Source organism: Comamonas odontotermitis, assembly GCF_014207855.1.
Classification (GTDB): Bacteria; Pseudomonadota; Gammaproteobacteria; order Burkholderiales; family Burkholderiaceae_C; genus Comamonas; species Comamonas odontotermitis_A.
In genome coordinates this window covers 56295-113965 of sequence record NZ_JACHKZ010000009.1, presented here as the reverse complement: position 1 = coordinate 113965, position 57671 = coordinate 56295, and the positions used below count along the sequence as shown (strand labels likewise).

Sequence of the window (57671 nt, the reverse complement as noted above, 5' to 3'; positions counted from 1 at the left end):
CACCACCTACCCGCTGGACCGCGAGCGCGTGGCACGCACGCTGGGCATGGAAGGCGTGAGCCAGAACAGTCTGGACGGCGTGAGCGACCGTGACTTCGCCATCGAATTCACTGCTGCGGCCAGCCTGTGCATGGTGCACATCTCCCGCCTGTCCGAAGAGCTGATCATCTGGATGAGCCAGAACTTCGGCTTCATTCGCATTGCCGACCGCTTCACCACCGGCTCTTCGATCATGCCCCAGAAGAAGAACCCCGACGTGCCTGAGCTGGCGCGCGGCAAGACCGGCCGCGTGGTAGGCCACCTGATGGGCCTGATCACCCTCATGAAAGGCCAGCCCCTGGCCTACAACAAGGACAACCAGGAAGACAAGGAGCCGCTGTTCGACACCGTGGACACCTTGAAGGACACGCTGCGTATCTTTGCGGAGATGATCGGCGGCCAGGTAAACCCGGCCACGGGAGCCAAGGAAGGCGGCATCACGGTCAATGCAGGCAACATGCGCGCTGCAGCGCTCAAGGGCTATGCCACGGCCACCGACCTGGCCGATTACCTGGTCAAGAAAGGCCTGCCTTTCCGCGACGCGCACGAGACCGTGGCCCACGCTGTCAAGCTGGCCACGCAAAAGGGCGTGGATCTGACCGAACTGCCGCTGGCCGAGTTGCAGGCCTTCAACCCCAATATCGAGGCCGACGTGTTCGACGCCCTGAGCCTGGAAGGTTCGCTGAATGCACGCAATACGCTGGGCGGTACCGCGCCTGTGCAGGTGCGAGCCCAACTGGCCAAGCATCAGGCACGCCTGGGCTGACCGCGCCCGATCCTGCCCCCACTTCTGCCCGCACTCGCAAAACCTGAAGCCCCGAAAGCCTGTATGACACTGAATCGTCGCCATTTCTCTGCGCGTTTGCTGGCCGCAGGTGCAGCCGTAGCGGGCCTGTGCGCCAAGACCAGCTGGGCTGCTGCCTACAACAAGGGCAAGCCGGTGCGTTTGCTGGTGGGATTTCCGCCTGGTGGCGGAACCGATGCCATCGCCCGCCTGCTGGCCGAGAAAATGAAGGACAGCCTGGGCACGTCGGTGGTGGTGGAGAACAAGCCCGGCGCAGGTGGCCAGATTGCGGCGCAACTGCTCAAGGCCTCGCCTGCCGATGGCTCCACCTTCTTTGTCACGCACGACCACACGATCTCCATCCTGCCGCAAGTCGTCAGGAACCCGGGTTTTGATCCGCACACCGATTTCGTGCCCGTAGCGGGTTTTGCCAGCTTTGTGAATGCACTGGCGGTGCCGTCGGGTCTGGGCGTCAAGACGTTTGACGAGTACCTGCAGTGGATCAGAAAGCAGGGCGGCAAAAGTGCTGTGGGCATCCCGGCGCCCGCCTCCACGCCCGAATTCCTTGTGCAGGTCATCAACAAGCGCTTCCAGACCGATCTGGTATCGGCGCCATACCGTGGCAGCGCGCCCATGCTGGCTGACATGATGGGCAACCAGATTCCCGCGGGCATCGGCTCGGTGCAGGATTTCATCGAAAGCCAGAAGGCGGGCAAGATCCGCGTGCTGGCTGTGCTGGGCGGCAAGCGGCAGGCCTTGCTGCCCGATGTGCCCACCTTTGGCGAGCTGGGCCTCAAAGGCCTGGAGGACATGCCTTACTACGGCATGTATGCCCCCGCTGGTACCCCGGCGGAGATGGTCAATGAGGTCTCGCAGGCGGTGGCTAAGGCCGTGGCCGCACACGATGTGCATGAGCAATTGGTGGCCATGGGCTTGTCTGTCGGTTACATGACGCTCGAACAATTGCTGGCGCGTGAGAAGGCCTATACCGGCGTATGGCAGCGCATCATCCATGACAGTGGCTTCAAGCCGCAGTAATACTCATCTTTTGATAGCTTTCTGCGCCCCGCTGTTGAATGGCAGCGGGGTTTTTTCATGGCTGACGATATTGCCGTCATATATGTTGCCAAATGAAACACGCAGGCGGCGTTCCGCGTTGAACCTGAAAAGAGGCCCGTCAGCAGGGTGAAGTTTGGTACGCTCTCGCCATCCATGGGGAGAGCTTTGTGAATCAACGAATACAACACTGGCTGGCAGGCTTGGGATGGGCGGCCCTGGCAGCTGGCGCGCAGGCCACGACGATCACTGCAGTGTCACCGCAGGGTGAGGTTGCGCGGGTGCGCCAGGTCGTCGTCAAGTTCGATGCGCCGGTGGTGCCGATGGGCGACCTGCGTGCGACCGCTCCGGTCAAGGTGGACTGTGACAACAAACAGGTGATCAGCAGGGCAAGCGGCCGCTGGACGGGGCCCAAGGAGTGGGTGCTGGATCTGGCCGATGATCTGCCGCCCGGCGTGAGCTGCACGGTGGACAAGGTGGCCGGGCTGAAGGACGCTGCGGGCGAGCCAGTCAAGGGGACGGCCCAGTACCGTTTTGGTACGGGTGGCCCATCAGTGGTGCGCAGCGAGCCGGGCAGTTACCAGGAGCTCGATGCGCAGCAGTATTTTGGCCTGCAGTTCAATGGTGACGTGATCGACAAGACGGTGGAGAGCAGCAGCTGGTGCGCCGTCAAAGGCATTGGCGAGCGTATTCCTGTCAGATTGCTGAGTGCTGCGCAGTCGCAGACTTTCATGGAGCATGAGTTCGGCAAACAGCAGCTGGCGCAGCACCCGCAGCGCTTTGTGGCGCTGCAATGCCAACGTGCGCTGCCCGATGGCGCGGAAATGAGCCTGGTGATCGGCCCCGGGGTCAGCACCCACAATGGGGTTTTGCAAAAGCGCGAGCGCCGGTTCAACTACCGTGTGCGGCCGCCATTTACTGCAGAGTTCACCTGTGAGCGCGCCAATGCGCAGTCAGGCTGCCTGCCAATCCGCCCTCTGGCGATGATGTTCAGCGCCCCTATCAGCCGCAAGCTGGCCAAAGACATTCGCCTGGAAACATCCAAGGGCACGCTCAAACCTGATGTGGAGGAGGGCGATGACGACACCGAAGTCGCTCGGATCGACTTTGCGCCTCCGTTTGCTGAGAAAGATCAGTTGCGCATTGTGCTGCCCTCGGGTTTCAAGGATGTGCATGACCGCAAGCTGAGCAATGCCAATCTCTTTCCTCTCAAGGTACAGATCGGGCTGATGCCTCCGCTTGCCAAGTTTGCCGCTTCTCCCTTTGGCGTGGTGGAACGCTTTGCCGAAGGCGACAAGGGCCCGGCCATGCTGCCGGTGACCTTGCGCAATGTGGAGCAAGACCTCAATCTCAGCAATATTGCGATTGAAGACAAAGGCACCGTCAGTACCTTGCAGCTGCAAAACGATGCGGACATCATCCGCTGGTACTACAAGGTGCAGCGCTATGACGGATGGAGTTCGGTCAGCCGCGCCGATGCGGCCAAGGATTCAAAGACGCCATTGCCAAAGCCCCTGCCAGAGGGCAGCAAGGACAGTGTGGAAACCCGCATGCTCTCGTTGCTGGACGGCCAGAGCGGCAGCAAGAAGCTGGCCCTGCCCAAGGCTGACAGCAAGGATCCGCGCCCGTTTGAGGTAGTGGGCATACCGTTGCCTACGGGCTTTCATGTGGTCGAGATTGCGTCGCCAATGCTGGGCGATGCGCTGCTGAATACTGATTACGAAGCCTCCAAGCGCGTAATGTATGTGCGCACCTCGGCCCTGGTTACCAATCTGGGCGTGCATTTCAAGCTGGGCCGCGAAAACGCGATGGCCTGGGTGACTTCGCTGGACAAGGGCAAGCCCGTGCCGGGCGCGCAGGTGCGTGTATCTACCTGCGACGGCAAGACCCTGGAAATGGCCACGACCGACAAGGACGGTGTTGCCCGCTTTGACAAGCTGCAGACGCAGCGCGCTGTGCAATGCCTCGGATCGCAGGACAGCACCAGCTCCGCTTATTTTGTGAGTGCGCGTGCCACGGTCGACGGTAACCCCGACATGGCCTTTGTCTGGACCGATTGGCAGCGCGGCATTGAGAGCTGGCGCTTCAACCTGGAAACCGATACCAGCCCGCTCAAGGATGTGGTGGCCCACACCGTGCTCGATCGCAGCTTGCTGCGCGCAGGTGAGACGGTATCGATGAAGCACATCATTCGCACCCAGACCATGGGCGGTCTGGGCCTGGTAGACAAAGAGCAATTGCCAGGCACCGTGGTGATCACGCACCAGGGCAGCAATGATGAGTTTGAACTGCCGCTGCACTGGAGCCGCCCGGGCAACAGCCTGTCTGCCAACTCCGAGTTCAAGATTCCCAAGTCGGCCAAGCTGGGTACGTACAACATCAGTCTCAAGGGCGGAAAAGGCAAATGGGGTTCGCAAGAGATCGGTACCGGCTCGTTCCGCGTCGAAGAGTTCCGCCTTCCGGTGCTCAAGGGCAGCGTGGTGCCCGATATGGCTGCGCCCATCGTGCAACCGGACAAGCTGGGCGCGCAGGTACAGCTTTCGTACCTGTCGGGCGGGGCTGCCGCGCGCCAGGCTGTCACTGTCTCGGCTGCAGTGCAGTCGCACTATGTGGGGTTTGAGGATTACGACAGCTTCTCGTTTGGCAGGCCCTACCTCAGCCGCAGGCTGCCGGGTGCCGACAGCGATGACTACAGCACTGACCGCCGCGTGATCGCCGACAAGCTGCCGCTGACCCTGGATGCGAACGGCACGGGCACAGCCAGCATCGAAAAGATCCCGACATCGAAGGCTCCCCAGGATCTGCTGCTGGAGGCAAGCTTCTCCGACCCGAACGGTGAGGTGCAGACCCTCAGCCACAGCAGCGTGATCTGGCCCGCCGCCGTGGTGGCTGGCATCAAGGCAGAAAACTGGGCCTCGACGGACAAGAAACTGTCCTTGCAGGCACTGGCGCTCACCCCTTCGGGCAAACCGGTCTCGGGTGTCAAGCTGCAGGTGAAGGCGGTGGCGCGTATCGTCACCTCCACCCGCAAGCGCATGGTGGGTGGCTTTTACAGCTACGAAAACCATGAAAGCTTCCAGGACCTGGGCACCGTATGCAGTGGCAAGAGCGACGCCAAAGGCATGCTCGACTGCAGCACCCAGCTCAAGGACAACGGCGAGGTCGAGCTGATTGCAGAAGCGCTGGACGACAAGGGCCGCATGTCGCAGGCAGCGACCTCCGTCTGGGTAACCAAGCAGGGCGAGCTGTGGTTTGGTGGCGATGACAACGACCGCATGGATCTGCTGCCTGAAAAGAAATCGTACAAGGTGGGCGATACCGCCCGCTTCCAGGTGCGCATGCCCTTCCGCGAAGCGACTGCCCTGGTGACGGTGGAGCGTGAAGGCATCATCCAGAGCCAGGTGGTGACCTTGCGTGGCGACGACCCGACCGTTCACCTCAAGATTCAGGAAGGCTGGGGCCCCAATGTGTATGTGAGCGTGATGGCCCTGCGTGGCCGCCTGCGCGACGTGCCCTGGTACAGCTTCTTCACCTGGGGTTTCAAATCTCCGCGTGAATGGTGGACTGCCTTCTGGTACGAAGGCAAGGAATACGTGGCGCCGACCGCGCTGGTAGATCTGTCCAAGCCTGCATACCGCCTGGGTGCAGCCGAAATCCGCGTGGGCATTGCCGACCGGCAGTTGGCCGTCACGGTCAAGAGCGACAAGGAAAACTACCGCATCCGCAATACCGCCAAGGTGACGATCGAAGCCAAGCTGCCCAATGGCAAGCCTGCGGCTGGTGCGAGCGTGGCTGTGGCGGCGGTGGACCAGGCCCTGCTGGAGCTCAAGCGCAATGACAGCTGGGCGCTGCTCGATGCCATGTACCAGAAGCGTGCCTGGGGCGTGGAGACTTCAACGGCGCAGATGGAAATCATCGGCAGGCGCCACTATGGCCGTAAAGCGGTGGCGGCGGGTGGTGGCGGCGGCAGCGGGCAGACCCGCGAACTGCTCGACACCTTGCTGCTTTGGAAGCCGGATGTGATCTTGGACGCCAATGGCCGCGCCGAGGTGGACGTGCCGTTGAACGACGCGCTGACCAGCTTCAAGATCGTGGCGGTGGCCGACAGCGGGCTGGAGCTGTTTGGTACCGGCAGCACGCAGATCCGCACTTCGCAGGAGCTGCAGATCATCAGTGGCCTGCCGCCGCTGGTACGCGATGGCGACAAATACGACGCGCAGGTCACCTTGCGCAACACCACCTCCAAGCCCATGCAGGTGGTGGTGACTCCCAAGGCGACCCTGCTGCAGCTGGAGCCGCAGATCGTGGAGATTCCCGCGGGAGATGCCAAGCTGGTGTCGTGGACGGTGACGGCGCCTGCCGATATGTCGCAAAGCCGCCAGGGCGAGCTGCTGTGGGAGATTGCAGCCAAGGACAAGAATGGCGATGCAGCAGATGCGCTCAAGGTCAGCCAGCGCGTGGTGCCCGCAGTGGCCGTCACCACCTTGCAGGCGACCCTGGTGCAGCTTGATGGCAACCTGGACATGCCAGTGAGTGCGCCTGCGGACGCGCTGCCAGGGCGCGGTGGCCTCAAGCTGTCGCTGGTGCCGCGCCTGGCCGAAGGCTTGCCTGGCGTGCGGGACTGGTGGGTGAATTACCCCTATGCCTGCCTGGAGCAGAAATCCAGCAAGGCCATCGGCCTGCGCGACGCTGCAATGTGGAAGGACACGATGGACCGCCTGCCCACCTACCTGGATGGCGATGGCCTGGCCAACTACTTCCCGCCGCAGCCCGGCAGCAGCAATACTGGCAGCGATACCCTGACTGCATACCTGCTGCAGGCATCGTTCGAGATGAAGAAGCTCGATCCACAGTTTGCGTTGCCCGCCGCGTCGCTGGACCGCATGGCCGCGGCGCTGGGCAAGTTCGTCGACGGCAAGATCGAGCGCAAGTTCTGGAGCCCGCGCGCGGACCTGGACGTGCGAAAGATTGCTGCCATCAGCGCGCTCGCCCTGCATGGCAAGGCTCAGCCGCGCATGCTCACCAGCATCAACATTGCTCCCAACGACTGGCCGACGCAGGCCGTGGTGGACTGGCTGTCGATTCTGCAGAACATGAAGGATGCGCCCAACCGCACCAAGTTGATGGAAGAGGCCAACCAGATTCTGCGCTCGCGCCTGAGCTACCAGGGCACCAAGGTGTTGTTCGCCAATGAGAACAACGACTACTGGTGGTGGCTCATGCAAAACGGCGATACCACCTTGGCGCGCTTTCTGCTCGTCATCATGGGCGATCCCGCGTGGAAAGACGATCTGCCTCGCCTGGCCAGCAGCTTCATCAGCCGCCAGAAGAGCGGTGCCTGGAGCACCACCACCGCGAACCTGTGGGGGGCGATGGCGCTGGAACGCTTCTCGCGCACGTATGAGTCCGAGCCGGTGACGGGTACCACCGAAGCCAGCATGGGCGGCAAGAGCGCATCGGTGGACTGGAGCCGCGTTACCAAGGCGCAGGATGCGATTGAACTGCTGGCCAACGAAGCCCAGGGCGGCAAGCGCGCCGTGGGGCCTACGGAGCAGATCGCACAGTGGTTGAACAACACCATGGATCTGCCCTGGGCCAGCGGGCAGCAAAGCTTGAAGGTACGCCAAAAGGGCACGGGCAAGCCGTGGCTGACGGTGCAGTCGCAGGCGGCGATACCGCTCAAGTCGCCACTGTCTGCCGGTTACACCATCAGCAAGACCATCACGCCGGTGGAACAGGCCAACAAGAGCCTGCCTGCAGGCCAGTACACGCGCGGCGATGTGCTGCGCGTGACCTTGGAGGTCAATGCCAGCGCCAACATGACCTGGGTTGCGATCACCGACCCGGTGCCGGGCGGTGCCACCATTCTGGGCAGCGGCCTGGGCCGCGATTCGGCACTGGCAACCGATGGCGAAAAATCCACCGGCTGGGGCTGGAAGGCCTTTGAGGAACGTTCGTTCGAGGCCTACCGCGCCTACTACGGCTATCTGCCGCAGGGCAAGCTCAGCTTGCAGTACAGCTTCCGCGTCAACAACACGGGCGAGTTCGCCATGCCTGCCACCCGCATCGAGGCCTTGTATGCGCCCGAGATGTTTGGCATGGCGCCCAACGCCAAGATGACGGTGGTGCCAGCGGGCAAGTGATGCAGCCATGGATCAACCTCTTGCGTGCGCTGGCCGTGGTATGGCTGGTGCACGCACCGCTGGCGCATGCCGTGCCCAGCTTTGCCGAGGTCCAGCAGGATTTCAAATCGTCCGAAACCCGGGTGCTGTCGCGCGAGGGTGAGCTGCTGCAGCGCGTGCGCACGGATGCCACGGTGCGGCGGGGCGACTGGGTGCCGCTCGCCGAGGTTTCCGCTGCATTGCGCACTGCCATGGTCTTGAGCGAAGACCGGCGCTTTTATGAACACAGTGGCGTGGACTGGGCGGCGGTGACGGCTGCAGCCTGGGGCAACCTGTGGAACCAGCGCACGCGAGGAGCCAGCACCATCACCATGCAGCTGGCTGGCCTACTGGATGGCGACTGGCGCCGCAGCAGCGGGGGCCGCAGCGTCGTGCAGAAGGCGGGGCAGACCGTGGCGGCGCAGGTGCTGGATCGGCGCTGGAGCAAGACCCAGATTCTGGAGGCCTACCTGAACCTGGTGCCGTTTCGCGGCGAGATGGTGGGCATCGACGCGCTATCACGTACCTTGTTCGACAAGGCACCACACGGGCTGGACGACCGTGAAGCCGCCGTGGCTGCTGCGCTGGTGCGTGCGCCGAACGCGCGCCCCGCGCAGGTGGGGCAGCGGGCCTGCGGCGTTCTCAAGGACATGCGCGCGGGCGCCGGTGCTGGCGTTGGTTCTGTGGATTGTGACGCTGTGGTGTTCTTCACCGAGGTGGCACTCAAGAAGCGGGCTTTTGAGGCAAGCTATGGCATTGCGCCTCACTTCAGCCGCATTGCGCTGCGCGAGCAGCGCAACACCAAAACGGCTGCATCGCGCCTGCAAGGCGTAGCGAGCCTGCGCACCACGCTCAGTGCGCCGGTGCAGCGCTTTGCGATCGACACGCTGAACCAGCACCTGCAGGAGTTGCGCGCAGGCAATGTGCAGGATGGTGCCATCCTGGTGCTGGACAATGCCACGGGCCAGGTGCTGGCCTGGGTCGGGTCATCGGGCGCGCTCAGCCAGGCTGACGAGGTGGACGCCGTGCTGGCCCCCCGGCAGCCAGGCTCCACTCTCAAGCCATTTTTGTATGGGCAGGCCATTGCAGAGCACAAACTCACGGCGGCCTCGCTGGTCGAGGATTCGCCTGCGCGTATTCCTACTGCCAGCGGCCTCTACATTCCGCAAAATTACGATCGCAGCTTCAAGGGCTGGGTGTCGGTGCGAACGGCGTTGGGCGCATCTCTGAATGTGCCGGCCGTGCGTACCCTGGTGATGGTGGGGGTCGATGATTTCTTTGACCAACTGAACCACCTGGGCATGCCCATGCGTGAATCGGGCAGCTATTTTGGCTACAGCCTGGCGCTGGGCAGCCCGGAGATTCCGCTGCTGCAACTGACCAATGCCTACCGCGCGTTGGCCAATGGCGGACGCTACAGCGTGGTCGCTCCATCCATCACAACCGCTGCAGCCACCAAACCGCAGTACCAGCAGGTGATGGATGCGGGCGCGGCCTTCATCGTGGGTGACATGCTGGCCGACAACAATGCCCGCGTGCGCACCTTTGGCACCAGCAGCGTGCTGGGTACGCGCAGCTGGACAGCAGTCAAGACAGGTACCAGCAAGGACATGCGCGACAACTGGGCCATTGGCTGGTCCGACCGCTACACCGTGGGTGTATGGGTGGGCAATGCCAGCGGCGCGGCCATGCATTCGGTCAGCGGCACCAGCGGTGCTGCGCCCGTGTGGGCGGCAGTGATGGGTTTTCTGCACCGGGACCAGCCCAGCCGCGCGCCGCAGGCACCCGCAGGCGTGACCGCGCAATGGGTGGATTTTGGCGCAGCCCCGGAGGGGCAACCAGGCGCAGGTTTTGCGCTGGAGGCGCGGCGCCAGGAGTGGTTTCTGGCTGGCACCGCACAAAAGCGCTTCGCGCTCGACGGCCAGGCGAGCGGCGTTGACGAGCTGCCCGCGAGCCGCCAGCCGGGCGATGCACAGGTGCCCGCCGCTGCACGCATCGTGGCGCCGGCGAACGGCACCATCGTGGCGGTTGATCCGGACATTCCACCGGACCGCCAGCGCCTGCAGTTCGTGGCCGACAGCGCATCGGCCCGCTGGCGCATGGATGGCAAGGAAGTGGCCCGTGGCGCACGCTGGGCCTGGCTGCCGTGGCCCGGCCGCCATCAGGTGGAACTGGTGAATGCAAAGGGCGAAGTGCTGGACAGCATCCGCCTCGAAGTGCGGGGCGCGGGTGTGAAGCAGTCCAAGCGCTGAACTTCCATTCAAAGCGGTTTTTGCTCCCTGCTGACAACCACTAAATGCGACTGAAACAGTAGCAATACTTGCCTGCCTTGCAACAGAAGGTGATGCCATTTGCAACGGTCGCTGTTGCAGATTGGAACAGCAGTGTTCCAGAGGCATGGCCGAGCACGCATGAACAGGCAGTCTCCGTCTGGCACAGAGTTTGCAGATAGCTCCATGACCGGCTGTTCTCGCAGTCGGGCCGCTCCCAAGGCAAAAGTGGCTTGCTCCAACGAGGTGGCACAGCATGCTGGTGCACAGATGAGGGAGCCTTTTCTATCCTATCGGCAACACGAACCAGGAGACAAGCATGGACATGTTCGAACTCAAGCGCTTCAATATCGATATCGACTATCCGTACAAGCAGCAGTACGACAACTTCATCGGCGGCAAATGGGTGGCACCGCTGGCGAGTCGTTACTTTGACAATGTCTCCCCCATCACCGGCAAGCCATTTTGCAAGGTGGCGCAGTCGGATGCAAACGACGTGAATCTGGCGCTGGATGCGGCACATGCCGCTCAAGACAAGTGGGCTGCCACCTCGGCCACCGAGCGCTCCAACATCCTGCTCAGGATCGCTGACCGCATGGAGCAGAACCTGGAGTTGCTGGCGATTGCCGAGACCATCGACAACGGCAAGCCACTGCGCGAAACCATGGCGGCCGACATTCCGCTGGCCATTGATCATTTCCGCTATTTCGCCGGCTGTATTCGTGCTCAGGAAGGTGGCATCTCGGAGATCGATGCCAACACCGTGGCCTACCATTTTCACGAGCCTATCGGCGTGGTCGGGCAGATCATTCCGTGGAATTTCCCGCTTTTGATGGCGTCGTGGAAGCTGCCGCCAGCCCTCGCTGCCGGGTGCTGTGTGGTGCTCAAGCCCGCCGAACAGACGCCTGCCTCGATCATGGTGCTGATGGAGCTGATCGCTGACCTGTTGCCGCCAGGTGTGGTCAACGTGGTCAATGGCTTTGGCAAGGAGGCGGGCGAGGCGCTGGCCACCAGCAAGCGCATCACCAAGATTGCATTCACGGGCTCGTCCGCCGTGGGCCAGCGAATTCTGCACGCTGCCGCCGACAGCATGATCCCCTCGACCGTGGAGTTGGGTGGCAAGAGCCCCAACATCTTCTTCGCCGATGTGATGGATGCTGACGACGATTTCCTCGACAAGGTGATGGAGGGTTTTTCGATGTTTGCGCTGAACCAGGGCGAGGTCTGTACCTGCCCGTCGCGCATTTTGATCCAGGAATCGATCTACGACCGATTCATCGAGCGCGCCGTCAAGCGCGTGCAGCAGATGAAGCAGGGCCACCCACTGGACAAGAGCACCATGGTGGGTGCGCAGGTTTCGCAGGCACAGCTCGAACGCATCCTGGGCTACATTGATGTGGGTCGCCAGGAAGGCGCCGAGTGCCTGACGGGAGGTGAGCGCAACCGTCAGGGCGGCGAGATCGACGACGGCTTCTTCGTCAAACCCACCCTGCTGTTTGGCCAGAACAATATGCGCGTGTTCCAGGAGGAAATCTTCGGGCCGGTGGCTTCGGTCACTACCTTCAAGACCATGGAAGACGCGATCCGCATTGCCAATGACACCGAATACGGCTTGGGTGCCGGTGTCTGGAGCCGCAATGGCACCACGGCCTACCAGATGGGCCGCGCCGTCAAGGCGGGCCGCGTGTGGACCAACTGCTACCACCTCTATCCGGCGCACGCTGCGTTTGGCGGCTACAAGAAGTCAGGCATTGGCCGCGAGAACCATAAGTCTGCGCTGTCCAACTACCAGCAGACCAAGAATCTGCTGGTGAGCTACAGCCCCAAGGCGCTGGGGTTTTTCTAGGACACCCTCTGAGGCGCTGCGTGCCTTCTCCCTGCTCTCGCTCGACTTAGCCGTGCGGGCAGGGGGCGGCAGCTTCGGTGCAAACGGCCCTTGCTCGCTGTCTCGCGCTTGGGCTGCCGAATTTTTGGGTGATGGTGATGTGTCACGCGCAATTGCGCGATAGATGGTTCTGATGACCGATTGCTCTCTGATCTCTCTCAAACCCTGGCTTGAGGCACAGCCGTTCTTTTTACTGGGCTCGGCGAGCTTCGCAGGCGATTGCGACAGCTCGTACCGAGGGCGGCAGACGGAAGGCGGCGCCGAACCATTACTGCGGGTGGAAGGCGCGGCGCGCCTCGTCTTCCCCGACTACCCGGGCAACCATCTGTTCAACACCATTGGCAATCTGTTGGAACACTCCCAACTCGCGCTGCTGTTTGTCGATTTTTCGCAGCAGTCCACGGTGCTGTTGCAAGGGCAGGCAAAGCTGGAAGGGCCGGACCCGGCCTGGCCCAGGGCTCCACGCACGATTGCGGTAGATGTAGCACGGGTGCTACATGCGCCGGTGGCAGGCCTGCCGCATTTGGAGCTGACGGGGTGAAGGCAGCGGCTGGATCTGGCTTCGGGCGCCCGTTATTCAAGCGCTTGGAGCGATTGTTTTTGACTTTTCCGAGGCTGAGGGGTATGCGCATCATTCTTGAAGATCCCTATGAGCGCGACATCTTCCATGCGGGCGAGCGCGAAGCGCATCGCCGTTTTGGCGTGGAGGCCGAAGCCCGAGAGATGAAAGGAACCATCAGCGACCAGTTGAGTGCGGGCAATGCCAGCTTCATTGCCAGTCAAGCTTTCTTCTTTATCAGCGTGCGCGAGGAGGGTGGTGCCATCCATACCCAGATGCTGGCCTGCGCCACCCTGGCACAGGGCATCTACCCGTTGGTGGCATTCGGTGATGCGCAGACTTTCTACTTTCTGCTGCACAAAGCTGCAGGTAGCCCCGTGCTTCGACTGGCGCAGGGGAATGGCTGCAAAGCCGGCACTGTCTTTGTGGACTTTGCGCGGCGGGCCCGTCTGCGTATCAATGGCTGTCTGCGCGTGGCGGCAAGCCAAGCGCTGCCTGGCTTTCAGTGCCCCGCGGGCTATGAGTTGATGCAACTGGGGGTGCAGCAGGTCTATGCCAATTGCCAGGCGCGTATCGTGCGGATGAAGCTCGCGGTCGCATAATGTCCTCCAAGGCTGCCCTGACCTCCACAAGAGGCGGCCACAGGAGACCGCATGAACCCTGATCTATTGCGAGGTGACACCAGCGTCATCGATCAATCGCACCAACGTTCGCGCAGCTTTGGCATTGCCGTGGACGATGCACCTGATTGCTCTGGCTTGGCGGCGGGCAGGTTGCAGGGCATGCTGGAGGAAAGCCGCCTGCTGTTCCAACATGCGGCCCCGGTGATGGAGACGCTGTATGGCCAGATTGCCAACACCCACAGCATGGTGCTGCTCACCTCCGCCCAGGGTGTGGTGCTGCATTCTCTGGGGGACAATGATTTTCTGGAGAAGGCATCGCGCGTGGCACTGGTGCCCGGGATGGACTGGTCCGAGCAGACCAAGGGGACAAATGCCATTGGAACGGCGCTGATCGAGCAGGCACCAGTCACGGTGCTGGGCGATCAGCATTACATGCGCGTCAACCAGGGGCTGACCTGTTCCTGTGCTCCCATCTTCGATCCGCATGGCCAGATCGTCGGTGCGCTTGATGTGACGGGAGATCATCGCAGCCACCACCAGCACACCCTGGCTTTGGTGCGCATGTCGGCGCAGATGATCGAGAACCAGATGTTTGCAGCCAGCTTCCCTGATGCCATGCGGCTGCACTTTCATGCGCGGGCCGAATTTCTGGGCACCTTGGTCGAGGGCATTGCAGTGTTCACGTCGGATGGGCGCTTTCTGTCAGCCAATCGCAGTGCGCAATTTCAACTGGGTCTGCCCTTTGCTGCTTTGCAGGCGCATACCTTCTCGTCGCTGTTCGGCTTGCCTGTCTCGTTGCTGCACGAATGGTTCCGCACCAACACCGCGCCGCGCCAAATCGGAATGCACAACGGTGTTTCGGTCTGGTGCAGGGCGCGATTGCAGCCGCGTGCTGTCTGGCCAGGAGGCGTGGTTTCACAAGATAGTGTTCCGCAGGCGCCTCGCCGCATGCAGCTGTCGTCGCTGCAATACCTGGACACTGGCGATCCGCAACTGGCTGCCGTCATCCACAAGCTGCGTCGCGTGGTGGACCGTGACATTCCGGTCATGATTCTGGGAGAGACAGGCACCGGCAAAGATCTGCTGGCGCAGGCCATCCACCATGACTCCGCCCGCGCGCGTCAGCCGTTCGTGGCGGTCAACTGTGCCTCCATCCCCGAGTCGCTGATCGAGGCAGAGCTTTTTGGATACGAAGAGGGCGCCTTCACCGGCGCGCGCCGCAAGGGCGCCATGGGCAAGATCGTGCAAGCCCATGGCGGCACGCTGTTTCTGGACGAGATCGGCGACATGCCCGCGCACCTGCAGGCACGCCTTTTGCGCATGCTGCAGGAGCGCAAGGTCAGCCCCTTGGGCGCGGCCAAGGACGTGGTGGTGGACGTCAACGTCATCAGCGCCACGCACAAGAACCTGAAGGACATGGTGGCGCGCGGTGCATTCCGCGAAGACCTGTACTACCGTCTCAATGGCCTGGTGGTGCGTCTGCCTGCATTGCGCGAGCGCACCGACCTCGACCTGGTTGTAAAGAAGCTGCTGAAATCGCTGTGTGATGAAGCGGGGCAGGACACCGTTGATATTGCGCCCGAGGTGATGGCACTGCTGCGCCGCCACCATTGGCCCGGCAATGTGCGCCAATTGCACAACCTGCTGCGCACCGCAGTTGCCATGGCCGATGATGGAGCCATCGCCCCTGTGCATTTGCCTGATGATTTTTTGGATGAGTTGCGGGAGCGCGGCGAGCTCGCCGCCAAAGCTCCGCTGGCTGATGTTCCCGATCCCGAAGAAGCCGCTTCAGCCAGCCCGCTGCTACAGGATGTGACCCTGGACGCCATGGCTCGGGTGCTGCTTCAGCACCAGGGCAATGTCTCTGCAGCGGCGCGGGCACTGGGCATCTCGCGCACCACCATCTACCGCAAGCGGCATTTGCTGCCGCCCGGGTTGCTGGGGTGATCGAGATTGCGCCTGTGCTTGTCAGGCCTCGCTACAGGCGCAAGCACGTCAGATAGGGAGTCAGTTGCTGGCAGAGATGGCGCGCAGCAGTTTCTGGCCGGCGCGGCCGTCGGCCTTTTGTCCCAGCCGGGTTTGCTCGGCCTTGATGGCATCGCGCGTTTTGGCGCCGATCATGCCGTCAGCGCTGCCGATGTCGTAGCCACGGGCGAGCAATGCCTGCTGCAGCTCCTTGTTCTGCGCGCGCGACAGGCCTGGGTCATCCGTGGGCCAGGCAGCGACAAAGCCGGTGCGGCTTTCAGCGGGGTTGGCCACCAGATTCGACAATTGGGCAATCGCCAGCGCATAGTTTTCCGATGCGTTGTAGCTGTAGAGTGCATCAAAATTGCGCCCCACCAAAAAGGCCGGGCCACCGGCGGCAGGAATCATCAGGCCCGCAGTGGGCAGGCTGTCGGGCAGCGGCTGGCCGTTGACCAGTGTCACCCCTGAGGCGCGCCAGGTGGCGATCGGTTTTTTGTTCTTGCGGCCTGCATCACTGGTATCAAAACCTGCGGGCAGCTTCACCTCAAACCCCCAGGGCTGCCCGGGGCGGTAGCCGGCGTTCTTCAGGAACGTGGCGGTGGAGGCCAGCGCGTCGGGCACGCTGTCCACGATGTCGCGGCGGCCGTCGCCGTCAAAATCGACGGCGCTGCGGAAAAACGTGGATGGCATGAACTGGGTCTGGCCAAAAGCACCAGCCCACGATCCGACCAGCTTGGATTCTGCAATGTGGCCTTCCTGCAGAATACGCAGTGCGCTGGCGAATTCGCCGCGAAAATAAGCTTGGCGACGGCCAAAGCAGGAGAGGGTGCCCAGCGACTGCACCAGGGAGCGGCCACCCAGGTTCTGGCCGAAATTGCTCTCGACGCCCCACACACCCACCACGATCTGCGGCGCCACGCCAGTGCCCTGTTCGATCTTGGCCAGCGTGTCCTGCCACTTGGCATAGGCGGCGCGGCCATCGGCCACACGCTGGTCGTCTACCAACACCGCCAGGTAATCCCATACCGGCATGCTGAATTCTGGCTGGCGGTTGAGCAGTGGCAGCACGGTGGCATCGGGCTGCAGGTGCTCGGTGTATTGGGTGAACGTGGCGGGGGTGATGGCGGCAAATGCCTTGCTGGCACGCAGTTCCGACAGACAGGATTGGAACTCTGCATTGCTGAGCTGGGGCGGCTCTTGCGGAGAACTGGCTTGCGCCAATACGGCGGGTGCTGAAAAACCCAGGCAGGCAAACAGGGCAAGCTGGGGCAAGGCAGGGGGGATGCGGCGAAAGTTCATGCTGCGCAATATACCTGTTTGGTGCTCTGTACCCTGGTAAACCCTGTACCGACAGCCGCTGTTGTTGCTGGAATTGCCCCAATTTGTACGGGTTAACCCAAAACTATATGGGCTGTGCAATAGCGCTTATCGCCGGGTTGTTATGCGCTTGGCGGCGCGGCACACTACGCTGAGAGGAAATTTGAAACCGCGTGCCAGCCGGGCGCGGCAATACCCACCATGAGCCAGTCGACCGTACCCCAACCTATCCGTTTCTACCACCAGGGCCGCATCACGCAAGTCGATGGCGCGGCGCCCACCCGTTCCGTGCTGGACTGGTTGCGCGAAGATGCCCATTGCCATGGCACCAAGGAAGGCTGCAATGAAGGCGATTGCGGCGCCTGCACCGTGCTGGTGGCCGAACTGGCCGAAGCAGGTGATCCGCAGGCGGTGCAGGGTCTGAAGCTGCAGACGGTGAACGCCTGCATCCAGCTGCTACCCAATCTGCACGGCAAGGCGCTGTTCACCGTGGAAGACATGAAAACCGCCTGCAAGCCGGCGCAGGCCGATGCGGGCTGCGCCGATCTGCATCCCGTGCAACAGGCCATGGTGGAGTGCCACGGTTCCCAGTGCGGCTTTTGCACACCGGGTTTTGTGATGTCTCTGTGGTCGGTCTACGAACAGCAGCAGGCGCAGCGCAGCCAGGCTCCCACCAGGCAGCAACTGGCCGACGCGCTGTCGGGCAACCTGTGCCGCTGCACGGGCTATCGGCCCATTCTGGATACGGGCCAGCGCATGTTCGATCTGCCCGCTCGCCAGCTTGATACGAAGCCTGTGGTGGAGGCGCTGCAGTCGTTGCGCAGTGATGCGGATTGGCAGTACAGCGATGGCTCGGCGCAGTTCCACGCCCCTGCCAGCCTGGAGAGCCTGGCCCGTTTGCGCGCGCAATTGCCGCAGGCGCGGCTGATCGCGGGAACCACCGACGTGGGCCTGTGGGTTACCAAGCAGTTCCGCGAGCTGGGGGACATCATTGCCATTGGCCGGGTGGCCGAGCTGCGCCAGATCGAGGAGCGTGACGGCTCGCTCCATATCGGCGCCGGAGCCTCTCTGGAAGACGCCTGGGCCGCGCTGGCGCAGCGCTTTCCCAGCTTGCAAGATGTATGGCTGCGGTTTGCATCGCCTCCCGTGCGCCATGCTGGCACCATGGGCGGCAATGTGGCCAATGGATCGCCGATTGGTGACGCACCTCCGGTACTGATGGCCCTGGACGCCGAAATTGTGCTGCGCAAGGCCGAGCGCGTGCGGCGCATGCTGCTGGCTGATTTCTATCTGGACTACATGAAGAACCAGATGGAGCCCGGAGAGTTTGTGCAGGGACTGGTGGTGCCATTGGTGCAGCTGCGCCAGCAGAATTTCCAGGTAAGGGCCTACAAGATCAGCAAGCGTTTTGATTGCGATATTTCGGCACTGTGCGCCGGCTTGGCTGTGGCACTGGATGCGCAAGGCCAGGTACAGGCAGTGCGCATGGCTTTTGGCGGCATGGCGGCCACCGTCAGGCGCGCGGCCAAGGCGGAGGCTGCAGTGCTGGGGCAGCCGTGGACGGCAGAGACTGTCAAGCTTGCACAGCAGGCGCTGGCCCAGGATTTTCAACCGATGACCGATATGCGCGCCAGCGACAGCTACCGCATGAAAGTGGCGCAGAACCTGCTGCAGCGGCTGTGGCTGGAGACGCGGGCTGATGCACCGCTGGCCAGTGCCGATACCACCGTATGGTCGGTGATGCCCCATGTGGCGCTGCAAGGAGCCTGACATGAACCAAGCAATTCCCAAACAGGTACTGGCGGGTGCAGAAGCCTTTGCCCATTACAGTGACAACCAGGCGCTGCGCATCGATACCAATACGGAAGCGCAGGCCCTGCAGCAGGGGCGCCGCGTCGGCATCAGCCGCACCCACGAATCGGCCGCGTTGCATGTGGCGGGTGAGGCCGCCTACATTGACGACATGCCTGAGCTGGCGGGCACCTTGCACTGCGCGTTGGGTCTGGCGCCGATAGCCCATGGCCGCCTGTTAGGGTTGGACCTCGACGCCGTACGCGCCATGCCCGATGTGGTGGCCGTGCTGACGGCGGCTGATATTCCGGGTGTCAATGATTGCGGCTCGATCATCCATGACGACCCGATTCTGTGCGATGGCGAGATCCGCTACCTGGGCCAGCCCCTGTTTGCGGTGCTCGCACGCACGCGGCAGGCCGCACGGCGCGCAGCGGCGCTGGCCAAGAAGATCGCCAGCGTGGAGGCGGCCGAGCCGGTGCTGACCCCGCAGCAGGCCCATGCGCGCGGCCAGTACGTGGTGCCGCCAATGAAGCTGACGCGCGAGACGCAGGCAGGTGCAACCACGCAGGCCATCGAAAGCGCTCCCCACCGCCTGCAAGGCCAGTGGGAGGTGGGCGGCCAGGAGCAGTTCTATCTGGAAGGCCAGATCAGCTACGCCATCCCCAAGGAGGGGCAGGCCATGCATGTGTACTGCTCCACCCAGCACCCGAGTGAAATGCAGCATCTGGTTGCGCATGCGCTGGGCGTGCACGCGCACGATGTGCATGTGGAATGCAGGCGCATGGGCGGCGGTTTTGGCGGCAAGGAATCGCAATCGGCGCTGTTTGCCTGTGTGGCGGCGGTGGCGGCACGCAGGCTGGGGCGTCCTGTCAAGCTGCGCCTCGACCGGGATGATGATTTCATGATCACGGGCCGACGCCACTGCTTCTGGTATGAGTACGACATCGGCTTTGACGATGCAGGCCGCATCGTGGGCGCGGAGGTGACCATGGTGTCGCGCGCAGGGCATTCGGCGGATCTGTCGGCACCAGTGATGACGCGGGCGCTGTGCCACTTCGACAATGCGTACTGGCTGCCCAATGTGCGCATGCAAGGCTTCATGGGCAAGACCAATACGCAGAGCAATACTGCTTTCCGGGGTTTTGGCGGGCCGCAGGGCGCGATCGTGATGGAGAACATCATGGACTCCATTGCACGCCAGTTGGGTAAGGACCCGCTGGATGTGCGCCGCGCCAACTTCTACGGCAAGACCGAGCACAATGTCACGCCTTATGGACAGGTGGTGGATGACAACATCATCGACGAGTTGGTGACGCAGCTGGAAGCGCGCAGCGATTACCGTGCGCGCCGGGCGGAGGCGGCTGCATTCAACGCGCAAAGCCCGGTGCTCAAGCGTGGCATTGCGCTCACGCCGGTCAAGTTCGGCATCTCCTTCAACGTCAAGCACTTCAACCAGGCAGGGGCCCTGGTGCATGTGTACAACGATGGCTCGATCCTGGTGAACCATGGCGGCACAGAAATGGGCCAGGGCCTGAACACCAAGGTGGCCCAGGTCGTGGCGCATGAGCTGGGCGTGGCTTTCGAGCGCGTGCGCGTCACCGCGACCGATACCACCAAGGTGGCCAATACCTCGGCCACTGCGGCATCGACGGGGACCGACCTGAACGGCAAGGCCGCGCAGGACGCGGCGCGGCAGATCCGCGAGCGCCTGGCTGCCAGCATGGCCGCGCGCCATGGCGGAGCAGCCGAGGCAGTGCGCTTTGCCAACGACACGGTGCAGGTCAACGGCAAGACCCTGGCTTTTGAAGAGGTGGTCAAGGAGGCGTACCTGGAGCGGGTGCAGCTGTGGTCGGACGGGTTCTATGCGACTCCCGGCCTCTCATGGGACAGCAAGACCATGCACGGTCGCCCCTTCTTCTACTTTGCATATGGGGCCGCCGTGAGCGAAGTGCTGGTGGACACCTTGACCGGTGAGAGCAAGCTCTTGCGCGCCGATGTGCTGCACGATGTGGGCCAGTCGCTCAACCCTGCCGTCGATATCGGCCAGGTGGAAGGGGCCTTTGTGCAGGGGATGGGCTGGCTCACGATGGAAGAGTTGGTCTGGCATCCCAAGACGGGCGCGCTGATGACGCATGCCCCCAGTACCTACAAGATCCCGACGGCCAACGATTGTCCGCCGGTGCTGAATGTGCAGCTGTTCGAAGGGGCCAACCCGCACGACACCATCCACCGCAGCAAGGCCGTGGGTGAGCCACCGCTGCTGCTGCCGTTTTCGGTGTTCTTCGCGATTCGCGATGCAGTGGCCGCTTGCGGCGCACCCGGCAACTGCCCGCCGCTGCGGGCGCCTGCAACCGCCGAAGCGGTTTTGAACGCGATAGAAAACGTGCAGCAAGGGGTTTGAGCGGCCGGGCATGCGGCCGGCCTGCCTTGCTGCGATACTCGCCGCCTTTTACAGGTTTTGCGGGTTTTGCAGCATGCTTTGCGCAATCAGGGAAATGCCTTTCACACCAACGATTAACAACACGGAGACGCAGCGATGAACTGGCTGGAGAAATATTTCAAACTGGGGGAGCACGGGACCACCGTGCGTACCGAGGTTCTGGCAGGCCTCACCACCTTCCTCACCATGGCATACATCATGTTCGTCAACCCCTCCATTCTGGGTGACGCGGGCATGCCCAAAGGGGCGGTGTTTGTCGCCACCTGCCTGATCGCTGCGCTGGGCTCGGCCGTGATGGCCCTGTACGCCAACTACCCGATCGCAATAGCGCCCGGCATGGGCCTGAACGCCTACTTTGCCTATGTGGTGGTGCTGCACATGGGCTACACATGGCAGGCCGCGCTGGGTGCGGTGTTCATCTCCGGCTGCCTGTTCCTGCTGGTCACGGTGTTCCGCATACGCGAGCAGATCATCAAAGGCATCCCGCAGTCGATACGGGTGGCGATCACCGTCGGTATCGGCCTGTTCCTCGCATTGATCGCGCTTAAGAGTGCGGGCGTTGTGGTAGGTGACAAGGCAACGCTGGTGACGCTGGGAGACCTGCATTCGCCATCGGTGATCCTGTTCGGCCTGGGCTTCTTGCTCATCATCGTGCTGGACCGTTTGAAGGTGCCGGGTGCCATCCTGATCGGGATTCTGGCCGTGACGGTGGCGTCCTTCTTCTTTGGCGGCAACCAGTTCAACGGCGTGTTCTCGGCGCCGCCGTCGATCGAGCCGACTTTTCTGAAGCTCGATATCAAGACGGCGCTCTCCAGCGGCTTCCTCAACGTGGTGCTGGTGTTCTTTCTGGTGGAGCTGTTTGATGCGACCGGCACCCTGATGGGCGTGGCCAAGCGCGCAGGCCTGCTGGTGCCGGGCAAGATGGAGCGTTTCCACCGTTCGCTGCTGGCAGACAGCGGCGCGATCTTTGCCGGATCGCTGCTGGGCACCTCCAGCGCCACGGCCTATGTGGAAAGCGCATCGGGCGTGCAGGCTGGTGGCCGCACGGGTTTGACGGCCATGACGGTGGCCGTGCTGTTCCTTGCCTGCCTGTTCATTGCGCCGCTCGCAGGCTCCGTGCCCGCCTATGCAACGGCGCCTGCGCTGCTGTTTGTGGCGTGCCTCATGCTCAGGGAGCTGGTGGAAGTGGAATGGGACGATTCGACCGAGGCGATTCCCGCAGCCGTCACGGCCGTGATGATGCCGTTCACCTATTCGATTGCCAACGGCCTGGCTTTTGGCTTCATCTCGTATGCGGCCATCAAGCTTTTCACCGGCCGCGTCAAGGAAGTGCACTGGATGGTATGGATCATCGCAGCGCTCTTCCTCTTCAAGTTTGCCTATATCGGCGGGCATTGATGAAATGCTATTGATCTAGTAGTCATGGCGCACACCCATTGCGCGCCGGGCAGCAAAAAGGCCATCATGCGATGGCCTTTTTCATGGGGAGTGGATGGAGCCGGGGGGCTTACTTCACCACCATCAGGGTGAACGGATAGACATAGGCCTGCAGGGTAACAAAGATGCCGACCAGGGACGCCAGTGCAATGGAGTGGAAGAACACGTAGCGCAGGATGTCACCCTCATGGTTGAACCAGCGGGTGGCGGTTGATGCCACGACGATGGATTGCGCATCGATCATCTTGCCCATCACACCGCCCGAGCTGTTGGCGGCGCCCATCAGGTTGGGCGACAGGCCCAATTGCTCGGCTGCCACTTTCTGCATACCGCCAAACAGCACGTTCGATGCGGTGTCAGACCCGGTGAGCGCCACGCCCAGCCAGCCCATCATGGTGCCAAAGAAGGGGTAGAGCACGCCGGTATTGGCGAAGGCGAGGCCCAGCGTCGTATCGGTGCCCGAATAGCGGGTGAGGGTACCGAGTGCCAGCATCAGCACGATGGTGAGCAGCGAAAAGCGCACGAGCCAGATCGTCTTGAAGAATTGCCTGACGAGTGCCACCGGGCTGTACTTCATCACCAACCCACCCACAATGGCGGACAGCAGGATACCGGTGCCGGTGGCCGACAGCAGATTCAGCACATAGACAGCGCCTTCCTTGGTCGGGTTGGGCACGACGGGTGGCACCTTCTCGATCATGTTGTGCAAACCGCTCATGGGGAACGATGGCGAGAACAGGCCATTGAGCGCAGCCTTGACCGAAGGCAAGCCCCAGATGAAGACAAACACGGTGAGGATGGCCCAGGGCGTCCATGCGCGGATCACATCGGCACGCGAGTGGCGGGTGATGGCACGCGGTGCGTCGCCCTCGCTTTCACCGTTGTCACGGCCTTTGAGAGAAGTGCTGCGCCAGATGTTCTTGGGCTGCCAGATGCGCAGAAAGCCGATGAGGCAGACCATCGAGACGATGGCGGCGATGATGTCCACCAGCTCGGGGCCGATGAAGTTGGAGACCAGGTACTGCGGAATGGCAAACGACAGGCCGGTCACGAGGATGGCGGGCCAGATCTCCATCATGGCCTTGCGCCCTGCAAAGGCCCAGATCAGCCAGAAAGGCACCAGCACCGAGAAGAATGGCAACTGGCGGCCCACCATGGCCGTCACTTCCATCACGTCGTACCCATGCACCTTGGCCAGTGTGATCACCGGCGTGCCCAGGGCGCCAAAGGCCACCGGCGCGGTATTGGCAATCAGCGACAGGCCGGAGGCTGCCAGTGGCGAAAAGCCCAGTCCGATCAGAATGGCCGCCGTGACGGCCACCGGCGTGCCAAAACCAGCGGCGCCTTCAAAAAAGGCGCCAAAGGCAAAGGCGATGAGCAGCAACTGGATGCGCCGGTCTTCCGTGATGCCGGCGATCGAGTCCTGCAGAATCTTGAAGCTGCCGTTCTGCTCGGTCAGCTGGTGCAGGAAGATGATGTTCAGCACGATCCAGCCGATGGGCAGCAGCCCGGTGAGGCCGCCCAGCACGGCGGCGCGTCCCGCCATGTCTGCCGGCATGCCGTATACGGCGATCGCGATGATGATGGCGCACAGCAGGCCTGCGCCCGCTGCGATATGCGCCTTCAGGTGTAAAAAGCCCAGCCCTACCAGCATGACGACGACGGGCAATGCCGCCAGCAAGGTGGAGAGCACCATATTGCCCAGGGGGTTGTAGATCTGCTGCCAAACCATACCTGACTCCTCGTTGTGGCGGTGCTCCACGGCGCAGGTGTTCGGGGCCTGCGCAACCAAGGCAAGGTGGTGCTGCAACCGTCATGGGAACTGAGACCAGGGCATGCGCGATTCCGAGGGTATATGAGCAGGCCCCAGCGCTATCGAACCTCGACATAATGTCGGGCTGACATTTGGTTTGCAGTTCAGAAAAACCCGTAGCCGCTTGCCGATCGATGCTGAATCTGTTGCTTTTGTGACATACAGCAAGGCGAATCCATGGAGGCGGCGCGGCGCGCGCTGCAAATACCAAACGCTGCATTCATCAGAGGAAGATTTGTGTCTGATTTATCCAAGATCACCTGTATTGAAGACTTGCGCGTGGTAGCCCAGAAGCGCGTCCCTCGCATGTTCTATGACTACGCGGATTCGGGCTCCTACACCCAGGGTACCTACCGGGACAACGAGGCGGCATTCCAGAAAATCAAACTGCGCCAGCGCGTGGCGGTCAATATGGAAGGCCGCAGCACCCGCACCACCATGGTGGGGCATGACGTGTCCATGCCTGTGGCGATTGCTCCGACAGGCCTTACCGGCATGCAGCATGCTGACGGCGAGATCCTGGCCGCCCGGGCTGCCAAGGCCTTCGGCATTCCGTTCACGCTCTCGACGATGAGCATCTGCTCGCTGGAGGATGTTGCCGCAGGCACCGACCGCCATCCGTTCTGGTTTCAGCTGTATGTGATGCGTGATCGCGGTTTCATGGAGCGCCTGATCGACCGCGCCAAAGCCGCCAATTGCTCGGCCCTGCAGGTGACGCTGGATCTGCAGATCCTCGGCCAGCGCCACAAGGACATCAAGAACGGCCTGTCGACGCCGCCCAAGCCCACCATCAGCAACCTGATCAACCTGGCAACCAAGCCACGCTGGTGCATGGGCATGCTGGGTACCAAGCGGCGCACATTTGGCAACATTGTTGGCCACGTCGATGGTGTGGGCGATGTGAGCTCTCTGGCGTCGTGGACGGCGGATCAGTTCGATCCGCGCCTGAACTGGAATGATGTGGAATGGATCAAGAAGCGCTGGGGCGGCAAGCTGATCCTCAAGGGTGTCATGGAGGCGGAAGACGCGCGCCTGGCTGCGCAGACAGGTGCCGATGCCCTGATCGTGAGCAACCACGGTGGCCGCCAGCTCGATGGTGCGCCCGCCACTATCGATGCGCTGCCCTCCATCGCCCAGGCGGCAGGCAAGGACATCGAAGTCTGGCTGGACAGCGGTATTCGCAGTGGGCAGGATGTGCTCAAGGCCCGGGCGCTGGGCGCGAAAGGCACCTTGATCGGCCGCAGCTTCCTCTATGGCCTGGGTGCCTTTGGCCAGGAGGGCGTGGCCAAAGCCTTGCAGATCATTCACAAGGAGCTGGATGTCTCCATGGCCTTTTGTGGCCACACCGATATCAACCAGGTGGACAGCACAATTTTGGTGCCCGGAACCTATCCTCTGCCTTATTGACGAGGGGAAAGCCCGCCTTGCCGGGCGGTGGCTGACCAGGGGAGCGAGAGCAGGCGGGCATATTGCAAGTATTTGTTATTATTTGAAAATATCGAAAGCGTTTTCTGACGCCTGCGTCTTGTCCTACAAGCCCGGCGCATTCCTCTTCCTACACTGATTCGATCGCCTTGGGCATCCGCTTGCTGGCGATTTCCATCACAGGAGGACGAGAATGTTCGACACCTTGATTCGAGACATGGCGGACCGCTTCGGTCTGGGCAATAAGGCCAAAGACCTGGTTGCCATGGTGCTGGCCTACATCACGGACCCGGCCAACGGGGGCCTATCGGGCTTGCTGGAGCGCTTTCGTTCTGCCGGCCTGGGTGGGTTGGCAGACAGCTGGCTCAGCACCACGGAAGAACCCCGCATCCCCACCAATGACCAGGTCAGTACCGTGTTCGGCGCATCGGGCGGTCTGCTGTCTGCATTGAGTGACAGGCTGCATCTGCCCAAAGAGGCCGTTACGTCTGCAGTGGGGGCGTTGCTGCCTGCGCTGGTTTCGCGCCTCTCACCCAATGGCGTGCTGCCCGCCACCTTGCCTGCGGAGGCGGTCGCGCTGATCGGCAGCGGTAAATCTCTCCTCGGTGGTCTGCTGGGCAGTGGCGCTGCTGCTGCGGCAGGGGCCCTGGGGGCAGGCACTGCCGCGGCATCGTCTGCTGCGTCCTCTGTCTCTGCTGCCGCTACCCATACGGCCACCGCAGCCAGCAGTGGCATTGGCAAATGGCTGCCTTGGATCATTGGCGCGCTGGTAGTGATTTTCGGCATCAGCTACTGCGGCAAAAAGACGCCAGACACGGCGACTGCGCCCCCTCCTGCCGCACCAGCGACAACACCTGCTCCGGCCCCTGAGCCAGCACCGGCTTCAACCCCCACTCCGGCGCCGGAGCCCGCTGCGACGGCTCCCGCTCCGGCATCTGCACCGACTGCGGACGCAGCGCCAGCGGGTGCTGCTGTGATCGACAGCATGGTGCAGGATGTGCCCAAGCTGCAGGTGTTCTTTGACTCGGGCAAGACCGATGTTCCGCCTGAATTTGCAGACAAGTCCAAGGCGCTGGTTGGCTATCTGCAATCGCACGCCGACATGAAAGCAGTAGTGTCGGGCTTCAACGACCCCACGGGCGATGCGGCCAAGAACGCAGAGCTGTCCAAGCAGCGTGCCATGGCGGTGCAGGCGGCCTTGGCGGCGGCTGGCGTGCCCGTTGACCGTACGGTGCTTGAAAAGCCAGTGGAAACGTCAGATACGGGCAACACCAACGCGGCTTCCCGCCGGGTAGATGTGTTGCTGCGCGCCAACTGAGGCGGGGCATCCTCTCAGCAAGGCCACCTGCGGGCGGCCTTTTTTGTGTGGGACGCACATCGCCAAATGCATGGGCTGCGGCTCAACCGTTCATCTACGATCGCAGGCATCTTGAAGGAGCGGGCTGGGTATGGTGGACGGGGAAGTGCAATGGGGTGGCTGGTGGATGCTGCTCGTCGTGTTTGCTGCAGTTGCGCAGACGGCGCGCAATGCGGCCCAGCGCTCGCTGACGGCAGATCTGGGCACATGGCCCGCGACTCTGGTGCGTTTCCTGTATGGGTTGCCGCTGGCGGCATTGGCGCTGGTGCTGCTCTATACCTTGCCGCAGACTCCTGCGCAGATCGACCACTGGAGCTGGGCCTACTTTGGCTGGATTGCGCTGGGAGCGTTCTTTCAGATTGCCGCCACTGGCGCCTTGCTGTTGGCGATGCAGCAGCGCAATTTTGCGGTGGCGGTGACCCTGTCAAAAACCGAGGTGCTGCAGGTCGCCCTGTTTGGAGCGGTTTTTCTGCACGAGCTGCCAACTGCATGGGCGGTGGGCGCAATGGCAATAGCCACCCTGGGCGTTGCCTTGCTGTCGATGCCGCCGCGCCTGCCGGGCGCCCGGTTTGAATGGCGCAGCAAAGCCGCCTTGTATGGCCTGGTATGTGGCGCCTGCTTTGCCATTGCCACCGTTGGTTTTCGAGGGGCTGCTCTTGAATTGAAGGCGCCTGGTGCGCTTCTGTCGGGCGCTTGGGGCGTTTTTGTTGCCCAATGTATGCAGACTTTGACCATGGGGCTGTGGTTTGCATGGCGTAACCCAGCCGTACTGGTACGCATTGCCAGGGCATGGCGGGTTTCGCTGATTGCAGGCTGCATGGGCAGCGCAGCCTCACTGGCCTGGTTCAGTGCCTATGCGCTACAGAGCGCCGCCTCGGTGCGCACTCTGGGCATGGTTGAAATCATCTTCAGCTACATCGTCTCGCGCCGCTTTCTGAAGGAACAATTGCGCCTGAATGAGAAATGGGGCATTGCGCTGATGCTGGTCGGCATTGTCATCATTTGCACCCAACTGTGATAGCCAGTAACCGTTTTCAGTGCCCGTCTGACAAGGCCGGTATCGATGCGCGGAGCATGATTGTTTCTTTCATCGGACCATGCCAATGACAACTACCAATCCGAACTCCGCCACCCCATCGGCCACGGCGCCGCACTACAGTCCAGAGGAGAAGCGGCACCGCATCTTCGCCATCATGGCGGCCTCGTCAGGCAATCTGGTCGAGTGGTTTGATTTCTACGTTTACGCCTTTTCATCCATTTACTTTGCAGCGGCATTCTTTCCCAAAGGCGATCCCACAGTGCAGTTGCTCAACACGGCAGGGGTGTTTGCTGCGGGCTTTTTGATGCGGCCCATCGGCGGCTGGCTGTTTGGCCGTATTGCTGACAAGTACGGGCGCAAGAAGTCCATGCTCATCTCGGTCACCATGATGTGTGCCGGCTCCCTGGTGATTGCCTGTCTTCCCACCTACGCGCAGATCGGTGCGCTCGCGCCGTTTCTGTTGCTGGTATGTCGTCTCTTCCAGGGCCTGTCGGTTGGCGGGGAATACGGCACCACCGCTACTTACATGAGCGAGGTCGCTCTCAAGGGGCAGCGCGGCTTTTTCTCATCGTTCCAATATGTGACGCTGATCGGTGGCCAGTTGCTGGCCGTGCTGCTGATCGTGATCCTGGAGGCCTTGCTCACCGATGCAGAACTGCGCGCCTGGGGCTGGCGCATTCCTTTTGTCTGCGGCGCCGCCGCCGCCGTGGTGGCAACGCTGTTGCGCCGCACGCTGCATGAGACGCAGAAGCAGGAGACCATGCACGACAAGGAAACCGGCACGCTCGGCAACCTGTTCAAAAACCATTGGCGCGCCTTCGTCACGGTGGTGGGCTATACCGCCGGCGGTTCGCTGATTTTCTACACCTTCACCACGTACATGCAGAAGTACCTGGTCAACAGCGTGGGCCTGCCGATCAAGACGGCCAGCTATGTGATGACCGTCTGTCTGTTCATCTACATGTGCATGCAGCCGCTGTTTGGTGCACTCTCAGACCGCATCGGTCGTCGCACCAGCATGATGCTGTTCGGGAGCCTGGGCGCCATCTGCACCGTGCCGATTCTGACTGCCATGCACAGCGCCTCGTCGCCGGAGATGGCCGGTTTTCTGATCGTGGTGGCGTTGGCCATCGTGAGCTTCTACACCTCGATCTCCGGCATCGTGAAGGCAGAAATGTTTCCGCCTGAAGTGCGCGCACTGGGGGTAGGGCTGGCCTATGCGGTGGCCAATGCCATCTTTGGCGGATCGGCCGAATTTGTGGCGCTGGCGCTCAAAAATGCAGGGCATGAGACGGTCTTTTTCTGGTACGTGTCGGCCATGATGGTGGTGGCGTTCCTGTTCAGCCTGCGGCTGCCCAAGCAGGCTGCCTACCTGCACCACGACCATTGACGAGCTCTGTGCACCCATGACCGAACCCGGCTGCCGCGCCGGGTTTGTTGCGCCCGGCGACAATAGGGCGTGAGCCCCGATCCCGCCCCCGAACTCGCACTGCCCCCCTTGCCGCCTCGTCGCCGCGTGGCGCACCTGGACATGGATGCGTTCTACGCGTCGGTCGAGCTGCTGCGCTATCCGCAGCTCAAGGGGCTGCCGGTGGTTATCGGAGGCGGGCGGCGGCGCGAGGACGACGCACTGACGGCTGCCTACGGCGGGCGTCTGGCAGATATTCCGGTGGACGCTTTTCCCCTGCTCAAGGACTATGTCGGGCGCGGCGTGATCACCACGGCCACCTACCAGGCACGTGCCTTTGGGGTGGGATCGGCCATGGGCATGATGAAGGCGGCCAAGCTGTGTCCGCAGGCGATTCTGCTGCCGGTGGATTTTGCGCGCTACAGGCAGTTTTCGCGCCAGTTCAAGGCCATCATCACATCCATTGCGCCGCAGATGGAAGACCGGGGCGTGGACGAGGTGTACATTGATTTCACCCATGTCGATGGCGGGCAGCACGACCATGGGCGCAGCCTGGCGCTTCGCCTGCAAAGCGAGATACACGCCGTCACGGGCCTGACCTGCTCGGTTGGCGTGGCGCCCAACAAGCAGCTGGCCAAGATGGCCAGCGAGTTCAACAAACCCAATGGCGTCTCCATCGTGCTCGAGAGTGACCTGCAGACACTGATCTGGCCGCTGGCCTGCCGCAAGATCAATGGCGTGGGCCCCAAGGCGGACGCCAAGCTGCAGGCCCTGGGCATTACGACCATCGGCGATCTGGCCGCCAAGGATGTGCAATGGCTGGTGGAGCATTTTGGCCGCAGCTACGGTGCGTGGCTGCATGCCTCCTGCTGGGGGCTGGACAGCCGGCCTGTGGTGACAGAGAGCGAGCCGGTTTCGATGAGCCGTGAGACCACGTTCGACCGTGACCTGCATGCGGTACGCGACCGGGCAGAGCTGGGCGCGATCTTTACCGAGCTGTGCGAGAGTGTGGCTGCCGACCTGCAGCGCAAGGGCTATGTGGGGCGCACGATCGGCATCAAGCTACGCTTTGCTGATTTTCGTATCGCCACCCGAGACCACAGCCTGCCGCTCTATACCAATGATGCCAAGGCCATCCGCCAGGCGGCCGGTCAGTGCCTCAAGCGCGCGCCGCTGGAGCAGCGCCTGCGCCTTTTGGGCGTGCGCGTCGGCAACCTGCTGCCCCAGGAACAGGCCGCAGCCCAGGGGATTGCCGCAGACGCGCAGGCAATCAGGGAAGCGGAGATGCGTGCGCTGCGGGAAGGGCAGGAGAAATCTGCCGATCCCTATACCTTGCCGCTGTTCACGGACGACTGAGCTTGTTCCCCGAAGGGCGCCAGGCAGAGGTGCTTATTGGCGCGCCGTGCGCACGTTGGCAGGCAGGGCCATGGGCTGGCTGGTGCGCAGCGGGTTGATGTCGAGCCCGCCGCGGCGCGTATAGCGTGCATACACCGTCAGCCGGATGGGGTGGCACTGGCGCCAGATATCGACAAACATGCGCTCCACGCATTGCTCGTGGAATTCGTTGTGGTTGCGGAAGCTGACGATGTATTGCAGCAGCTTTTCCTGGTTGATGGCGGGGCCGCTGTAGCTGATGCGCACACTGCCCCAATCGGGCTGGCCGGTGACCAGACAGTTGCTTTTGAGCAGGCGGCTGGTCAGGGTTTCGGTGACTGGCGGCTCGTCGAAGGCGGCTGTCAGCAGTTCAGGCGCGGGTTCGTAGCGGTCGCATTCGATATCGAGGCGATCCAGGTTCAAGCCATCCAGCTCCTGCACGGGCTGGGCATCAAACAGTTCGGGCTCGATCAGCTGGACGCCAATGGTGGCGCTGTGCGGTGCGCCGCGCCATACGGCTTCGCTGAGGTCGGCCACCAGCTTGGCGCGCACGTCGCCAGCGCTGGCGAAGCGGCTGTTGTTGAAGCTGTTGAGATAGAGCTTGAAGGACTTGCTCTCGATGATGTTGGGCGTCTCGCAGGGGATGGTGAAGTTCACCAGCGCGACCTGCGGCTTGCCCCGCAGGTTGAGCCAGGAGACCTCATAAGCCGTCCACAGGTCGGCGCCAAAAAACGGCAACCGGTCGTCCTGCAGACCGATTTCAGCGCGCTTGGCCGCACGCGGCAGCGGAAAGAGCAGGGTCGGGTTGTATTGGTCGATATAGGCCGAGCGCTGGCCCAGGGGCGATTGCTCGGGCTGAGAAGAAAAAATCATGCTATTAAATGAATAGCTGCTGGCGCTTTGAATGACAATGCGCCAGCAGCTGTTTTTACTTGAATTCGCTTTCGCGCAGCCACTTGGTGGCGATCCACTTCTCGCCACGCACTACGGGCGAACCGCCATGCAGGGTTTTGGTCGAAGGGTCAGGGGCTGCGTAACTGAAGAACACGGCATTGCCACGGCGTGGTGCGACCTCGACGCCGACATCGGGGAAGCTGGTGCCGCCCCCGGCTTCGGGGTTGTTCAGGTAGATCACCAACGTGCCCACACGCTGGCCACCCCGCTTGAGGATGGTGGGGGTGCCGGGCTGGGTCGGGTCAAAATAATCGTAGTGCGGTTTGTACTCGGCGCCGGGCTGGTAATGCAACACCTGCAGGCCTTCGCCGTGGTTCTCCGGCCAGTTCAGCAGCCTGGCAATGCGCCGCTCCAGGGTGGCCACCACCGGGATTTCTTCTCGCTGGAAGAACATGCCGTCGCTGGTGCGGTCGGCGTTCACTTCTTCGCCGCCGGTCTTGGTCTCCACCGTCAGCGATCGCTTCATGCGGGGCCTAGCGGCATTGATGATGGCGTCGCACTCATCGTCGGACAGCAGGTTGCCAAAGACCACCACGCGCGGGTGCTTCATGGTCAGCAGCACGTTCACATCGCGGTCGCCCACGTTGATGGAGCCGGGCGCATCGCCCAGTTTGGGCTCCGGCAGCGGCCGCTGGATGATGGTGGTGATCTCGGTATCGGCGCCGTGCAGGTTTTGCAGGTGCTCGGTCAACACCTTTTCCATGGCGGATTCGGCGACATCTTCGTTCCAGCCGGCGTCGCACATGGCCTTGAATACATTTTCAGCGCTGACACCGGCCGTTGCCTGTTCAATAATCCAGGCGCGCAATTCCGGGGTGATGGGTTGCGAGGCTGTCATGGCACTCCTTTCGCGGCCATTGTGCACCAAAGCGGCATCAACCCACTTTGCGTCGGAAGAGGAAATGGTCAGCAGTCGAAACATCGCTGGCATAGGCATAGCCGTCGATGTTGAACTTCTTCAGCGCCGCAGGCGTCTTGGCCTGGTGCTCGATCGCGTAGCGCGCCATCAGCCCGCGGGCTTTCTTGGCAAAAAAGCTGATGACCTTGTACTGGCCATTTTTGTAGTCTTCAAAGCTGCAGGTCACCACCCGCGCACGTAGCGCCTTCTGGTCCACGGATTTGAAATACTCCTGCGAGGCCAGGTTGACGACGACGGGCGCGTCTTCGCCTTGCTGCTGCTCGTTCAGGTAATCGGCAATCTGCGTGCCCCAGAAATGGTAGAGATTGCTGCCTTTGGCGGTGGCCAGGCGCGTGCCCATTTCCAGCCGGTAAGGCTGCATCCAGTCCAGCGGGCGCAGCACGCCATACAGGCCGCTGAGCATGCAGACATGCGACTGCGCCCAATCGAGCTGCTTGGCGGTGAGGCTGTGGGCCTGCAGGCCGTCGTAGACATCGCCATTGAAGGCCATGATGGCCTGGCGCGAGTTCTTGGCCGTGAACTTGGGCGACCAGGCCTCGTAGCGCGCCACGTTCAAGGCTGCCAGCTTGTCGCTAATGTCCATCAGGCTGGCGATCTGCTGGGGCGATTTTTCGCGCAGTACTTCAATCAACGCCTGTGACTGCTTGATGAACTGAGGCTGCGTGTGCGGCATACCGGCAGGCAAGGGGGTCTCGTAATCCAGCGATTTGGCGGGAGAGAGCAGAAACAGCATGTCGTACGGGCTCCAGGAATGAAACAGGCCGGAGGAAGTCCGGCCTGTGGGCTCTAGCGCAACGGCTTAAGCAGTTTGCGATTCGCGTTCAAAGGGCAGCACCATGGCAGCCAGGTCCTTGCGCGTTTCAACCAGCACCAGCGGGCCTTCGTCGAGCATGACGACCGGGCGGCGTTCGCGGGGCACATGCACAGGCTTGGGCTCCGCTGCAATTGCGGCCTGCACAGCGGCTACCTTGTCGGCATCCGAGTTGACCCATTGCAGGCCAGCTTGGGCCGCGATGGTGTTCAACTGCTCCAGCGGCAGCGTGTAGCTGGCGATCTTGGGCAGGCCCTGTGGGGCTGCTGGCTCGGCGGCCGGTGCAGGCGCAGTCTTGGCGCTGGCAGCAGGTGCTACTTGTTCTGCAGCTGCTGGCGCTTGTGCTGTGGGCACTGAAGCCGGTTTTTCTTCGATGACTTCGGACTGCGCGGTGGCCACAGGTTCGGCAGCGGGCACGGCCAGGTCAACGACAGGGGTTGCTGCTGCCTCAAAGTAGCTGCGGCGGGGCGCTGGGGCGCTTTCGGCGTCGGCCATGGCTTCTGCCGGGGCTGCGTCGGTCTGCGCGTCTACAGCTTGCTCATCGCGTGGCAGGCGTTCACGGTCACCGCGGTTGCGACGGTCGCGGCCGTAGCGATCACGGGAGCGGCGCTCGCGGCGCTCTGGCGAGGCTTCACCGTCGGCAGGCGCTGCAGTATTGGCGTTGCCGTCCAGATCCAGCGAGGGCAGGGCGGCGATCACGGCTTCAGCGTCGACCGGTGCAGGCGCTGCAGCGGCGTTGTCGCGTACGGATTCTTCACCCTGGTTGCGACGCTCGTTGCGTTCACCACGCTCGCCGCGATCCCGGCGGTTCTCGCGCGGGGCGCGCTCTGGACGAGGCGTACGTTCCTGGCGTTCGCTGGTGGCCTCAGTGGCTGCGTTGTCGCCATTTTGTGCGTTGATGGCAGCATCGTCGCGGCGGGGACGGTCATTGCGCTCGCTGCGTTCTGGACGGTCACCACGTTCATTGCGACGGCGGTTGTCGCGGCCTTCCTGATCGCCACTGCGAGCTTCACCACGGCCCTCGCCGCGTTCATTGCGGTTGCGGCCATTGCGTTCGCCCTCGGCGCGTTCGCTGTTGCGGCGATTGCCGTCCTTGTTGCCCGATCCGCTGCGCTCGCCACGTTCGCCATTGCGGCGGTTGCCACCACGGCCTTCACGGTTTTCCCTGCGTGCATCCTTGGCTGGCTCAGGAGCAGCCGGGGCGGGCGCGGCCACAGTTGCTGGCGTTGCAAACCCGAAGAAGCGCTTGATGGCTGCCCACAACCCGGTTTCGGGTGCGGGGGCAGGAGCCGCGGGTACGGCGGCGGCCGGCTTGCTGGTATTGGTGCGTGCCGCAGGTGCCGGGCGGGGCTCGGCAATGGGGGCTGGCGCATCGGGCAGCACGCCCTTGATGACCGGGGTCTGTTTGTTGGTGGGCTCTTGCGAGCGGCGGGTAAAGCCGACCTGCTCTTCCTCTGCATCAGCCAGCTTGTAGCTGGCTTCCATCGAGTCGAGGCGCGGATCGTCGTGCTTCATGCGCTCGAGCTTGTAGTGCGGCGTCTCCAGGGCCTTGTTGGGCACCATGGTGACGGACACGCGCTGCTTGAGCTCGATCTTCTGGATTTCGGTACGTTTTTCGTTGAGCAGGAACGATGCGACTTCGACGGGCACCTGACAGTTGACGGCTGCCGTGTTGTCCTTCATCGACTCTTCCTGGATGATGCGCAGGATCTGCAGCGCAGAGCTTTCCGCATCGCGGATGTGGCCGGAGCCGCCGCAGCGCGGGCAGTTGATGTGGGCGCCTTCGCTCAATGCGGGCTTGAGGCGCTGGCGGCTCATCTCCATCAGGCCGAACTTGCTGATGGTGCCGAACTGCACGCGGGCGCGATCCTGGCGCAGTGCATCGCGCAGGCGGTTTTCGACGTCTCGGCGGTTCTTCGACTCTTCCATGTCGATGAAGTCGATCACGATCAGGCCGCCCAGGTCGCGCAGGCGCATCTGGCGGGCCACTTCGTCAGCTGCTTCGAGGTTGGTGCGGGTGGCGGTCTCTTCAATGTCGCCGCCCTTGATGGCACGGGCCGAGTTCACATCGATGGAAACCAGCGCTTCGGTGTGGTCGATCACGATGGCGCCGCCAGAAGGCAGGGTCACGGTGCGCGAGTAGGCCGACTCGATCTGGTGTTCGATCTGGAAGCGGCTGAAAAGCGGCGCATCGTCGCGGTAGCGCTTTACGCGGGCGGCGTGTTCCGGCATCACATGCGCCATGAACTGCTGGGCCTGCTCATAGATGTCATCGGTGTCGATCAGGATGTCGCCGATGTCATTGTTGAAATAGTCGCGGATGGCGCGGATCACCAGGCTCGATTCCTGGTAGATCAGGAAGGCGCCCTTGCCAGCCTTGGCGGCGCCGTCGATGGCGCTCCAGAGCTTGAGCAGGTAGTTCAGGTCCCATTGCAGCTCGGGCGCCGTACGGCCAATGCCTGCAGTGCGGGCGATGATGGACATGCCCTTGGGGTATTCGAGCTGGTCCATCGCCTCTTTCAGCTCGGCACGCTCGTCACCCTCGATACGGCGCGACACGCCACCACCGCGGGGATTGTTGGGCATCAGCACCACATAGCGGCCAGCCAGCGAGATGAAGGTGGTCAGCGCCGCACCCTTGTTGCCGCGCTCTTCCTTTTCGACCTGAACGATCAGCTCCTGGCCTTCCTTGATCACATCATTGATGCGGGCCTGGCTGGGCGATACGCCTTCGGCGAAATACTGCTTGGAAATTTCTTTGAATGGCAGGAAGCCGTGGCGGTCTTCGCCGTAGTCGACAAAGCAGGCTTCCAGAGAGGGTTCTACCCGGGTAACAACGGCTTTGTAGATATTGCCTTTGCGTTGTTCGCGGCCTTCGATTTCGATCTCGTAATCCAGCAGCTTTTGGCCATCCACGATGGCGAGGCGTCGCTCTTCAGCTTGCGTGGCATTGATCAGCATCCGTTTCATGATGCGCGTCCTTCGTAATGCGGGGCCGGCCACCTTTGTCAGACAGGTGCCAGCCTCTAATCCCTAACAATAAACAGGCTCTTACTGGAGCCACAGATGCCGGGACAGACGCAGAGAAACGAATGAAGATACAGAGCGTGCCATGCTTGCTGGTAATACTTATGTCAGCACAGGAGGCTTGGGCACGCGAGAGAGGGCATATAAATAACCGGCCAGCCAGCGGACAGCTGCCGCCGGTTGTGAGATTTGCCCCGAAAACATGCGCACGGCGGGCGCGGCACGGCACACTGGCATGCAGCGAGCGCTGCGCCAGAGAGTTGCCATCCAAGCCCACAAAATCAGCATGTCAGTGTATGAGCGATCAGTTGGGACAAGGCCAGGAGTCCTGACCACTGCAGCAACTGCCGCTGGGAATCTGTAATTTCGTTGTTCCAATGTGTCTGTCCACCCGATTTGCTTGCATGGCCTGCGCAATTTCTTGGTATGCAGGCACTGGAGCAAGGTCGTCGGTCAGACATCGACCGGCCTGCGCGGGTACTGGCGGGTGAATTAAACTGCTCACCGGTCAACCAATAACTTTATTGCGCAGGTGAAACACATTATAGGGGGCAAACCGGGCGAGCCCCGCAGTCCAGAAGCACCCCCAGTGGCTGTAAGGCTGGTAGAAGTCCATCCCGACGATGCCGGCCAGCGCCTGGACAATTTTCTGATGCGCCATCTCAAAGGCGTGCCCAAGACCCATATCTACCGCATCATCCGCAATGGCGAGGTGCGGATCAACAAGGGGCGAACTGCGGCCGACGCCAGGGTGCAGGGCGGCGATGTGGTGCGTATTCCGCCGGTGCGCGTGTCTGCCAAGCCAGAAGAGGCCGAGCGCGCCATTCCTGGCCGGGAGTTCCCGCTGCTGCTGGATGACGACGCGATGCTGGCCATCAACAAGCCTGCAGGCGTGGCTGTGCATGGCGGCTCGGGCGTGAGCTTTGGCGTGATCGAACAATTGCGCCGCGCAAGGCCTGGTGCGCGCTTTCTGGAACTGGTACACCGGCTCGACCGCGAAACCTCGGGCATTCTGTTGGTGGCCAAGAAACGCTCGGCGCTGACCCACCTGCAAGACCAGTTCCGCGAACGGGAAACAGGCAAGACCTATCTGGCACTGGTGATCGGGGAGTGGCCAGCCAATAAAAAGGTAATTGATACGCCGCTGCGCAAGTACCTGTTGCCCGACGGGGAGCGCCGCGTGCGTGCCACTACCGCAGACGATGCGGAGGGCATGCGCTCCGTCTCGCTCGTCAAGGTGCAAAAAGCGCTGCCTGCACGCCATGGCCTTGGTTTGCCGGCCATGACCTTGCTCGAAGTGACGATCAAGACCGGCCGTACTCACCAGATTCGCGTGCATCTGGCCAGCAGCGGCCACCCGATCGTCGGGGACGAGAAGTATGGCGACTTCGACCTGAACAAGCGTCTGGTCAAACACGGCTTGAAGCGTATGTTCCTGCATGCCTGGCGCCTGCAATTCACCCATCCGCAGAGCGGCGAGCGGGTGCAACTGGGCGCAGAGTTGCCGGACGAACTGGCGGACTTCGTAGGGACAGCAGAGCTGTCAGATGAAAAAAGTAGTGAAAACCATAGCGGCTAGCGCAGGCTAGTATTGGTTTTGATAAGAAATATCTTGAATTCGTTGCACAACTAGCGCTTCCAGCTATTGTTTTAGATAGCGACTAACCCATTGCCTTATGAACCGACGCTTTGACCTGATCGCCTTTGACTGGGATGGAACCCTGTTCGATTCCACTGCGGCCATTGCACTGTCCATTCAGGACGCGGTGCGCGACGTGGGCGGCACTGTGCCGACGCTGGACGTGGCCAAGTATGTCATCGGCATGAGCCTGCAGGGCGCCTTGCGGCATGCTGCGCCCGATGTGCCGGCTGACAGCATGGTGGAGTTGACCAACCGCTACCGTTATCACTATCTGAAACGCCAGGAAGAGGTAAACCTTTTTGAAGGCGTGCTGCCCTTGCTGGATCTGCTGACAGCCAGGGGGCATCTGCTCGCAGTGGCCACCGGCAAGAATCGACGGGGGCTTGATGAAGTGCTGGATTCGACCCTGCTCAAGGGTAGGTTTGACGCCTCGCGTACTGCCGATGAAACTGCCGGCAAGCCGAATCCACTGATGTTGCAGGAGTTGATGGCAGAGCTGGATGTGGCGCCCGAGCGCTTGTTGATGGTGGGTGATACCACCCATGATCTGCAGATGGCAGTCAACGCAGGCTGCGCCAGTGTGGCCGTGAGCTATGGCGCTCACCACCCTGATGGCTTTGAGGCCTTTGGCCCGCTGTTCATTGCGCATTCTGTTGCTGATTTGCAACAATGGATGGCAGGCAATGCCTAGCGCATGGCCTGATTACTGTTTGCATGTACAGTGATTGGCGCGCAGCAAGCAGGAGCAACAATGGCAGAGGTACAAGCCCGGGCAATAGCACTTTGTAATAGCAAAGACTTGAGCAATGGTGGGCGCGCCGTGCCTTTTGATGTGATCTTTGCTGGCCAGACCTGTCGCGCATTCGCCGTTCGCTACCGCGATGTGGTGCACGCCTATCTGAACCGTTGCACCCATGTGGCGATGGAAATGGACTACCAGCCCGACCGTTTTTTTGATGACACCGGTAACTGGTTGTTATGCGCAACCCATGGTGCTGCCTATGTGCCGGATACTGGAGCCTGCGCTGGCGGCCCTTGCCGTGGTGGCCTGGTCAAAATCGTGTTGAGCGAACAAGGCGGGGTGGTGTACTGGCACACCGACTACCGCCTCCAACCTCTTGAGTTTTAAGATGAATCCGATGGACAAGAACCCCGAGCAGAATCCGCAACCTGCGCCTGATCTGTGGGGACAGGCCGCTCCAGCGGCAGCGGCTGTATCCACAGCGGCAGCGCAGGCGCCCGGCTGGGAGCGCTCCGTGCTGGAGCGCCTGGCCTTTGATACGCTCAAGGAGCAGCGCGCCGCGCGTCGCTGGAAGATCTTCTTTCGACTGGCCTGGCTCATCGCCTTCATTGCGCTGGTCATCTACCTGTTCAGTTCGGAAAGCGCTTCGTCTGCCTCGTCGACCGAGCATACGGCCGTGGTGGAGCTGAAAGGCGAAATCGCGTCTGGCGCAGACGCGAGTGCCGAATACGTGATTGCTGCACTGCGCACCGCATTCGAGGACGATGGCGCCAAGGCTGTGGTGCTGCTGATCAACTCTCCCGGCGGCAGCCCCGTGCAGGCCGGCATGATCAATGACGAGATCGTGCGCCTCAAGGCCCTGCATAAAAAACCCATGTACGCGGTGGTGGAGGAGTCCTGTGCTTCTGCTGCCTATTACATTGCAGCCGCAGCGGACAGCATCTATGTCGACAAGGCCAGCATCGTGGGGAGCATCGGCGTGCTGATGGACGGTTTTGGCTTTACCGGCACCATGGAAAAGCTGGGCGTGGAGCGCCGCCTGCTCACCGCTGGCAGCAACAAGGGCATGCTGGATCCATTCAGCCCCATGAATGACAAACAGAAAGCCTATGCCCAGCAGATGCTGGGGCAGATCCACCAGCAGTTCATCGCTGTGGTGCGCCAGGGGCGTGGCGAGCGCCTGAAGGAGACCGAAGACACCTTCAGCGGCCTGTTCTGGACCGGGCAGGAAGCGGTCAAGCTGGGCCTGGCTGACGGCCTGGGCAGCCTCGATCAGGTGGCGCGCGATGTGGTGGGCGCCGAAGATGTGGTGGACTACACCCGCCGCGAGAACGTGGCCGAGCGCTTTGCCAAGAAGTTTGGCGCTTCAGTGGGTGCGGGGGCTGTCAGTACCATGCGGTCAATGATGCCCAGCCTGCGTTGATCAGGTGATTTAAATGCTAGCTATTTAATAGCTATAAACATAAAAGCGGTGCACGAGCACCGTTTTTTTTATGCCATCTGGCCGAGCGGAGGCGCACACCCTTTTGGAAGGGGCAGCGCTGCCTTATGGTCAGCCAGCACTTAATGAGTAGCGAAAAGCGGGTGCGCGCCTGGCAGGATCGCCTCAGCGCCCAATCGCGAACACCATCGGTGTGCGATTGTCCAGCTCGGGGTTCAGCGCCTTCCACTGCTTGACCAGACGGCTTTGGGTGCGGGCGCTCTCCAGTGTGAGTCCACCGGATATCGACAGGCGGGTGTTGGCCTGCAGTGTCTGCAGCAGGGCGCTCATCAGGGCAGGGTTGCGATAAGGTGTCTCAATAAATATCTGTGTCTGGCCTTGCCGCAGCGCCAGTTGCTCCAGCTCGCGCAGCCGGGCGACGCGCTGCGCGCCGTCGCTGGGTACATAGCCGACAAAGGCGAAGTTCTGGCCATTGAGCCCGCTGGCCGCCAGTGCCAACAAGAGGGAAGTAGGGCCTACCAGCGGCACCACTTCAACGCCCGCATCATGCGCAGCACGTACGACTGAGCTGCCGGGGTCGGCAATCGCGGGCATGCCTGCCTCGCTGACCAGGCCAATGTCATGGCCTTGCAAGGCAGCGGCGATCAGCATGCTGGCATCGGCGCCAGAGGTCGTTTGCGGAAGGTGATCACCTTTTTTGTGCGCTTCACGCGGCAGCTCCTGTATGGCTTGTTGCTGCAGGGGCACGGCCAGTGGCGCCACGGCGTCCACGCGTTTGAGGAAGGCGCGGCAGCTTTTGGCGTTTTCGCAAACCCAGTGGGTAATGCGGGCAGCGGCCTGCACGGTATGGGCGGGCAGTACATCGGTCAGCGGTGCATCGGTGGTGCAGCCGAAGTCAAGCGGGGTGGGGACGAGGAAAAGCCGTCCCTTGCGGGTGTTCTCGCTCATGGCAGGATCACTCCTGCGGCGCGCAACAGGCGGGCGGTGCGGATGAGAGGCAGCCCGATCAGTGCCGTCGGGTCGTCGCTCTCGATGGCATCCAGCAAGGTGATGCCCAGGCCTTCGCTCTTGGCGCTGCCTGCGCAGTCGTACGGCTCTTCGGCGCGCAGGTAGCGTTCAATTTCAACATCGCTCAGGCTGCGGAACACGGTTCGCACCACGGCGGTGTCTGCCTGCGCAAAGCCGGTGGTCTTGCAGACCACGGCGACTGCGGTGTGGAATTGCATGCTCTGGCCACTCATGGCGCGCAACTGGGCCACAGCCTTGTCGTGTACCAGGGGCTTGCCCAGCGGCTGGCCGTTCAGGTCGGCCACCTGGTCGGAGCCGATGACGATGGCCTCGGGAAACTGGGCAGCCACTGCATGGGCCTTGGCCAGAGCCAAGCGCAGAGCCAGCGCGCCCGGTGCCTCGCCGGGCTGCGGGGTTTCGTCAACATCGGGCGAAGCGGTTTCAAACGGAAGGCGAAAACGAGAAAGCAGCTCGTGCCGGTAACGGGAGGTGGAGCCCAAGACAAGGGCGCGGGGCGAGTGGGATTCAGACATGCCCAGATTCTCTTACACTGGCGCGCATGACAAAGGAATTTTCAGTCAACCGCCTTGATATCAAGGCTTTTGCGCAGCACGAGGCCGCACTCGACGGTGAGCAGCCGATGGGCCAGTTTCCCCGCCTGATGGCAGAGGACCTGCGTGGCGAGGCCGCGGCCGATCAGTCCGTGCACTGGTCCCTGGATGGTGAGTGGCGCGAGGCTACGGGCGGCCCCGGGCAGGCCTGGTTGCACCTGCAGGCCGACACCGTAGTGCAGATGCAGTGCCAGCGTTGCCTGCGCCCGGCCGATATCGCCGTGCAGACGGAGCGGTCTTTCCGCTTTGTCAAAGACGAAGCGACTGCCGCAGCCCTGGATGATGAGAGCGAAGAGGACGTACTGGTGCTGGAGCCGCTCTTCAATGCCCATGAGTTGATCGAGGACGAGTTGCTGATGGCGCTTCCCATGGTTCCCATGCACGAGGAGTGCCCGGTGGAGCTCAAACTGGAGTCTGCCACCCAGGATTTCGAGGCGGCAAATACGGAAAAAGCCAATCCTTTTGCCGCTTTGGCATCACTGCGACTGGATAAAACCAAACCTTGAGGGGAAGGATTGAAGCCTGCCAGCGATCTTTGCTATAATTTGAGGCTTCGCGCGAATCCCCCTCGTGTCTTTAATGGGCTAATCGCGTATTTTTAGGGCATGCGTCTGTTTTACGCAGGCCGTGTCACCAACCCTTTCAAGACTCAGGAGCCATCATGGCTGTTCAACAAAACAAGAAATCTCCTTCCAAGCGCGGTATGCACCGTTCGCACAATGCACTGAATGTGCCTGGTATCGCTGTGGAGCCTACCACCGGCGAAACCCATCTGCGTCACCACATCAGCCCCAACGGTTTCTACCGTGGCCGTCAAGTGCTGAAGAACAAGTCGGAAGCCTAAGCCATAGCTGTACAAAAAAGGCCCGCGGCTACCGCATGTGTAGCGCGGGCCTTTTTTATTCTGTTGCAGGATTGCTGCGCACTGGCTTGGCCTCTTTGCTTATATGCCAATAGCGTGCGCTGGCGCAACATCAAAGAATTGCAGAGCGAATGATCACACTGGCCGTGGATTGCATGGGTGGTGATGCGGGTCCCCGTGTCACCCTGCCTGCATGCAAGAAATTTTTGGACGCCCATCCTGATGCCCGACTGTTGGTGGTGGGGCAACCCGAGGCATTGCAGTCATTCCAGCACGAGCGTGCAACCCTGGTAGCGGCAAGCGAAGTCGTCACCATGGACGATCCCGTGGAAGTGGCGTTGCGCAAGAAGAAGGACTCTTCCATGCGCGTGGCTATCAGCCAGGTCAAAGAGGGTGCTGCACAGGTTGCGGTATCTGCGGGCAATACTGGCGCATTGATGGCGATTGCGCGCTATCTGCTCAAGACGCTGGAAGGTATTGACCGCCCGGCCATCGCTACACAGATTCCCCATGCCAAGGGCGGTGCCACCACGGTGCTGGATCTGGGAGCCAACGTCGATTGCACGGCAGAGCACCTGGTTCAGTTTGCCGTCATGGGCTCGGCGCTGGTGAGCGCCCTGCAGGAGAAGGAAAACCCCAGCGTAGGCCTTTTAAACATTGGCGAAGAAGCCATCAAGGGCAGCGAAGTCATCAAGCGCGCGGGTGAGTTGCTGCGTGCTGCCGGGCAGTCGGGTTACCTCAATTTTCAGGGCAATGTGGAAGGCAATGACATCTTCAAGGGTACGGTCGATATCGTGACCTGCGATGGTTTTGTCGGCAATGTCGCGCTCAAGGCGAGCGAGGGCGTGGCCAGCATGATCACAGGGGGGCTCAAGCAGGAATTCAAGCGCAATCTGTTCACCAAGCTGGCGGCAGCTGTCGCCTATCCCGTGCTTGCACGCCTGATGAAGCGCATGGATCACCGCCGCTACAATGGGGCTGCGTTACTCGGTTTGCGCGGCCTGGTGTTCAAAAGCCATGGCTCGGCCGATGTGGTGGCCTATGAGCATGCGCTCAATCGCGCTTATGATGCGGCCCGTAACGATTTGCTGGGGCGTGTGCAGACCAAGATCCAGACGGCTGCGCCCTTGCTGATGCCGGCAGACAGCCCTGCTGTTGCTGCAACTGTGACGTCTTCTATCTGAAATCGATGAGCATTTATTCACGCATCACCGGCACTGGCAGCTACCTGCCACCGCGCCGCGTCACCAATGATGATCTGGCGGCCGAAATGGCTACGCGCGGTCTGGAAACCTCGGATGAGTGGATTGTCGAGCGTACCGGAATCAAGGCGCGCCATTTTGCCGCTCCCGATGTGACGGCCAGCGATCTGGCCGTGGAAGCATCGAAAAAGGCGCTCGAAGCTGCGAAGTTGATGGCTGCCGACATTGATCTGATCATTGTGGCCACTTCCACGCCGGACATGGTGTTCCCGTCGACAGCGGCCATCCTGCAGAACAAGCTGGGCATCACCAATGGCTGCCCGGTGTTCGATGTGCAGGCGGTATGCAGCGGTTTCGTTTATGCCCTGTCGGTGGCTGATGCCATGATCAAGACCGGCACCGCCAAGCGCGCGCTGGTGGTGGGGGCCGAAGTATTCAGCCGTATCCTTGATTTCAATGACCGCACTACCTGTGTTCTGTTTGGCGATGGAGCCGGGGCCGTGGTGCTGGAAGCTTCGAGCGAACCCGGCATTCTGGCCACCGAGCTGCATGCCGATGGCAGCCATGTCGACATCCTGTGCGTGCCGGGCCATGTCTCGGGTGGCGAGGTGATTGGCTCGCCCATGCTGCGCATGGACGGCCAGGCCGTATTCAAACTGGCGGTGGGTGTGCTCGACAAGGCAGCCCGTGCTGCATTGGCCAAGGCCGACATGCAAGAGTCCGATATCGATTGGCTGATCCCACACCAGGCCAATCTGCGCATCATGATGAGCACGGCGCGCAAACTCAAGCTTTCGCCCGAGAAAGTGGTGGTCACGGTCGATCAGCACGGCAATACATCAGCGGCATCGATTCCGCTGGCGCTTGACCATGCCGTGCGCGCAGGCCAGGTCCGACCAGGGCACAACGTGATGCTCGAAGGCGTTGGCGGTGGCTTCACCTGGGGGGCGGTACTCCTGAAAATGTAGCTTCAGGTGCTTGGTGTACTTGGGCTATTGCCGTATTTCATTCGAAAATTTAACTAAAATCGAGACATGAATTCTTTTGCGTTTGTATTTCCGGGCCAGGGCTCGCAGGCTGTTGGCATGCTCGACGCCTGGGGCGATCACCCTGCTGTGCGAGAGGCGCTGCAGGAGGCATCCGATGCGCTGGGTGAAGACATTGGTGCTCTGATTCAGGGGGGTCCCAAGGAGGCACTGGCACTGACTGCCAATACCCAGCCTGTGATGCTGGTGGCCGGTGTGGCCGCTTGGCGCGTATGGCGTGCGGAAGGCGGTGCGTTGCCCATGGCGGTGGCAGGCCATTCGTTGGGAGAGTACTCTGCATTGGTTGCAGCGGGCGTGCTGACGCTGGCCCAGGCGGCGCCGCTGGTGCGCCTGCGCGGTGCTGCCATGCAGGAAGCCGTGCCTGTGGGTGCTGGCGCCATGGCTGCTGTGCTGGGCCTCGATGCAGACAAGGTCAAGGCGGTCTGCGCTGAAGTGACGGCCAAGATGGGCGGCGCGGAGGTGGTGGAAGCTGTGAACTTCAACGATCCCGGCCAGACTGTGATCGCCGGCTCGAAGGCCGCTGTCGAGGCTGCCAGCGTGGCGGTGAAGGAGGCGGGTGCCAAACGTGCGCTGCCACTGCCGGTGTCTGCGCCTTTCCATTCGAGCCTGATGAAGCCGGCGGCGGAAAAGCTGAAGGCTGCGTTGGCGGGCCTGCAGCTCGCTGCCCCGCAGATCCCGGTGCTCAACAACATCGATGTGGCTGTGCAAACGGATGCCGATGCCATTCGCGACGCCCTGTACCGCCAGGCTTTTGGCCCGGTGCGTTGGGTGGAGTGCGTGCAGAAGCTGCGTGCCATGGGTGCAACCCATCTGGTAGAGTGCGGCCCGGGCAAGGTGCTCACCGGCATGACTAAGCGCATTGATCCGGATATGGTGGGTGTAGCCCTGTATGACCCTGCTACCCTGCAGGAAACCAAAGAAGCAATCGCATGACTGAAGCAACCCAAACAGCCAAAGTAGCCCTGGTGACAGGTGCATCGCGCGGTATTGGCGCCGCTATTGCGCAAGCCTTGGGCGCTGCTGGCTACCAGGTGGTAGGCACGGCAACCACTGACGACGGTGCTGCCAAGATTTCGCAGGCTCTGTCGGCTTTTCCAGGTTCACGCGGCGTTGCGCTGGATGTGAACAACGGCACGGCCGTCGAGGCGCTGATTGACGAACTGGTCAAGACCCAGGGCGGCCTGCATGTTCTGGTGAACAACGCTGGCATCACCCGGGATACCCTGGCCATGCGCATGAAGGACGAAGACTGGGATGCCGTGCTCGGCACCAATCTGAAGGCCGTCTTTGGTGCCAGCCGTGCGGCCATCCGCCCGATGATGAAGCAGCGTTTTGGCCGTATCATCAGCATTACCAGCGTAGTGGGCGCTTCCGGCAATGCCGGTCAGGCAAACTACGCTGCCGCCAAGGCTGGCGTTGCCGGCATGACGCGATCACTGGCCAAGGAGCTGGGCAGCCGTGGCATCACGGTAAACTGCGTGGCGCCTGGCTTTATCGAAACAGACATGACTGCCCAGCTTCCCGAGGAACAGAAGAAAGCACTGCAATCGCAGATCGCCTTGGGTAAGCTGGGACAGCCGCAAGACATTGCCAACGCTGTGGTCTATCTGGCATCGGATGGTGCTGGTTATGTGACCGGGCAGGAGTTGCATGTCAATGGCGGCATGTACATGTAGGTTTAGCAGAAGTTAAATGCCGTTTCCTCGCGACGGCAAGTTGCACTCAGGTATTGCTGAAGCAGCTAGAATCGCGGGTTCATTCACAACCCCCAGAGGGAAACCATGAGCGATATCGAAGCACGTGTCAAGAAAATCATTGCCGAACAACTCGGCGTGGAAGAGTCTCAAGTAACGAACGAAAAGGCTTTCGTAGCCGATCTGGGTGCAGACTCGCTGGACACCGTGGAACTGGTGATGGCTTTGGAAGACGAGTTCGAGATCGAAATCCCTGACGAAGACGCAGAAAAGATCACGACGGTGCAAAACGCCATCGACTACGCCAAGAGCCACCAAAAGGCCTAATTGATTGCGCATGCACTTGGCGCCCGACAGGGCGCAAGTGTCTTGCCGCAACTCCGAGAGACCAACAAGAAAGCTGTAACGCATGAGTCGCCGTCGCGTCGTCGTGACTGGTCTGGGTTGCATCAGCCCCGTGGGAAACACGGTTGCTGAAGCCTGGTCCAACATATTGGCTGGCCAGTCCGGCATTGACCTCATTACCAAGTTTGACACCACCGACTTCAGCTGCAAGATTGCAGGCGAGGTCAAAGGGTTCAATCTTGAGTCCTATATGAGTGCCAAGGAAGCACGCACGATGGACACCTTCATCCACTATGGCATTGCCGCTGCACAAGAAGCAGTGACAGATGCCGGTCTGGCCACTGGCCAGGCGCTGGACGAGGAGTTGGCTGCGCGTATCGGTGTGGTGATTGGTTCCGGCATCGGCGGTCTGCCGCTGATCGAGGACACCCACAGCGAATACGAACGCCGTGGCGCCCGCCGAATCACGCCTTTCTTTGTACCTGCCTCCATCATCAACATGGTTGCAGGCCATGTATCGATGCGGTTTGGCTTCAAGGGGCCCAACCTTTCGGTAGTGACTGCTTGTACGACCGGCTTGCACTGCATTGGTGAAGCGGGTCGATTGATCGAGTACGGCGATGCCGATGTCATGATCGCAGGCGGTACCGAATCTACTGTTTCTCCGCTGGGAGTGGGTGGCTTCGCAGCAATGCGTGCACTCTCCACTCGCAACGACGATCCCAAGGCGGCTTCACGCCCCTGGGATAAGGGCCGCGACGGCTTTGTGCTGGGCGAAGGCGCAGGCGTGGTGGTGCTTGAAGAATACGAGCATGCCAAGGCCCGTGGTGCCAAGATCTATGCGGAACTGCTGGGCTACGGCATGAGCGCAGATGCGGGTCACATGACCGCCCCCAATATGGACGGCCCACGCCGGGCCATGCTGGGTGCTCTGCGCAATGCGGGTGTGAATGCTGATCAGGTGGACTATCTGAACGCGCATGGCACCTCGACCCCGCTGGGCGATCTGAACGAAACCAATGCCATCAAGGCGGCCATGGGGGACCATGCCAAGAAGATGGTGGTGAGTTCGACCAAGTCGATGACGGGCCACCTGCTAGGTGGTGCTGGCGGTCTGGAAAGCGTGTTTACCGTGATGGCGCTCAAGGATCAGAAGATTCCTCCTACCATCAACCTGGTGGACCAAGATCCTGAGTGCGATCTGGACTATTGCGCCAATACGGCGCGCGATGCCAAGCTGGAAATCGCAGTCAAGAACAATTTCGGTTTTGGCGGTACCAACGGTACTTTGGTGTTCAAGCGCGTTTGAAGCGTGCTTTGAAACTCCGCTCAAGCCTATCATCAGGTCTCCTTTTAGGAGACCTTTTGTTTTGTGCATTTTCAACAAATGCATTGCACCGTGCTCCGGCGGCCTGAAAGCTTGCACAATCCATTCCATGGAGGTATCTGCCCGTCGTCGATCTCAGCATGCAGCCTTGGCTGCACCGGTGGCATATCCTTTGGTTCATCCCCTGTGGATTCGCTGCGGGGTGTTTGCGGCTCTTGTCGCCTCTGCCGTGCTGGGCATGGCTTGGCGTCTGGCCTCGGAGCCGTTGCAGTGGCAGCAGTGGGGGCTGGTTGCTGCGTGGTTGCTGGCTTGTCTGGCTGTTACAAATTTGCCCCTCTGGCGGCCTGGAACCTTTTTGCATTGGAATGGCTCCAAGTGGCGCATTCATGGAGCGGCGTTGCCTGCAGATGGTGAGGAGCTGACGCAGTGGAAGGTGGCCGTGGATGGCCAACGCTGGCTGCTGCTGCGTGCCATGGTGCTGCCGCCAGCGGCGGCCGGATATCGCTGGATGCTGATTGCACGAGCCACTAATCCAGAGCGTTGGCCGGATATTCGGCGCGTTTTATACTCATCCATTGTTGCTGATCAACAGAGCGCCCCTGTGGCGTGACGCCTGCAGCTGACCAACCACAACAAGAGCTGCATGTCTGTAGCGCGAAGAGAAAACAACTTATGACGGGAACGCCAATGGCACCAGCCCCGGGCGCGAACGATACCGACCTGCAATTGGTGCAGCGCACCATTGCGGGCGACCAGCGGGCTTACGGCTTGCTGGTAATGAAGTACCAGCGACGCATCGAACGGCTGATTGCACGCATGATCCGTGACGTGGATCTGGTGCCGGATCTGGCGCAGGAGACATTCTTGCGCGCCTATCGTGCATTGCCGCAATTTCGCGGAGAAGCGCAGTTCTACACTTGGCTCTACCGTATCGCAGTCAATACGGCCAAAAAGGCCATGGTGGAATTGAACCGCAATCCGGTGATGACGGAGAGCGCTCTGCGAGGAAATGATGATGACGATGAAACTTCTGCGCCGACAAGAGAACTAACCAGCGACGAAACCCCGGAGACGGTCATTGCGGCCCAGGAAATCGCCCAGGCGGTCAATGCGGCCATGGACGCTCTGCCTGAGGATTTACGCCAGGCGATCGTACTGCGGGAAATCGAGGGCATGTCGTATGAAGACATTGCCGAGACGATGGACTGTCCTATCGGAACGGTGCGCTCGCGCATTTTCCGTGCCCGAGAGGCAATTTCCACCAAGGTAAAACCAATGCTTGAGCGCCAGTCTGGCAAGCGTTGGTAGCGATCATTTGAGGACTGGTTGTAAGGGCATGGGCCCGCGAGGAATATGGCTATGAATCTCGAAAACCAAGCATCCAACAAGATGTCGGCAGCGACGTTGGAGCAGTTGTCTGCATGGATCGATGACGAGCTCGACGATGACGGGCTTGCGCAGCTGCTGGCAGAGATGCCGCAGACCGGTGGCATGACGGCATCGCATACGGCTTCGGTGCACTCCTATTTGCTCATTGGCGAAGCCATGCGCGGGCCTTTGGCAATGCAGGCGGCGCCCATCCATACAGAGCCTCAGGCCTTTTGGGCTGATCTTCAGCGCCAGATCGATCAAGAGGCTCCATTGGTTGCATCCAATCAACCCGAGGCAGGCGAAGTGAAAGTGCCTGAATTGGCCAAGGCTGCGCGACCGGTTGCCATGCAGGAAGCTGCCAATCACTCCGTATTCCGCTGGAAGATGGTGGCGGGGCTGGCCTCCGTTGCAGCGGTAGCCATGGTGGGGTGGAATTCCATGGCGTTGCTATCGTCCCCTGGTTCGGGCAAGGGCGGTCAGCAGTTGGCAAGCGCCACGGTGCCGGTATCCACGCAGGGCTTGGTGCAGATGCCTGTGACTGTCGGCCAGAATGCCACCATCATGCTGCGTGATCCGCGACTGGACGAGCTACTGGCTGCGCGTGGCCAGATTGGTGGTACTGCCAACCTGCAGATGCCTGCCAGCTTTCTGCGCAATGCCACCTTCAATGCTGAAAAGAAAGCTGGGGACTGCGCGGACAAGTCTTCCAAGCTCTGCTGACGTACAGGGCTTGGGCTTGATGCCTTTTATCTAAACACCTGCCTTGGCAGGTGTTTTTTTATGGCCGAAGTGGCTTTAATCACTTGAAACCCGTGTTTTACGGCGCATCTGTCAAAAGATGCATCGGGGAACCTCGCAAAGATTTGTGTCTCCAATGCTGCATTGCGCTATTTTCAGGTGTGATCAGCCTCAGGGTTGCACACAGTAATTCTTTGTGAGGAGTGATATGTCTAACAAGCGTTGGAAGCCTTTCCAGGTCAGTGCATTGGCGGCCATTCTGTCTATCAGCAGCGCGGTCATGTTGCCTGAGGTGGTACAGGCACAACCCGCACCAACGGTTGTGCGCGGGCTGCCTGACTTTACCGATCTCGTGGATCAGGTCGGTCCGTCGGTGGTCAATATCAGGACCATGGAGAAGGTCTCCAACAGGGTTGCGCAGGGCGGCATCGATCCGGAGATGCTGGAGTTCTTCAAGCGCTTTGGTTTGCCTGTGCCCAGCATCCCCCGGCAACAGCGTCCGCAAAAGCCCGACAGTGACGAAGAGCAGCCCAGCGGCCTGGGGTCAGGCTTCATCCTCACCTCAGATGGCTATGTGATGACCAACGCCCATGTGGTTGAGGGGGCTGACGATGTGATCGTGACCCTGACCGACAAGCGGGAGTTCAAGGCCAAGATCATTGGTGCAGACAAGCGCACTGATGTGGCAGTGGTCAAGATCGAGGCTACGGGCTTGCCTGCAGTCAAAATCGGCGACGTGAATCGCTTGCGGGTGGGTGAATGGGTCATGGCCATCGGCTCGCCCTTTGGCCTGGAAAATTCGGTCACTGCCGGCATCGTGTCTGCCAAACAGCGTGATACAGGCGACTATCTGCCATTCATCCAGACTGACGTTGCCATCAACCCTGGCAACTCAGGAGGACCCCTGCTGAATATGCGTGGCGAGGTGGTTGGTATCAACAGCCAGATTTATTCCCGCTCGGGTGGTTTCATGGGGATTTCATTCTCCATCCCGATCGATGAAGCGGTGCGAGTCAGTGACCAGTTGCGGGCGACCGGTCGTGTCGTGCGCGGCAAGATCGGTGTGCAGATATCGACTGTCAACAAGGATGTGGCTGAATCCATCGGTTTGGGCAAGGCGCAGGGCGCTCTGGTCACAGGGGTGGAGAGCGGATCTCCTGCGGAAAAGGCCGGGGTGGAAGCGGGCGATGTGATCACCAAGTTTGATGGCAAGCCGCTGGAAAAACTGGCAGATCTGCCGCGTTGGGTGGGTAATACCAAGCCGGGCTCCAAGAGCACGGTCACGGTTTTCCGGCGTGGCAAGACGCTGGATCTGCCCATCACCATTGTGGAAATTCCATCTGAAGCCACTGCAAAGGCTGGCGCAGGCAAAGAGCCCGAAAAGGCCAAGCCCTCCACAGCTGCGCAGCAATTGGGGCTGGTGGTCAGCGATCTGACGGACGCGCAGCGCAAGAGCCTCAATCTCAAGGGCGGTGTTCAGATCGTGTCTGCAGACGAGGCAGCTGCCCGTGCTGGTCTGAAGCAAGGGGATGTCATCCTGGGAATTGCAAACACGGAGATCGCGGACGTCAAACAGTTTGATGCTGCGGTAGCCAAAGCCGACAAATCCAAGCCTGTGAATGTATTGTTCCGTCGTGGTGAATGGACCCAGTATGTTCTGATTCGTCCATTGAAATAATGCGAAAAGTGGAGTGAGGCAGGCCTTGGGGCCGTTTCACCTGCCAAGGCCGATGGCAGATGCCATCGGCTTTTTTTCTGGGCCAAAAATCAAAAGCCCATGGAACAGCGCGAGAGACGGAAAACGAAAAAGCCTCAGAACATTGCTGTTCTGAGGCTTGTCGTTTGGTGCGGCTGGCAGGAATCGAACCCACGACCCCTTGGTTCGTAGCCAAGTACTCTATCCAGCTGAGCTACAGCCGCTAAGCTGCGTATTATAGCATGTAATTTCTTTGGTGTTTTGGTGACTGGTTCCCCGTATAGCTACGAAGGTGAGATTGCCATGAAAAAAAGCCAGCCTGGTGACAGACTGGCTTTGGCAAGAGATGGCTCTTGAGGTTGTCCTTTATCAGCGGCTCTGGTCGATCAGGCGCTGGGCTTGCGCCTTGACGGTTGGGCTGGTCGATTCGGAGAGAACCTCCTGCGCCAGCGACCGCGCGCCTTCCTTGTCACCGATGGCAAGAAACTCCTGAGCCAGGGTCAGTTTGGTCGTCAGCGGATCGCTATCGTCCATTTCCAGGCCCGGCACATCATCGGGCAATGCAGCAGGGTGGGTACGCTCAGGCTCGCCGCTGAGTGGCAGGTCCAGCACGGACAGCGATGTCATGTCGAAGTCCATGGAGCGCGTGGTGGCGTCGGTAATCGGCAACTGCGCGGTGCTCGGCATGTCAAAGTCGCTCATCTTGAAATCAAGCGCACCGGGCTGGGTCTCAAGCCCTTGTACGTTCAGCGACGAAGGCGCAGGCGACAGCTCCGATGGAATGTTCAAGGCTTCTGCAAGCTGGCGATCAAAATCGCCCATCGTTGCCGCAGGAGCAGCTGGCGCGGGCTGGTGAGGCGCTGCTGCAAGGCCTGCACCCACTGCCGCAGCACCGGCTGCAAGACCCGCCGCCACTGGAGCCGCGGAAGATGCGGCATAGGCAGATGGCGCATCAGGAGTTTCCGTCAGCTGGCTGCTCATGGCGAAGTCCAGGCCAGAGATGGGGCCAAAATCGCTGTTGGCTCCGTTCTGGTTGCGATTGACGGCGCTGGGCGGCTGCGTATTCTCAAATGCAAGCGGTTGGGCGCGTGCGGCTTCGGCAGCGGCTGCAACTGCAGCAGCAGACATGGCCTCTACGGGGGGCACGGCAGCCACCGCATTTTGGTACAGGGCATTGCCCGGATCCAGCTCTTGGCCCAGCGCGGCAATACGGAGCCACTCGGGGCCGGCGCCATTGGTGAGTTGGCGTGCTTCCTTGGCGATGCTCTCCAGCGCCAAGCGGTCTTTGCGTTTGGCATAGATTTCCGCCAGCTTGGCATGCAATGCGCTGCGGGTTGGGTTGGTGCGCAGGGCTTCCTTCAGGATTTCCTCTGCTTGCAGGTCGCGGCCATAGGCCAGGTAGACATCGGCCTCGGCGACCGGGTCCACATCGCCTGCGTCAAGTTGGCTTGGTGTGTAAGCCAGCGACGATGCGCCCGTGGTCATTGCGCTGACCGAGGTATCGATGTGCTGGCCACCACTGGCACCGAAGAACGAGTCTTGCGACAAGCTGCTTTCCATGGCGGAGTCCGAGACGCCAGCAACAGCTTCCTTGCGCTTCTTGTTGCGGTACCACAGGCCGCCCAGCAATGCGATCACGGCCAAGCCACCCGCTGCGGGCAGCATGGGGTTTTCCATCAGATCATCGACAAAGCTGGGCTCTGCAACCGGCGCGGGAGGTGGAACAGGCGCTGGTTTTGGGGCTGCTGGCGGGGCTGCCGCGGGTGTCTGTGCAGCGGGCGCTGGCGTTGCAGGCGCTTCAGCGGGCGCAGGCGCGGGGGCGGCTTCTGCCACAGGAGCGGGGGCGGTCGCCGGTGCAGGTGCAGCGGGAGCGGGAGCTGCGGGGACAGCTGCGGCAGTCACAGGGGTTGTGACAGCAATGCCCGGGGCTTTGTCTGCTGGCTTGTTTGCTGCAGCGGGCGTTGACGCGGCTGCAGGTGCCGGGGCGGGCGCAGATGTTGCCGCTGCGACCGTTGCGGTCTTGCCTGTAGCAGCTGCGTCCTTGATCTTGTTCAGCTCTTCCAGGTTTTTGTCCAATTCGGACTTGCGCTCCTGCGAGGCGTTTGCCTGCTGGGCCTGCGCTACGCTGGCCTCGGCTGATTTTTTGCCCTTGATGCCAGCATCCTTGGTGAGCTTGAGTTGGTCAGGCGCGACGTTGCTGGTTTTTTTGTCGTCGACAGATGCTTCCACCTTGCCGCTGGCTGAGCGTGTATCGCTTGCCACATTGGCAGGGGCCGCTTTGGATGCGAGCTGATGGCGGTAGTTGTTGAAGTCGCGGCTTTGGGCTGCCACCATTTGGCGAGCCTTGCTGGCCGATACGGAGCGCGCCTGCTCAGCGCTTGGCATGTTCAGCGTCACGCCAGACTTCATGCGATTGACGTTGCCACCAATGAATGCGTGCGGGTTGGCCTGCATCACGGCGATCAGCATCTGGTCGAGCGATACGTCGGATGGCTTGTTCATGGCGGCAATACGGCCTGCCGTGTCGCCACGCTGCACCAACACAGAATCACCGCTGCCAGACTGGTTGGAAGCGGTGGCTGGAATGTTGGCGCGGGAGTTGGACTTGGTCTTGCTGCTGCCTGTGCTGGCACGGGCGGGCGTGCTGTCTGCAGAGGTCAGCGGCTCCTCGATCACACGCACAGGTGGTGCAGGGCGGGGCGCTGGTGCCTGTGCCGTGTCGCTGGTGATCTGGGGTGCGGTGGTGACTGTTGCCTCGGCCTTTTTCAGATTGGGTGGGTCGAACAGCATGGTGTAGCTGCGCACGACCTGACCTGAGTTCCAGTTGGCATCAATGACGTAGTCGACGAATGGATCATTCACGGCCCGCTGTGTGGAAAGCACAATGACGGCAGTGCCATTGGCACGGCGCTGCAGTTGGGCCTTTACGCTGCTGGCAGTACCCGTGTAGTCCATGCCCTGGGCACGGAAAACGGATGAAGAGGCAGTCTTGACTTGCAGGGTTTCGGCTTCGGCAGGGGTGATCTGTTGGACTTCGATCTCGGCGCGCAAGGGCTCGCCCAAGGCCGATTTCACATTGATCTTGCCCAGTGCCAAGGCCGATGCTTCTCCCGAATACAGGCCGATGGCGGCCACGGCGGCGGCCAGTGCAGTGATTTTCCAGCGATGCATAGTGCTACTTGATTGATTTAACGAAAGCGCACGGGGTTGTTTTTGTACTCATGCTGAATCCCTCCCCCCAGACGCGAAATTGGTAATTATCAGTAAAAAGTACCTTACCAGTAATGTGTTGGAGTGACAAGTTAACGAATGCGGTTGTGTACTGATAAACGGATTCTCATAAATTTCCATAACTCATAATGTTGTTCAGGCACAACTTTGCCCGCATTGTGCCCCAGCCAGCGGGATGCGGAAAACTGGCCGGTGCAAGCAAAAACACCCTTTTTGGCGCTGAAGGGCACCAAAAAAGGTGTGGCGTATCGGGGTCGGTAAGTCAGGGACGTGCGATCACTTGCCCAGCAGGATGCGCAGCATGCGGCGCAGCGGCTCGGCAGCGCCCCACAGCAATTGGTCGCCGATCACGAAGGCGGACACGTACTCGGGGCCCATGTTGAGCTTGCGCACGCGGCCAACGGCCACTTCCAGGCCGCCGGTGACGGCCGCCGGAGTCAGTTCCTTGACCGTGAGTGCGCGCTCGTTGGCCACGAACTTGACCCAGGGGTTGCCGCTCTTGATCAGGGATTCGATTTCGGCCAGCGGCAAATCCTTCTTGAGCTTCAAGGTCAGCGCCAGCGAGTGGCAGCGCATGGCGCCGATGCGTACGCACAGGCCGTCCACGGGAATGGTGCTTGCGGTGCCCAGAATCTTGTTGACCTCGGCCTGGCCTTTCCATTCTTCCTTGGACTGGCCGTTGTCCAGCTGGGCGTCGATCCAGGGGATCAGACCACCGGCAAGCGGCGCGCCAAAGAACTCGGTAGGCACGTCTTCGCGGATGGTGACAGCCACCTTGCGGTCGATATCGAGGATGGCAGACGCAGGCGTTGCCAGCTCGTCGGCCACTGCGGCGTGCACCACACCCATGCCTTTGAGCAGTTCGCGCATATGGTTGGCGCCGCCGCCCGATGCAGCCTGGTAGGTCATGGAAGAGACCCATTCCACCAAGCCCGCCTTGAATAGGCCGCCCAGGCCCATCAGCAGGATGGAGTTGGTGCAATTGCCGCCAATCCAGTTCTTGCCGCCAGCGGCGAGCTTTTGCTTGATCAGGTCTTCATTGACGGGGTCAAGCACGATGACGGCGTCACTTTCCATGCGTAGCGAGGAGGCAGCGTCAATCCAGTGGCCGTTCCAGCCCGTGGCGCGAATCTTGGGGAAAACTTCCTTGGTGTAATCGCCGCCCTGGCAGGTGATGATGATGTCGCACTTGGCCAGCTCGGCGATGTCATTCGCATCTTTGAGCTGGGTGTGCACCGTGGCCATTGCAGGGGCCTTGCCGCCTGCATTCGATGTGGAGAAGAACACGGGCTCGATCAGTTCGAAGTCGCCCTCGGCCTGCATGCGATCCATCAACACGGAGCCGACCATGCCGCGCCAGCCCACCAAACCTACCAATTGCTTGCTCATATAACGCCCTTGTGTGCCAAAAAAGTTGTGCCACGGGGCCGATTTGCCTGGCTCGTCTGGCCAGTGGGAGGCGCACGACGAACCAGGCTGGATCAGCCGGTAATCGTCGTGGTTTTGGAAATGCTTGCGCGCGCAGCCATACCCGCTTCAATAGCGGTGATGGTGTTCAGCCAAGAAACAGGGCGGTGCGCAAACATAGTGGAAGGTATTCTAGCGCCAAAATTTGTTGCAGTGCACGCTTTTTTATAAATTTCAAGTGCTGGCGCATCGAAGCGCATGGAGATATGTACTGAAAATAATAATTTCGTCGTTATTTTGAAAATGATTTCGTCGTTTTGACGATTTTGAGACTTTCTTGTGCCGGGAGGTCGTTGTTCTGATCAAACAAATAGCGTCAAAACTGGCGGAACAATGAAAAAGGGCAAGGAAGAATCCCTGCCCTTGCTCGTATCGCCTGCGGTGATGGTGCTGGCGTTTTACAGTGCGGCGACCACGGCATCACCCATCTGCTGCGTGCCGACCTTGGTGGTGCCTTCGCTGTAGATATCGGGCGTGCGCAGGCCTTGGGCCAGCACCTTCTGTACGGCCGCTTCGATCTTCTGTGCGGCGGCTTCATGGCCGAGGCTGAAGCGCAGCATCATCGCCGCGCTCAGGATGGTGGCCAGCGGGTTGGCAATGCCCTTGCCGGCAATGTCGGGTGCCGAGCCATGGCTGGGCTCATACAGGCCTTGCTTTTTGTCGTTCAGGCTGGCCGATGGCAGCATGCCGATGGAGCCGGTCAGCATGGATGCCTCGTCGCTCAGGATGTCGCCGAACATGTTGCCGGTCACCACCACATCAAAGCGCTTGGGCTCTTTCACCAGCTGCAT

At 61.3% G+C, this 57671-nt stretch carries 45 protein-coding genes and 1 tRNA gene (2 of these 46 cut by a window edge); 32 read left to right on the top strand and 14 right to left on the bottom strand.

The window, feature by feature from the left end; genetic code table 11:
- The 8 genes from argH to HNP33_RS09345 form a co-directional block, all read left to right on the top strand.
- Positions 1–805 carry the 3' portion of an argininosuccinate lyase gene (argH, locus tag HNP33_RS09380; RefSeq protein WP_184707648.1) on the top strand. The gene continues 653 nt to the left of window position 1, outside the view, so only the last 805 of its 1458 coding nucleotides appear in the window; its start codon lies beyond the left edge, outside the window; the stop codon is at positions 803–805.
- A 63-nt stretch (positions 806–868) separates the two neighbouring features.
- Positions 869–1861, top strand: a complete 993-nt coding sequence (locus HNP33_RS09375) for a Bug family tripartite tricarboxylate transporter substrate binding protein (protein ID WP_184707646.1) — start codon at positions 869–871, stop codon at positions 1859–1861.
- A 188-nt stretch (positions 1862–2049) separates the two neighbouring features.
- Positions 2050–8022, top strand: coding sequence for an MG2 domain-containing protein (locus tag HNP33_RS09370; RefSeq protein ID WP_184707644.1), 5973 nt, complete (start codon positions 2050–2052; stop codon positions 8020–8022).
- Positions 8022–10292, top strand: a complete 2271-nt coding sequence (pbpC, locus tag HNP33_RS09365) for a penicillin-binding protein 1C (protein WP_184707642.1) — start codon at positions 8022–8024, stop codon at positions 10290–10292. Before HNP33_RS09370 ends, pbpC begins: the two co-directional genes overlap by 1 nt.
- A 337-nt stretch (positions 10293–10629) precedes the next feature.
- Positions 10630–12156, top strand: coding sequence for an aldehyde dehydrogenase family protein (locus tag HNP33_RS09360; protein WP_184707640.1), 1527 nt, complete (start codon positions 10630–10632; stop codon positions 12154–12156).
- A 172-nt stretch (positions 12157–12328) separates the two neighbouring features.
- Positions 12329–12736 (top strand): pyridoxamine 5'-phosphate oxidase family protein, encoded by a 408-nt coding sequence (locus tag HNP33_RS09355; RefSeq protein WP_184707639.1) that lies wholly within the window; start codon positions 12329–12331, stop codon positions 12734–12736.
- An 83-nt stretch (positions 12737–12819) separates the two neighbouring features.
- Positions 12820–13356 (top strand): hypothetical protein, encoded by a 537-nt coding sequence (locus HNP33_RS09350; protein WP_184707637.1) that lies wholly within the window; start codon positions 12820–12822, stop codon positions 13354–13356.
- 51 nt (positions 13357–13407) lie between these two features.
- Positions 13408–15324 (top strand): sigma-54-dependent Fis family transcriptional regulator, encoded by a 1917-nt coding sequence (locus tag HNP33_RS09345; protein WP_184707635.1) that lies wholly within the window; start codon positions 13408–13410, stop codon positions 15322–15324.
- Between the two features lie 60 nt (positions 15325–15384).
- Here the strand turns inward: HNP33_RS09345 and HNP33_RS09340 are convergent, their stop codons facing one another.
- Positions 15385–16641, bottom strand: a complete 1257-nt coding sequence (locus tag HNP33_RS09340) for a lytic murein transglycosylase (protein WP_184707633.1) — start codon at positions 16639–16641, stop codon at positions 15385–15387.
- Positions 16642–16860: 219 nt separating this feature from the next.
- On the opposite strand from HNP33_RS09340, the gene xdhA reads away from it, so the two are divergent.
- From xdhA to HNP33_RS09325, 3 genes are all read left to right on the top strand, one after another.
- The gene (gene xdhA, locus HNP33_RS09335; RefSeq protein WP_184707631.1) at positions 16861–18429 is read left to right on the top strand and encodes a xanthine dehydrogenase small subunit; all 1569 of its coding nucleotides are present in this window, start codon (positions 16861–16863) and stop codon (positions 18427–18429) included.
- Position 18430: 1 nt separating this feature from the next.
- Complete coding sequence (gene xdhB, locus HNP33_RS09330; protein ID WP_184707629.1) at positions 18431–20854, top strand: xanthine dehydrogenase molybdopterin binding subunit; 2424 nt, start codon at positions 18431–18433, stop codon at positions 20852–20854.
- A gap of 135 nt (positions 20855–20989) precedes the next feature.
- Positions 20990–22291: an NCS2 family permease gene (locus tag HNP33_RS09325; protein WP_184707627.1), complete on the top strand. Its 1302-nt coding sequence runs from the start codon at positions 20990–20992 to the stop codon at positions 22289–22291.
- Positions 22292–22400: 109 nt separating this feature from the next.
- Here the strand turns inward: HNP33_RS09325 and HNP33_RS09320 are convergent, their stop codons facing one another.
- Complete coding sequence (locus tag HNP33_RS09320; protein ID WP_184707625.1) at positions 22401–24062, bottom strand: L-lactate permease; 1662 nt, start codon at positions 24060–24062, stop codon at positions 22401–22403.
- Positions 24063–24380: 318 nt separating this feature from the next.
- Here HNP33_RS09320 and HNP33_RS09315 point away from each other — a divergent pair, with 318 nt between their 5' ends.
- The 5 genes from HNP33_RS09315 to dinB all read left to right on the top strand — a co-directional run bounded on the left by HNP33_RS09315 (position 24381) and on the right by dinB (position 30728).
- Entirely contained in the window at positions 24381–25550 is a 1170-nt protein-coding gene (locus tag HNP33_RS09315) for an alpha-hydroxy acid oxidase (RefSeq protein WP_184707623.1), read from the top strand.
- Positions 25551–25761: 211 nt separating this feature from the next.
- Positions 25762–26886 carry a YidB family protein gene (locus HNP33_RS09310; RefSeq protein WP_184707621.1) on the top strand — a complete coding sequence of 375 codons (1125 nt, stop codon included), beginning with the start codon at positions 25762–25764 and terminating at the stop codon, positions 26884–26886.
- A 130-nt stretch (positions 26887–27016) separates the two neighbouring features.
- Positions 27017–27943 (top strand): DMT family transporter, encoded by a 927-nt coding sequence (locus tag HNP33_RS09305; RefSeq protein ID WP_184707619.1) that lies wholly within the window; start codon positions 27017–27019, stop codon positions 27941–27943.
- An 85-nt stretch (positions 27944–28028) separates the two neighbouring features.
- Entirely contained in the window at positions 28029–29354 is a 1326-nt protein-coding gene (locus HNP33_RS09300) for an MFS family transporter (RefSeq protein WP_184707617.1), read from the top strand.
- Between the two features lie 141 nt (positions 29355–29495).
- Complete coding sequence (gene dinB / locus HNP33_RS09295) at positions 29496–30728, top strand: DNA polymerase IV (RefSeq protein WP_184707726.1); 1233 nt, start codon at positions 29496–29498, stop codon at positions 30726–30728.
- A 33-nt stretch (positions 30729–30761) separates the two neighbouring features.
- Here dinB and queF read toward each other — a convergent pair whose 3' ends face one another.
- The 5 genes from queF to HNP33_RS20855 all read right to left on the bottom strand — a co-directional run bounded on the left by queF (position 30762) and on the right by HNP33_RS20855 (position 37118).
- Positions 30762–31619: an NADPH-dependent 7-cyano-7-deazaguanine reductase QueF gene (gene queF / locus HNP33_RS09290; protein WP_184707615.1), complete on the bottom strand. Its 858-nt coding sequence runs from the start codon at positions 31617–31619 to the stop codon at positions 30762–30764.
- A 55-nt stretch (positions 31620–31674) separates the two neighbouring features.
- Positions 31675–32538, bottom strand: a complete 864-nt coding sequence (locus tag HNP33_RS09285; RefSeq protein WP_184707613.1) for a 2OG-Fe(II) oxygenase — start codon at positions 32536–32538, stop codon at positions 31675–31677.
- A 37-nt stretch (positions 32539–32575) separates the two neighbouring features.
- Entirely contained in the window at positions 32576–33352 is a 777-nt protein-coding gene (gene yaaA, locus HNP33_RS09280) for a peroxide stress protein YaaA (protein WP_184707611.1), read from the bottom strand.
- A 66-nt stretch (positions 33353–33418) separates the two neighbouring features.
- A complete protein-coding gene (locus HNP33_RS09275; RefSeq protein ID WP_184707609.1) occupies positions 33419–36400 on the bottom strand; it encodes an Rne/Rng family ribonuclease in 2982 nt (993 codons plus the stop codon).
- Positions 36401–36965: 565 nt separating this feature from the next.
- On the bottom strand, positions 36966–37118 hold the full coding sequence (locus HNP33_RS20855) for a hypothetical protein (RefSeq protein WP_221452039.1): 153 nt from the start codon (positions 37116–37118) through the stop codon (positions 36966–36968).
- On the opposite strand from HNP33_RS20855, the gene HNP33_RS09270 reads away from it, so the two are divergent.
- The 4 genes from HNP33_RS09270 (at position 37110) to HNP33_RS09255 (ending at position 40264) form a co-directional block, all read left to right on the top strand.
- A complete protein-coding gene (locus HNP33_RS09270; RefSeq protein WP_233464454.1) occupies positions 37110–38036 on the top strand; it encodes an RluA family pseudouridine synthase in 927 nt (308 codons plus the stop codon). The two genes, HNP33_RS20855 and HNP33_RS09270, sit on opposite strands and share 9 nt — an antisense overlap.
- Before the next feature lie 97 nt (positions 38037–38133).
- Positions 38134–38790, top strand: coding sequence for an HAD family hydrolase (locus HNP33_RS09265; RefSeq protein ID WP_184707605.1), 657 nt, complete (start codon positions 38134–38136; stop codon positions 38788–38790).
- A gap of 60 nt (positions 38791–38850) precedes the next feature.
- Complete coding sequence (locus tag HNP33_RS09260) at positions 38851–39228, top strand: Rieske (2Fe-2S) protein (RefSeq protein WP_184707724.1); 378 nt, start codon at positions 38851–38853, stop codon at positions 39226–39228.
- Position 39229: 1 nt separating this feature from the next.
- The gene (locus HNP33_RS09255) at positions 39230–40264 is read left to right on the top strand and encodes a S49 family peptidase (RefSeq protein WP_184707602.1); all 1035 of its coding nucleotides are present in this window, start codon (positions 39230–39232) and stop codon (positions 40262–40264) included.
- 183 nt (positions 40265–40447) lie between these two features.
- Here HNP33_RS09255 and HNP33_RS09250 read toward each other — a convergent pair whose 3' ends face one another.
- Both HNP33_RS09250 and HNP33_RS09245 read right to left on the bottom strand, forming a co-directional pair.
- Complete coding sequence (locus tag HNP33_RS09250; protein WP_184707600.1) at positions 40448–41230, bottom strand: SAM-dependent methyltransferase; 783 nt, start codon at positions 41228–41230, stop codon at positions 40448–40450.
- Complete coding sequence (locus tag HNP33_RS09245) at positions 41227–41823, bottom strand: Maf family nucleotide pyrophosphatase (protein ID WP_184707599.1); 597 nt, start codon at positions 41821–41823, stop codon at positions 41227–41229. Before HNP33_RS09245 ends, HNP33_RS09250 begins: the two co-directional genes overlap by 4 nt.
- Positions 41824–41849: 26 nt before the next feature.
- Between HNP33_RS09245 and HNP33_RS09240 the strand changes: the two genes are divergently transcribed.
- The 12 genes from HNP33_RS09240 to HNP33_RS09185 all read left to right on the top strand — a co-directional run bounded on the left by HNP33_RS09240 (position 41850) and on the right by HNP33_RS09185 (position 52164).
- Complete coding sequence (locus tag HNP33_RS09240) at positions 41850–42407, top strand: YceD family protein (RefSeq protein WP_184707597.1); 558 nt, start codon at positions 41850–41852, stop codon at positions 42405–42407.
- Between the two features lie 155 nt (positions 42408–42562).
- The gene (gene rpmF / locus HNP33_RS09235; RefSeq protein WP_005794249.1) at positions 42563–42745 is read left to right on the top strand and encodes a 50S ribosomal protein L32; all 183 of its coding nucleotides are present in this window, start codon (positions 42563–42565) and stop codon (positions 42743–42745) included.
- Between the two features lie 149 nt (positions 42746–42894).
- Positions 42895–43947 carry a phosphate acyltransferase PlsX gene (gene plsX / locus HNP33_RS09230; RefSeq protein WP_184707595.1) on the top strand — a complete coding sequence of 351 codons (1053 nt, stop codon included), beginning with the start codon at positions 42895–42897 and terminating at the stop codon, positions 43945–43947.
- Between the two features lie 5 nt (positions 43948–43952).
- Positions 43953–44933: a beta-ketoacyl-ACP synthase III gene (locus tag HNP33_RS09225; RefSeq protein WP_184707593.1), complete on the top strand. Its 981-nt coding sequence runs from the start codon at positions 43953–43955 to the stop codon at positions 44931–44933.
- Positions 44934–44999: 66 nt separating this feature from the next.
- Positions 45000–45944: an ACP S-malonyltransferase gene (gene fabD, locus HNP33_RS09220; RefSeq protein ID WP_184707591.1), complete on the top strand. Its 945-nt coding sequence runs from the start codon at positions 45000–45002 to the stop codon at positions 45942–45944.
- Positions 45941–46687 (top strand): 3-oxoacyl-ACP reductase FabG, encoded by a 747-nt coding sequence (fabG, locus tag HNP33_RS09215; RefSeq protein WP_184707589.1) that lies wholly within the window; start codon positions 45941–45943, stop codon positions 46685–46687. The genes fabD and fabG overlap by 4 nt, the downstream gene beginning before the upstream one ends.
- Positions 46688–46792: 105 nt before the next feature.
- Positions 46793–47032 carry an acyl carrier protein gene (acpP, locus tag HNP33_RS09210; protein WP_184707587.1) on the top strand — a complete coding sequence of 80 codons (240 nt, stop codon included), beginning with the start codon at positions 46793–46795 and terminating at the stop codon, positions 47030–47032.
- Positions 47033–47114: 82 nt separating this feature from the next.
- Positions 47115–48359, top strand: coding sequence for a beta-ketoacyl-ACP synthase II (gene fabF, locus HNP33_RS09205; RefSeq protein WP_184707585.1), 1245 nt, complete (start codon positions 47115–47117; stop codon positions 48357–48359).
- On the top strand, positions 48319–48987 hold the full coding sequence (locus HNP33_RS09200; RefSeq protein WP_184707583.1) for a hypothetical protein: 669 nt from the start codon (positions 48319–48321) through the stop codon (positions 48985–48987). Before fabF ends, HNP33_RS09200 begins: the two co-directional genes overlap by 41 nt.
- 77 nt (positions 48988–49064) lie before the next feature.
- Positions 49065–49685: an RNA polymerase sigma factor RpoE gene (gene rpoE, locus HNP33_RS09195; RefSeq protein ID WP_418903832.1), complete on the top strand. Its 621-nt coding sequence runs from the start codon at positions 49065–49067 to the stop codon at positions 49683–49685.
- 51 nt (positions 49686–49736) lie between these two features.
- Positions 49737–50468, top strand: a complete 732-nt coding sequence (locus HNP33_RS09190; RefSeq protein WP_184707581.1) for a sigma-E factor negative regulatory protein — start codon at positions 49737–49739, stop codon at positions 50466–50468.
- Positions 50469–50766: 298 nt separating this feature from the next.
- Entirely contained in the window at positions 50767–52164 is a 1398-nt protein-coding gene (locus tag HNP33_RS09185; protein ID WP_325064921.1) for a DegQ family serine endoprotease, read from the top strand.
- A gap of 165 nt (positions 52165–52329) precedes the next feature.
- Here the strand turns inward: HNP33_RS09185 and HNP33_RS09180 are convergent.
- The 5 genes from HNP33_RS09180 to leuB form a co-directional block, all read right to left on the bottom strand.
- Positions 52330–52406: transfer RNA gene (locus tag HNP33_RS09180), tRNA-Arg, on the bottom strand.
- 145 nt (positions 52407–52551) lie between these two features.
- Positions 52552–55353 (bottom strand): FimV/HubP family polar landmark protein, encoded by a 2802-nt coding sequence (locus HNP33_RS09175; RefSeq protein WP_184707577.1) that lies wholly within the window; start codon positions 55351–55353, stop codon positions 52552–52554.
- A 336-nt stretch (positions 55354–55689) separates the two neighbouring features.
- Positions 55690–56802 (bottom strand): aspartate-semialdehyde dehydrogenase, encoded by a 1113-nt coding sequence (gene asd, locus HNP33_RS09170; protein ID WP_184707575.1) that lies wholly within the window; start codon positions 56800–56802, stop codon positions 55690–55692.
- 92 nt (positions 56803–56894) lie between these two features.
- The gene (locus tag HNP33_RS09165) at positions 56895–57080 is read right to left on the bottom strand and encodes a hypothetical protein (protein ID WP_184707573.1); all 186 of its coding nucleotides are present in this window, start codon (positions 57078–57080) and stop codon (positions 56895–56897) included.
- Positions 57081–57278: 198 nt separating this feature from the next.
- Positions 57279–57671 carry the end of a 3-isopropylmalate dehydrogenase gene (gene leuB, locus HNP33_RS09160; protein WP_184707571.1) on the bottom strand. Its footprint extends 675 nt past the window's final position, so 393 of the gene's 1068 nt are visible here — the last part of the coding sequence; the start codon falls outside the window, past its right edge; it ends in the stop codon at positions 57279–57281.

What these genes read in the sequence shown, in the direction of transcription:
- HNP33_RS09265 (WP_184707605.1), top strand. Translation starts at nt 38,134, where the DNA reads ATGAACCGACGCTTTGACCTGATCGCCTTTGACTGGGATGGAACCCTG.
- asd (WP_184707575.1), bottom strand. Translation starts at nt 56,802, where the DNA reads ATGAGCAAGCAATTGGTAGGTTTGGTGGGCTGGCGCGGCATGGTCGGC.
- HNP33_RS09325 (WP_184707627.1), top strand. Translation starts at nt 20,990, where the DNA reads ATGAACTGGCTGGAGAAATATTTCAAACTGGGGGAGCACGGGACCACC.
- fabD (WP_184707591.1), top strand. Translation starts at nt 45,000, where the DNA reads ATGAATTCTTTTGCGTTTGTATTTCCGGGCCAGGGCTCGCAGGCTGTT.
- HNP33_RS09250 (WP_184707600.1), bottom strand. Translation starts at nt 41,230, where the DNA reads ATGAGCGAGAACACCCGCAAGGGACGGCTTTTCCTCGTCCCCACCCCG.
- fabG (WP_184707589.1), top strand. Translation starts at nt 45,941, where the DNA reads ATGACTGAAGCAACCCAAACAGCCAAAGTAGCCCTGGTGACAGGTGCA.
- HNP33_RS09185 (WP_325064921.1), top strand. Translation starts at nt 50,767, where the DNA reads ATGTTGCCTGAGGTGGTACAGGCACAACCCGCACCAACGGTTGTGCGC.
- HNP33_RS09340 (WP_184707633.1), bottom strand. Translation starts at nt 16,641, where the DNA reads ATGAACTTTCGCCGCATCCCCCCTGCCTTGCCCCAGCTTGCCCTGTTT.
- queF (WP_184707615.1), bottom strand. Translation starts at nt 31,619, where the DNA reads ATGATTTTTTCTTCTCAGCCCGAGCAATCGCCCCTGGGCCAGCGCTCG.
- HNP33_RS09310 (WP_184707621.1), top strand. Translation starts at nt 25,762, where the DNA reads ATGTTCGACACCTTGATTCGAGACATGGCGGACCGCTTCGGTCTGGGC.
- HNP33_RS09360 (WP_184707640.1), top strand. Translation starts at nt 10,630, where the DNA reads ATGGACATGTTCGAACTCAAGCGCTTCAATATCGATATCGACTATCCG.
- HNP33_RS09255 (WP_184707602.1), top strand. Translation starts at nt 39,230, where the DNA reads ATGAATCCGATGGACAAGAACCCCGAGCAGAATCCGCAACCTGCGCCT.
- xdhB (WP_184707629.1), top strand. Translation starts at nt 18,431, where the DNA reads ATGAACCAAGCAATTCCCAAACAGGTACTGGCGGGTGCAGAAGCCTTT.
- HNP33_RS20855 (WP_221452039.1), bottom strand. Translation starts at nt 37,118, where the DNA reads ATGGCGCATCAGAAAATTGTCCAGGCGCTGGCCGGCATCGTCGGGATG.
- HNP33_RS09355 (WP_184707639.1), top strand. Translation starts at nt 12,329, where the DNA reads ATGACCGATTGCTCTCTGATCTCTCTCAAACCCTGGCTTGAGGCACAG.
- HNP33_RS09345 (WP_184707635.1), top strand. Translation starts at nt 13,408, where the DNA reads ATGAACCCTGATCTATTGCGAGGTGACACCAGCGTCATCGATCAATCG.
- HNP33_RS09375 (WP_184707646.1), top strand. Translation starts at nt 869, where the DNA reads ATGACACTGAATCGTCGCCATTTCTCTGCGCGTTTGCTGGCCGCAGGT.
- fabF (WP_184707585.1), top strand. Translation starts at nt 47,115, where the DNA reads ATGAGTCGCCGTCGCGTCGTCGTGACTGGTCTGGGTTGCATCAGCCCC.
- HNP33_RS09260 (WP_184707724.1), top strand. Translation starts at nt 38,851, where the DNA reads ATGGCAGAGGTACAAGCCCGGGCAATAGCACTTTGTAATAGCAAAGAC.
- HNP33_RS09285 (WP_184707613.1), bottom strand. Translation starts at nt 32,538, where the DNA reads ATGACAGCCTCGCAACCCATCACCCCGGAATTGCGCGCCTGGATTATT.
- rpmF (WP_005794249.1), top strand. Translation starts at nt 42,563, where the DNA reads ATGGCTGTTCAACAAAACAAGAAATCTCCTTCCAAGCGCGGTATGCAC.
- HNP33_RS09165 (WP_184707573.1), bottom strand. Translation starts at nt 57,080, where the DNA reads ATGCGCTTCGATGCGCCAGCACTTGAAATTTATAAAAAAGCGTGCACT.
- HNP33_RS09350 (WP_184707637.1), top strand. Translation starts at nt 12,820, where the DNA reads ATGCGCATCATTCTTGAAGATCCCTATGAGCGCGACATCTTCCATGCG.
- HNP33_RS09240 (WP_184707597.1), top strand. Translation starts at nt 41,850, where the DNA reads ATGACAAAGGAATTTTCAGTCAACCGCCTTGATATCAAGGCTTTTGCG.
- pbpC (WP_184707642.1), top strand. Translation starts at nt 8,022, where the DNA reads ATGCAGCCATGGATCAACCTCTTGCGTGCGCTGGCCGTGGTATGGCTG.
- HNP33_RS09270 (WP_233464454.1), top strand. Translation starts at nt 37,110, where the DNA reads ATGCGCCATCTCAAAGGCGTGCCCAAGACCCATATCTACCGCATCATC.
- plsX (WP_184707595.1), top strand. Translation starts at nt 42,895, where the DNA reads ATGATCACACTGGCCGTGGATTGCATGGGTGGTGATGCGGGTCCCCGT.
- HNP33_RS09300 (WP_184707617.1), top strand. Translation starts at nt 28,029, where the DNA reads ATGACAACTACCAATCCGAACTCCGCCACCCCATCGGCCACGGCGCCG.
- dinB (WP_184707726.1), top strand. Translation starts at nt 29,496, where the DNA reads ATGGATGCGTTCTACGCGTCGGTCGAGCTGCTGCGCTATCCGCAGCTC.
- HNP33_RS09275 (WP_184707609.1), bottom strand. Translation starts at nt 36,400, where the DNA reads ATGAAACGGATGCTGATCAATGCCACGCAAGCTGAAGAGCGACGCCTC.
- acpP (WP_184707587.1), top strand. Translation starts at nt 46,793, where the DNA reads ATGAGCGATATCGAAGCACGTGTCAAGAAAATCATTGCCGAACAACTC.
- HNP33_RS09320 (WP_184707625.1), bottom strand. Translation starts at nt 24,062, where the DNA reads ATGGTTTGGCAGCAGATCTACAACCCCCTGGGCAATATGGTGCTCTCC.
- yaaA (WP_184707611.1), bottom strand. Translation starts at nt 33,352, where the DNA reads ATGCTGTTTCTGCTCTCTCCCGCCAAATCGCTGGATTACGAGACCCCC.
- HNP33_RS09305 (WP_184707619.1), top strand. Translation starts at nt 27,017, where the DNA reads ATGGTGGACGGGGAAGTGCAATGGGGTGGCTGGTGGATGCTGCTCGTC.
- rpoE (WP_418903832.1), top strand. Translation starts at nt 49,065, where the DNA reads ATGGCACCAGCCCCGGGCGCGAACGATACCGACCTGCAATTGGTGCAG.
- HNP33_RS09175 (WP_184707577.1), bottom strand. Translation starts at nt 55,353, where the DNA reads ATGCATCGCTGGAAAATCACTGCACTGGCCGCCGCCGTGGCCGCCATC.
- HNP33_RS09190 (WP_184707581.1), top strand. Translation starts at nt 49,737, where the DNA reads ATGAATCTCGAAAACCAAGCATCCAACAAGATGTCGGCAGCGACGTTG.
- xdhA (WP_184707631.1), top strand. Translation starts at nt 16,861, where the DNA reads ATGAGCCAGTCGACCGTACCCCAACCTATCCGTTTCTACCACCAGGGC.
- HNP33_RS09225 (WP_184707593.1), top strand. Translation starts at nt 43,953, where the DNA reads ATGAGCATTTATTCACGCATCACCGGCACTGGCAGCTACCTGCCACCG.
- HNP33_RS09245 (WP_184707599.1), bottom strand. Translation starts at nt 41,823, where the DNA reads ATGTCTGAATCCCACTCGCCCCGCGCCCTTGTCTTGGGCTCCACCTCC.